This is a genomic window from Photorhabdus stackebrandtii, from assembly GCF_011189495.1.
GTDB lineage: Bacteria > Pseudomonadota > Gammaproteobacteria > Enterobacterales > Enterobacteriaceae > Photorhabdus > Photorhabdus khanii.
The window spans coordinates 115,343-173,013 of the sequence record NZ_PUJV01000001.1; the positions used below are offsets into that span (position 1 = coordinate 115,343).

The window sequence follows — 57,671 nt, forward strand, 5'->3', positions numbered from 1 at the left end:
GCCTACAAATAATGGGGATCCCCCTCCTGAGTCACGAAGTGCGAAGGTGGGGGAGGATGTCAATGGAGGGAGTGTGAATACCACTGAAAACTTTCAGATTATCCGCCAATACTTCGCAAGACAGCACGTTTTCACGCTTTGTACAACAGCAGAAAATGATATCTGGTGTGCAAGTTGTTTCTATGTTTTTGACGCCGATAAAATAGCCTTGTGGTTTATGACTGAGCCTCATACCCGTCATGGTGAAATGATGCAGATAAATTCACAGGTGGCAGGGACTGTTGCCGGGCAGATTCGTAATATTGCACAGATAAAAGGTATTCAGTTCAGAGGGGAAGCCATTCGTCTGGAAGGAGAAGAGGATAAAGTTGCCAGAGCGCGCTATTGCCGCCGTTTTCCTGTGGCAATAGCGGCCAAAACACCTATTTGGCAACTGGATCTCAGTGAAATAAAAATGACTGATAACACGCTGGGATTTGGTAAGAAAATCTGTTGGCAGCGATAAAATTATCTAAGTCGATGAATAATCTGGTTGCGGCTGCCGCGCCATAATAAGCCGGGATCATAAAGATTCTGTATGAACTTGCCATCTACCAGCACATTAATATAGCTAACAACTTCCTGTTGGGCTTTGCTGAGTTCACTTAGCAGATAGCCAGTCCACAGCCAGATATCCTTTTCAGGGCATTCTGCCGTGATTCGTTTTACCAGTTTCAGGATCACGGATATGTTGTGCGGATGAAGAGGATCGCCGCCAGACAAAGACAGCCCTTGCCGTTTAATGCGGCTATCCTGTAAATCAGCGACAATATGGTCTGCCATTTCCTGGGTAAATAGTTGGCCGGAATTTGTTCGCCAGGTGCTTTTGTTATAGCAACCGGGGCATTGGTGCTCGCATCCTGCAACAAACAGCGTACAGCGGGTTCCGGGACCGTTAACTACATCAACAGGGAAATATTGGTGGTAATTCATTTTTTAGCTTGCCTGAATGAATCTAATTGTCCGTTTGTCAGATGTTTTACTCTGCGTTTCACCTCTTCTTGCTTACCTGAATTGAATGGGCGGGCGTCAGGGCTTCCCAGATAACCGCAGACACGGCGGGTTACTGATACTCTGGCGGGTTCATGATTGCCGCAACGGGGGCAGAGAAACCCTTTACTGGTACAGGAGAATTCACCAGTAAATCCGCAGTCATAGCATTCGTCAATGGGGGTATTGGTTCCGTAATAAGGAGTGTGTAAGTAGCTGTAATCCCAGATATCTTCCAGTGCTTTCAAATTATGTTGCAGATTGGGATATTCGCCGTAACAGATAAAACCGCCGTTTGCCAGTGGTGGATAAGATGCCTCAAAATCCAGTTTGTCGTAAGGATTGGCCTTCTTTTCAACATCAAGATGGAAACTGTTGGTGTAATAGCCTTTGTCCGTCACTCCTTCGATAACACCAAATTCAGCGGCATCAAGGCGGCAGAAACGATCACACAGGTTTTCACTTGGTGTGCTGTACAGGCTGAAACCATAACCCGTCTCTGTTTTCCATTGATCGGTTGCTTTTCGCAGATGGTTAACAATTGCGAGCGCTTTTACACGTAATTGTTGGTCATCAAATAGATGAGCCTGATTGCCATACAATGCGTTAATGGTTTCATGAATGCCAATATAGCCCAGAGAGATAGAAGCTCTGCCATGTTTAAAGATTTCAGCGATATTATCATCGGCTTTCAGGCGAATACCGCAAGCACCTTCCATATAAAGGATTGGAGCAACTCGTGCTTTGACACCTTCCAGACGGGCAATACGGGTCATCAATGCTTGTTTTGCCAGTGCCAGACGCTTATCCAGCAATCGCCAGAAATATTTTTCATCTCGTTTGGCTTCGATAGCAATCCGAGGCAGGTTTAAACTGATAACTCCCAAATTATTGCGACCTTCATGAATTTGCTCACCATTTTCTTCATAAACACCGAGGAAACTGCGGCAGCCCATTGGGGTTTTAAAGGATCCAGTGACTTTAACAACCTGATCGTAGTTAAGAATATCGGGATACATTCGCTTGCTGGCACATTTTAGAGCCAGTTGTTTGATATCGTAGTTAGGGTCACCAAGCTTATGATTCAAGCCATCACGGATAGCAAATACCAGTTTGGGGAATACGGCTGTTTTGTGGTTCCTGCCCAACCCGGCAATACGGTTACGCAGAATAGATTGCTGGATTAGACGGCATTCTTTTGAAGTCCCCAGACCAAAGCCAAAAGTGACAAAAGGTGTCTGTCCGTTGGCGGTATGCAGTGTATTAACTTCATATTCCAGTGACTGGAAAGCGTCGTAACACTCTTTTTCTGTCTGTGTTTCAGCGTAAGATTTTTTATCGGCAATATCCCACTCTTCAGCAATGACCAAATGTTTGTCATAGCTGGCTTTAACGAATGGTGCCAATACTTCATCTATACGGTTAATCGTGGTACCGCCATAAATATGGCTGGCAACCTGGGCAATAATTTGAGCAGTTACCGCTGTTGCGGTTGCAATGGATTTGGGGGGCTCTATTTCGGCATTACCCATCTTGAACCCGTTAGTTAACATGCCTTTCAGGTCGATCAGCATACAGTTGAACATCGGGAAAAAGGGTGAATAGTCCAAATCGTGATAGTGGATTTCACCTCTTTCATGAGCCAGTACCACGTCACGCGGCAGCATGTGCTGTTTGGCATAATGCTTGGCAACAATTCCTGCCAGTAGATCGCGTTGGGTTGGAATAACTTTACTGTCTTTATTTGCGTTCTCATTGAGCAGGGAAATATTGCTCTGTTCGACCAAACCACGGATTTCCTGATTAAGGCGGCTGCGTGATTCCCGGGCAAGATCCCTGTCATGACGATATTCAATATAGAGACGGGCAAGGTGCTTGTAGTTGCCTGCCATCAATTGGTTTTCTACCGCGTGCTGAATATTTCGTATATCAACTTGACTATGGTCAGCCATTAATTGCGTTACTGCGGATGCAACTTGAGCACAGTACTCATCATCTGTGACTCCAGCGGTAGAGGCGGCTTGTTTTACGGCATCTCTGATACGGATTTCATCAAATGGTACCTGACGACCATCTCGTTTTATCACAACAGTTTTCACAATATAACTCCTTGAGAATGTTATCCAAAGGTATAAGTCATTCTCGTTCTAATATTCAGCTTAAATAGAGGTGATGCTATATATGGTTTGTATTTTTATATTTAAGCACAATATGTAGTAAGTGAAAGTAAAATAATAACGACCTGATTTGATCTAAAACAAAGAACAGAAAACTATGTCTGGGAGATGGGAAAAAGTAAAAAACCCTTGGTCAATGGGTGAACTGACCAAGGGTTTATGGGAAATGGATAGGGATTATTTACGAACGGCAATCGCTTCGATTTCGATTTTAACGTCTTTTGGCAGACGGGCTACTTCAACACAGGAACGTGCTGGGAAAGCGGCATTGTGTGCTTTGAAGAATGCTTCATAAGTCGCGTTAACCGTGCCGAAGTCATTCAGATCTTTAACGAAAACAGTTGTTTTAACAATGTCACCGACAGTCAGACCTGCTTTCTCAACGATAGCTTTAACGTTTTCCAGTGATTGACGAGCCTGGGCAGCGATATCTTCTGCGACATCACCTGTTTCTGGATTGACTGGAATCTGACCAGAAGTGATTACCATACTGCCCAAATCAACACCCTGAACATATGGGCCAATTGCAGCAGGGGCTTTCTCGGTATTAATCTCGTATGACATAGGTTCTCCTGTTAATGTAATAACTGAATAAATATTTCAACAAAGGGACTATTATAGTGCCCGTACCTGCCTCAGCAACCGGCATAGATTGTTTTTACTTGCTGAGTATCACCACATTGCGATCAAACTCTTTCTCGCAGTATTTGCAGGTCAATACCACATCTTCAAATGTGACTTTGACCCGAAAACTGCTTTCTACCGGCTCATTGTGGCTGATGCAATTGCTATTAGGACAGACTAACACGCTATCAATACGCTCAGGCAGGTTAATTGGCAGTTTCTTCACGACCTCATAGTCTTCAATACAGTTCACTGTTGCATTTGGCGCATACATAGCAAGCTGATTAGCCTGTTGTTCTGTCAGAAATGTGTTTTCGATTTTGATGAGATCTTTTTTACCTAGCTGATTGGAAGGCAGGTTCAGGCCGATGGTAATGCGTTGATCGGTTTCAGTCAGCTTAAATAGAGAGAGTAACTTGAAACCTACCTGAGCTGGGATATGGTCAATCACCGTACCGCATTTAATGGCTTCGACTTGTAGTTGATGATCTTGGGTCATAGTGTTCTGTATGAATACATCTTAGTGACAACTATTTCTGTATTCATCCTCCGGAGATATTGTTAAGAATCGACACATCTTCCATTTTAGGTGGTGCCATCTTGTTTATCCAGATAAGAAGATATTCGTATCTACTGCCAGCTATGTGTTGGAAACAACGTAACCGCCGACAATTGAAGGAAAAGAGGCCACAAATATCATATAAATTAAACTGATGGGCAACTTCTAGCGTACTTTTAACGTTAGATTGCTGATTCTGCTGTTGATAAAAGTATGAAGGTAATATCTGATTCATGAGTTGGTGTATTCTCCTAAAAGTCCTAACATCTTGGTACATTCCCTTCTAAGGGATATTGATCTTTTTGCTTTAGAATAGGGTTTCCATTTAAAATTTTCTCCACTCTAATGATTTATTTTTCTGAGTGTGTTTTTATTATGAGATGATAAACGAGGTGATAGGAAAAATAATGAATAATACTCTGATTGATCCTAATGATACTTTATTCCTTTGGGCCTTTGTGATGATTGCCGCGACACTGGCGATTGTAATGGAACAGAGATATAAGTGGGCATCGAAAGTACCCGGTGCCATTATGGCATTGATTATTGCTATTTTTGCATCCAATTTATATATAATACCGACCGAATCGGTAGTATACGATGCTGTTTGGCAATATATAGTGCCGCTGGCAATACCTTTATTATTATTTAAGGTTGATTTACAGAGTATTATTAAAGAAAGCGGGAGGCTGCTTATATTATTCTTAATGTCTTCTGTCGCGACTATAATTGGTGCGGTTTTAGCATTTAAACTTCTCAGGAATTATATCCCTGAATTGGATAAAATCAGTGCTATGATTTCCGCGTCATATACTGGTGGTGGAGTCAATTTTGCGGCAATGGCAGCCAAGCTGGAACCCACTCAAAATATGACGGCATCAACTATCGTTGCTGATAATCTCGTGGTAGCTTGTTTTTTCATAATATTAATAGCCTTGGCAGGCTGGTCATTTGCAAGAAAGTTTTGGCGAAGTTCTTATTCTGAGGCGATAGAAAGTGATCCCAATTCAGATAGATCGAAATCTTTGGCAGGATCCTATTGGCAACCTAAGAATATCTCACTGAAAGATATTTCATTATCTTTAGCATGGTCTATCTTTATAGTCGTTATTTCGTTTAAATTATCGGCTTGGTTAAAAGCGTTTTCAGGACAACCTGAAAATATCTATCAAGAGTTATTTTTTAGTTTGATATCAGATAAATATCTTATTTTAACAACAATAACTTTCACTATGGTTTCGATATTCAAAAAGGCTTTTAATAATCTAAATGGTAGTCAGGAATTAGGAACTTATGCGATTTATATGTTCTTCGTTGTAATAGGTATCCCTGCTTCTATAAAATTAATTATTATCAATGCGCCTTTGTTATTTTTATTTGTATTTATTGTTGCAATGATTAATTTATTATTGACTCTTGGTGTAGGTAAATTATTTAAATTTAATCTTGAGGAAATTATATTAGCGTGTAATGCAAATATTGGTGGTCCAACAACGGCTGCGGCGTTAGCTATCAGTAAAGGTTGGGTAAATTTAGTTGGGCCTATTATGGTTATTGGCACAGTAGGATATGTGATTGGTAACTATGTTGGCGCAATTGTTTATTTTATTGTTACAGAAATTGTATGATATTCTCAAGCACTAAGTTTTTATCGATGTTAAAAATTTAGTGCTTTTAAAATTAATTGTGAATATATTGAATTCTTATGATGTATTTATAGGGTTTAGTTATCATCTCTATTAAATGGTTATATAAAAACCTTGGAAGCCGAATAAGAATATTAGTGATGATGTAAATAGTATTGAGAAATTCGTAAAATATTCTTTATAATACTCTTTGCTTAAAATAACACTTAATAATAATAAAGCAGAAGTAACCCATAGGTATTCTAGCCTGGCTAAGAGATGAGAGTAAGTATATAAATTAGTGTATGCATCGGTATGTCCTATACAATAACCGGTCAGAAAAGCAATCGCTGATAATATTATCAATCCTAATGTATTCCTCCTGGGATTATTCCATTTGATACCTATTTTTTCTGAATAACGTTTTAAAAATCTAAGTGCATAATAGCTAATAAAATACATTCCAATTAGCCCAAAAAAATCATTACTCATTTTAATGTCCTTAATTGATTGACGTTTGAACGTTAATGATATGCCTCTATCAGGAGGCATAAAATATGCGTTAATTGTACCTCTAAGTCTGCCAGTGTATTATCTGAGTTCACTTTTAATTTTGAAGGTGAATAAATAGACTTGCTATTCAATTATATACAGAAGTAGAACGTCATTTCAAAAGTAAATGATAACGATTCCATTTGAGGACATTCAATATTTTCTTTAATCACTCATTTAAAACTAGAGACAATAGTGCCTGACGGGCATAAATACCATTTTCTGCCTGTTGGAAATAATAGGCATGGGGGGTTTTATCCACATCAACAGAAATCTCATCAATACGTGGCAATGGATGCAAAATTTTGAGGTTCTCTTTCGCTCCCGTCAGATCGGCAGTATGCAGAACAAATTGCGCTTTTACATTGGCGTATTCGGATGGATCAAGGCGCTCTTTTTGCACGCGAGTCATATAAAGAATATCTAGTTCCGGCAACACTTCTTCTATATTGGTATGCAGGCTGTAGGTGGCGCCTTTTTCATTCAGCATATGAAGAATATGATTTGGCATTGCCAATGCTTCCGGGGCGATAAAATAAAAATGGTTGCCATTAAATTTCGCCAACGCTTGTGACAGTGAATGAACCGTGCGGCCATATTTCAGGTCACCAACCATAGCGATATTCAGACTATCCAGCCGTTGCTGAGTTTCTTGAATAGTGAACAGATCCAGTAAGGTTTGTGTTGGATGTTGGTTAGCACCATCACCAGCATTGATAATCGGAGTATGACCGGAAAATTCGGACGCCAGGCGCGGAGCACCTTCCTGCGGGTGGCGCATCACGATAGCGTCAACATATTGGCTGATAACGGAAATAGTATCTGCCAGTGTTTCGCCTTTCTTACCCAAGGAGGTGTTGCTGCTGTCTGAAAAGCCAACCACGGAAGCGCCAAGGCGGTGGATTGCGGTTTCAAAAGAGAGCCGGGTACGGGTAGAGGCTTCAAAGAAACAGCTGGCGATAACCTTGTGTTTCAGCAATTCAGGCTGTGGTCTGGCTTTCAGTGTGGCAGCGGTTCGCAACACCAATTCCAGATCTTCGCGGCTCAAATCATTTATTGAGATGATATGTTTGCGATATAACGGATTAGCCATTTTTCACTCTCCTCTAATGCTGACATCCGGGGTGGTGATCATCAATTGATTACCGGGCAAAAAAAAGCCCCTCAATGAGGGGCATTAAATGATTGGTTTAGCAACGGGAAAAACAATGATTGCTGGCCGCCTTTAGGCAGTTGCACCCGCACTTTAGCTTGATGAAAAGAAGTGCTGTTTTTCATGATTTCTCCCGGCAAATTGTGGCGCATTATACTCGCGAAAAATCTCACAGCAAGCGTTTGCCCGAAGAAAAATGATATTCGCAGGACCTCTTCTTTGCAGACATAGCCCTGCGGACATCATAACTAATTAGATTTTAAGATCACTTGCCAGTGTCGCTACCATTATCGCTTTAATGGTATGCAGACGATTTTCTGCCTGATCAAACACAATGCTATGCTCTGACTCAAAAACTTCATTGGTGACTTCCAGCCCCCCATACATATTAAATTCAGCGGCGAGTTGCTTGCCTAACGTCGTTTCTTCATCATGGAATGCGGGCAGGCAGTGCAGGAATTTTACCTGTGGATTGCCTGTCATGTTCACCACATCCATATTCACCTGATAAGGTTTCAATAGGTTAACCCGTTGTTGCCAAACTTCTTTTGGCTCTCCCATAGAAACCCAGACATCGGTATAAAGAAAATCAGCGTCTTTAACCCCCTCAGGGACATTTTCGGTTAGCGTAATTTTCCCGCCTGTTTTTTCGGCCAGTTTCTGACATTCAGCAACCAGTGTTGCATCTGGCCAGTACTGTTCAGGAGCAATTAACCGAACATCCATGCCTGTCAATGCCGCGGCTTCCAACATAGTATTACCCATATTGTTACGGGCATCCCCCAAGTAGGCGAATTTGATTTCTGACAGCGGTTTCTTTGGTTGATGCTCCTGAATAGTCAGCAAATCTGCCAGTAACTGAGTAGGGTGAAATTCATCCGTCAGCCCATTCCATACAGGAACATCTGCATATTCTGCCAGGGCTTCAACCACTTTCTGAGCATAGCCGCGATATTGAATACCGTCATACATGCGGCCAAGTATACGGGCGGTATCCTTAATTGATTCTTTATGACCAATCTGGCTGCCACTGGAGCCAAGGTAGGTGATATTTGCCCCCTGATCGTAAGCGGCTACTTCGAATGAACAGCGAGTGCGGGTGGAGTCTTTTTCAAAAATCAGCACAATATTTTTACCTGTTAGCCAGGCTTTTTCTGTGCCGGATTTTTTAGTCGATTTTAATTCAGCCGCCAGTTTTAGGAAAGCATGGATTTCTGCTGAGGAAAAATCAAGCAACCTTAGGAAATTACGTTGATAGAATGGATTCATTGTTGGATATCTCCACAGTTATTTCTTGCATTTAAATTCAATTTATATCTATAAAAATTCAATTTCAACTCCGCATTAGATTTCTTTGATGTAAACAGTGGTTAGCCTGCTTGTGGTGTGGGAGAATGAACGTTGGGACGGCCAACTGATTGAGGGTATTGGGTATGGCAAATCAAAAAGACTTAGAAGAACAACGCGAAGAAACGCGCCTTATTATTGAAGAATTACTGGAAGATGGTAGTGATCCAGATGCGCTTTATGCCATTGAACACCACTTTTCTGCGGAAGATTTTAATCTGTTGGAAAAGGCGGCAGTTGAAGCCTTTAAGCTGGGTTATGAAGTGACTGACGCGGAAGAATTGGAAATCGAAGATGGTTCTATTCTGATGTGTTGTGATGTCATCAGCGAATGTGGGTTGAATGCTGAATTGATCGATGCTCAGGTTGAACAATTGGTAAATCTGGCTCAGAAGATGGGCGTCAATTATGACGGCTGGGGCACTTATTTCGAAGATCCTGATGAGCAAGATGAAGACGGCGAAGATGATTTGCCAGAGCAGGGTGAGACCAGACTTCATTAATAAAATCAGCTCGTTGTAAATCTTGTGTTAGCCCTGGTCGTGGCTGATACATGTGATTTAAAGCAAAATAGTCCTTATATGCTGTTGCGAATAAGGACTATTGTATTTTATTGGATTACCTTATCAAACCATGTTCTCTGACCTTTGAAAGAATCGTCCCTTTCCTGATTTGGTTTGCTTCGGTGATTTCCCGTTTTAATTCTTGTCCCAGCTCATTAGAAACCAGATCCTTATGTTTTTCTGCGAGTTCTCCTAACTCTTCTGCGGTATGAACAACGCCGGTCACTTTCCATGCCAGAGACAGGCCTTTTAATGCTATTTTAGCCGCTGGATGTGGTGCAATCGCTGCTGCTGTATCTAGCGTAGCGCCGACAGTCGCGCCCAGTGATGCTCCTGTAATTAACGTATCCGTTGCAACCTCCTTTAAATCATCGGAGGCTTTTTGCAATTCTTCCAGTTTCTCTGGGGTGACGGTAGCAGTGGCGGTACCTGCTTTGAATACTTTTTTTATCCCTGCAAAAGTGAGGCTAAAATTATTAATTGCATCGGTTCCTGCGGCTTTTGTCAGCTCTGTTTTGTTTAACTCACCTACATTGCCGGCTGCGGCAAATTCTCCGGCAGTCGCGACTAAACTTGCTCCCTCTTTTATTGCTTGAACACCAGGGACTTGTCCGTGTGCGAGATGTTCTGCCGCTTCTTTGCGTCCCGTTATGTTATGTGCCATCTGCTTAATCGGGTCATAGTTTGCTTTTAAAGTGCTCGCTTTTTGTGTGATTTTACTTATTTGTTGATCACCATAGGATTCAGATGTGGGAGATGATATTTGCGGCCTTTCAGCTTGTTGATTTCTATGCTTGTAAAGTTCATATGCTACACCTCCAACACCTAATGCGCCTGTTGCTACTGTTTTAAATATGCGCCCATCTTCATCTATCCCTGTCATTGGATTGTTTCTTACCATACGGTACAGATTTAAACCATCCACTGTTCCTGCTGGGTCTGCGCTTAACCATCTACCTGCCCAAGGTTGATAATAGCGGTAGCCATAATAGTACAGTCCCGTTGCATCACGTTCTTTACCTGAATAACGAATAGTTTTATAACCGGCTTCAATCTGGTTTCTTGCCGCCCATACTGCGGTCCCACCGTAGGGGTAATATTCTTCCCAACTGATAATTTCTCCGTGCATATCCAGTTCCAGTTCGCTGCTGTCTGTCAGATTATCGTAGCTGTATCTGACTTGATTGTTATCTATGCTCGCTGGCTGGCCTTTTTCCCAGTGTAGTACCCGTACTTGTGCCCGCCCCGCTTTTCCAACAGTAATAACTTGCAGGTCTTCCGTTATATTGGCGCCGTTTTGTGTGGTACGCAGTTCCAGGCCGGGCAGGTAAGTGACTCGCCGCTGCATGGCATTCGCTGTTTGCTGCTCATTTACTTTCAGTACCCGCATTCCATCACTGCCATAACGATACCACTCGCTTCCGGTGTTTCCATTCTGGCTGACTTGCTGTAGTTCTCCCCGTGATGTCCAGTTTAGAGATTGCCCTGATAACAGGCTGGTTTGATGACCACCTGCATCAAAGAATGTATCAACGAGATTGGGATCTTTGGTCAGGGTGCTTAAGACGCCACGGTTATTGCGGTTTGAGATAGTCATATCCGTGGTGTAGCTATTGTTACTTGCCGGAGCGCTATGTCGGATCTGCGTCAGGTTGCCGCTATCGTCGTAGGAATAGGTTCGGGTATAGTTGGTATAGGTGTTGTCATCAGTAGGAAGTGGGGTAACTGGGGAAGGAAGTTGGTTTCCTTGTTGACCAAGGTTAGCTATTTCGCGGCCGGTTGCTTTGATTAGCTGGTACAAAGAATCATAGGCATAAGCATTTTCCGGTACCACTTTCTGATTACGCCAGAACCGGGTTGCTTCTGCGTCATTACGAATACTGATCACATTGCCAACCGGATCATATTCATAACGTAAGTCCTGTAGTGGTTTTGCGCTATCCTGAGTTCGGCGGGTTGTGATGTTGATTAATCGCAGGGTTTCTGGTTCATAGGTATATTCCGTAATAACGCCGTTACCGTGTTCTTCACGTAATTTTTGTCCGGCTGCTGACCAGGTAAGAGACTGCACAATAACTTTTTCAGACTGGCCTTTTAGTGTTAACCAACTCCCTTTCAATTGACCTGCCACGTCATAAGACAGCCGTTGTACATTTCCCTTCGCATCGATCTGGGTTAGCAGAGCACCAATGGCATCGGTTTTATTTTGAGTCGTGAATATGTTGTCATTCAGTTTTGTACGCCAATTATTTTCATCGTCACTGCGCCAGTCAGCTTCCTGATCGTCGGCTATCAGTTGACGGGATTGCGACAAAATGGTTCCTGTCAGGGAAAGGCTTTCCAGTTGTACCAGCCCCGCAGTGTCATAATGGCGTACACATTGTCCGGCGAGATTTTGGTTTTTCTCCGCATCTGAATGACTTGCCCAGATAAGGCGTTCTGTGATTTTCTCGTTTTCTTGCACCAACTCGGTGACGGTGAGTAAGCGGCCGGGTAGAGTGTTATCTTCATAGTGATTGGTTTGACGAACACCTATTGCATTGATGCTCAGTACTGGGCGTCCTTCGATATCGTTCAATGTAATGGTTCGGCCAGCATCAATACTTTCTTCACGCAGTGTATTGCCAGCCAGATTAAAGACACGAGTAAAGTTCGAACCATTTTGGTTTTTATACCTCCGTGGATCAGTACTTTTTACTTGAAATCCCTGAGTATTGAACTCATAGCGAGTGATTAATTCGCTACTGTTTTCTTCATCAGCTTGAGTACGCAGATATTCCAGAGTACGTACATTCAGCCCTCGGTTATCCAGTACATTGACAGATGGGGTATTTCGGTTAATTGCAGAATTGTAACCAATCATATTTTAGCTCCTTGTGATGTTTCAATTCGTTTAGGCAACTTGGTAGTAACAACCTGAGACTTTACTATGGAATGAATAAATCTTTAACAGAATAGTGTGATAATTTTTGAAATTTACAGTATGGGAATTAATATTTCAATAGATAGAAATAGAATGGTATAAGAGCAGAGAAATTATTTTCATTGAAATTTTTTATGGACGATAAATATTATATTATTTTTTGGATTAATAATATAAATAAAGATTTTTATTTATATTATGTTTTTATATAAAAACCAATAATATTGAATTGGATTGATTTTAAATTTTTTTGAAAATGTCTTTTATCGTTTAATTTGTTTTTGATATTAAAGATTTGTTTGCGGATATTGAAATGAAATATATAAGAAAGTTTGGTGGTTTTTCTATTAACTCTTTGATGTAAAATAAATTAAGAATAATTATTGCCATTGTCTATAATATATGTGTTGGTAAAGTATTTGAATAATTCCAATTTATTAACAGAAGAAAATAATTCAGTTTTATAATTTTTTCTAACGCATTGATATTATTGATTATGATTTTACTCTGCATTAGTAAGTTAATAGTAATGTCATATATATTAACATTAATTACCTTAGGAAAATAACATTAACTTTAAAAAGGTGTTTCAAATGGCTAGCGTAACTCATATTAGGAAAGTTATTAATGATACTCCCAGAAAAATCTATATTGTGGAAGGTCAAAATAATGGCAGGACTCATATTATTAATGCTAATTCTGTATTGATAACTAACATTAAGGTGCCATGGATTGGGAATCAAGAGGAGAGTAATAAGGCTATCCGTATAACGATAGTGGGTGAACCAAGCACCGCGATTATTTGGGTTTTTCAAGATTATTGGAATCCACCTCATAAGGATCAAATGAAATATTATAAAGGAGAGGATTTTAGCTATGCCAATGCAAAGAATATAGAAGGGCCAAGTTCAGGAGGAGGGAATAAAACTTTGCGTTTCTATATAGATAATAATCAGATATTGAAATTCAAAATAATTTAATTAAGAGAGAACCGCTTCTTGCAAAAAGAAGCGGTTATTTTCTTATTTAGAAACGTCGGTGCCAAAATATTGAGTAGAAATACGCAGATAAGTGCCATCCGCTTTGATATCGGCTAACGCTTTATCGATAGCAGCTTGTAATTCTGGTTCGCCTTTCCGGATTAGAATACCGACCTGATCACCATTGGGTTCAGTTGCGACAATTTTTACCGGTGCATTGGGTTTGTGTTTCTTGAAATCCAAATAGGAGAGATTATCGTTGATAGTAGCATCGGCTCTGCCTGTAGCAACCAAATCAATTGACTGATTAAATCCTTCAGTGGGGACGATTTCTGCGCCGTGACGTTTTGCTAATTGAGCGTAATTACTGGTTAAGGAATGACTTGAAGTTTTACCTTTTAGATCGCTGAACGTTTTAATACTGTCATTATTTTTGCGGGTGATAAGTACGGCTTTAGATATAATATACGGAGCGGAAAAGTCATATTTCTTTTTACGCTCTGGTGTAATAGCGACTTGGTTAATTACTGCGTCATAGCGTTTGGCATCAAGTCCGGCAATAAGCCCATCCCACTTCCCTTCGGTGAATTCCGCTTTGACATTCAGACGGCGTGCGATTTCGTGGCCAATATCAACATCAAAACCGGTTAAGGCTCCTGAAGCATTGTGATAGGTAAATGGCGGATAGGTTCCTTCGGTAGCGATTTTAAATACGCCGGTTGATTTAATGTTATCAAGATCAGACTCTGCACTGGCAGAATATGCAATGCCAAATTGAATGACGCCAGCTAATAATACGGTAAGGAATGCTTTCATTTTATTGCTCCAAACTGTCAGAAAATTTATTTAATCGTAATTGACTTGATGGATTCAAAGCACAATTACGGCAAGGTGCTTTTAACGGTGGGTTATATCTCCCAATCCGGTAAGGTATTCGTTAAAGTTGAAACAAATTCAACCGTCCGCTGCTTGAGGGCACGAGTAAAAATCGTTTTCGATGTCCCCGATTCGACAATTTCGCCAGATTCTAAAAATATGACGTTGTAGGCAAGATTGGCTGCCAGACGCAGATCGTGTGTTGCCATCAACATCGTCGTTCCTTCTTTAGCCAACTGCTTCAATACAGCAACCACTTCCAGCGATAATTCCGGATCAAGCGCGGAAGTTGGCTCATCACACAATAACACTTTGGGAGAAGGTGCCAGCGCTCTGGCAATTGCTACACGTTGTTGCTGACCACCGGATAGCGTGGCAGGCAAGACGTCGACTTTGTGTGACATGCCAACCTTTTCCAGCAGCTCAAGCGCCCGCTTTTTAGCTTTTTCTGGCGACCATTTCTGTACCCAAATCAGCCCTTCCATAATGTTTTCAATCACCGTCAGATGAGGGAAAAGTTGAAAATTTTGAAACACCATGCCGGTTTGCTGGCGGATCCGTTGTATATCCTTATGAGCAATGCGCTCTTTACCGATGAAGGTCATACTTTCACTGCCGATTTGGAGCTTCCCGGCTTGGGGAATTTCTAATAAGTTGATGCAGCGTAACAGCGTGCTTTTGCCACTTCCTGATGGGCCGATCAGGGCGGTAAGACTGCCTTCCTCAATGTTAAGATCAATATTTTTCAGGACCTTTTGCCCGTCAAAACTTTTTTCAATGCCGGAGAGCTGAATCATCTTTTAATTCCTTTGTATCACTCTGTTGTGAGAACTTCTTTTCCAGATGGGTTTGCAATGATGACAATACTGAACTGATTATCAGATAAAGTATTGCAGCCTCGGTATAAAGAATGAGGGGTTGATAAGTCACCGCCGCAATACGTTGTGCAGCAAGGAAAAGTTCCGGTACGGTAATGACTGAGGCTAATGAAGTATCTTTCACCAGAGAAATAAATGTGTTTGAGAGTGGCGGAATAGCGATTCTCGCGGCTTGAGGCAGAATGATCCGGCGTAATGATTGTGTCCAGCTCATACCAATAGAATAAGCCGCTTCCCACTGCCCTTTTGGTACAGATAATAAAGTGGCGCGGATCACCTCAGAGGTATAGGCGCCAATATTCAGTGTGAAACCAATAACGGCTGAGGTAAATGCGCCTAGCGTAATACCAACGCTGGGTAAGGCATAAAAAATAAGAAACAGTTGCACAAGTAACGGTGTACCACGGATCAGCCATACGTAGAATTTGGCGACAGCAATAAGCGGTTTTGGCCCGTAAAGCCGGATTAGTGCAACGATAAACCCAAGTATGATACCAAGAGTAAAGGTAATAAGCGTCAGCGGAATAGTGAAAGTAAAGCCCGCATAAAGCATAGGCCAGAAAGAATCGAGTACTAAATTAAACCAGGAGGGCTCCATATACTTTCCCTATTGTGTAATATAAAAATATATTTATTTTTATGAGATTGTTTTAAATATCATATGGCAAGCTGGGAGTTTATATATATAAAATAAAGTTATATCATATGATCATTTTAGATATATAAAAGGGTTTGTATAAATCAATATATTTCATGTTTGATGAAAATATTCCCTAATTCTTCAATTCAACTGGATTAGCGATAAAGTTCCCTGGTTAGAGTTTGTATCTAACGTTGAGGGAACTGGTTTATTTGAGTAAGGTATGTTTCACTTATTCGGGAGTATTGTCGCCAAAGTATTGAGCCCAGATGCGCTGATAGGTACCATCGGCTTTGATATCAACGATTGCTTTATCAATAGCCGTTTTTAGTTCTGACTCGCCTTGGCGGAGTAAAATTGCTGTTTGCCCTGCGTTTGGATCCGACGCAACAATTTTCACCGGTGCATTTGGCTTGTGCTTCTTATAGTCCAGATAAGAGAGGCTATCGTTGATAGTGGCATCGGCTCTACCGGTACTGACCAGTTCGATTTCCTGGCTAAATCCATTCGTGCCGATGATTTCCGCGCCATTATTTCTTGCTATCTGAGCGAAGTTGTTGGTCAGAGTATGTGCTGAGGTTTTGCCTTGCAAATCGCTGAATGTTTTTATGCTGTTGTTATCTTTATTGGTGATAAGTACGGCTTGAGATGTGATATATGGGATAGAAAAATCATATTTTTTCTGGCGCTCAGGAGTAATCGCAATTTGATTAATGACAGCATCAGAACGCCCGGCATCCAACCCGGCAATAAGCCCATCCCATTTTCCCTCAATAAATGTCGGTTTGACATTCAGCCGATGGGCAATTTCACGACCGATATCGACATCAAAACCAGTCAAAGTGCCTGAAGCGTCGCGATAGGTAAAGGGTGGATAAGCCCCTTCAGTCGCAATTTTGAATATGCCGGTGGATTGAATCTTATCAAACGTTGATTCTGCATTGGCAGGATGTACAAGACCGAATTGCACAGTACTTGCCAATAACAGGGTAAAAATTATTTTCATTTTATTTCTCCAGATTATTATAGCTATTAAATTATAATTTGATGTTTTACTGGTAATAATATATTTATTTGTGTGAATTTATTTCAGATATAATATGAGAAATTTAATGATTTATATATAAAATAAAATTATATCATATTGTAATTTCAGATATATAAATATGAAAAAATGAATAAAATAAATATTTATTATATGTGTCCTTATTAATGAAATAGTTGTTGTTATTTTCAATATATTTGATGGTGTTTATATAGAATGGGCTGAATTTACATTTTATTATAAATTTTATCGTTTACGTTTTGAATTAAAAAGCCACTGACAACGAATTGCAGTGGCTTTGATGAAAATTTACTTGTTGAGAATATTATAGCGCAGCAATGGTTTCCTTCTGAGCTAACAGCTTCTCTTTTGATGCATTACAGGTTGCCAGGCGTTCACGCTCTTTAGTGACAACGGCTTCGGGCGCACGGCTGACAAAGCCTTCATTCGACAGTTTACCTTCAATGCTGCCAATCTCTTTATCCAGCTTCTCAATCTCTTTATCCAAACGGCTCAACTCGGCTTGTTTATCGACTAAGCCCGCCATTGGGATTAACACCTCTGCACCATTAATCAGCTTGGTTACAGAGACCGGAGCTTCTTCACCAGCAGGCAGCAGAGTGACAGCAGAAAGGCGGCCCATTGCCTGAATAAAATTCAGGTTTTCCGCTACACGACGTTGCGCGCCTGCATCAGCATTACGTAGCAGAACTTCTAGCGGCTTACCTGGTGCGATGTTCATTTCAGCACGAATATTGCGTACCGCAATAATCGCTTCTTTAATCCATTCCAGATCGATTAGCGCGAGTTCATCTGCTTTCGCCTGATCAAATTCTGGGAACGGTTGCAGCATAATGGTATCTGCTTCAATCCCCTTAACCACTTTCACCCGCTGCCAAATGGTTTCGGTGATAAATGGAATAATAGGATGAGCCAGACGCAATAACCCTTCCAGAACTTCAATCAATGTATGGCGGGTACCACGAACTTCTGCTTCTGAACCTTTGTTGATCGCCGGTTTAGACAGCTCCAGATACCAGTCACAGAACTGATTCCAGGTGAATTCATAAAGAATATTGGCAGCCATATCAAAACGATAGGTATCCAGTGCTTCACGATAAGCTTTTACTGTCTGGTTAAATTCAGCCAGGATCCAGCGATCAGCCAGTGACAGCGCCATTTCGCCGCCATTTTGGCCGCAATCCTGACCTTCCGTATTCATTAGAACAAAACGGCTGGCGTTCCACAGTTTGTTACAGAAATTACGATAACCTTGCAGACGCTTCATATCCCAGTTGATATCACGGCCCGTAGAGGCCAATGCCGCCAGTGTAAAGCGCAGGGCATCGGTACCGTGAGATTCAATACCCGCCGGGAATTGCTTCTCTGTACGCTTGCGGATTTTTTCAGCCAATTGTGGCTGCATCATATTGCCGGTACGTTTTTCCAGCAGATCTTCCAGAGAAATACCGTCAACCATATCCAGCGGGTCAATGACATTTCCTTTGGATTTGGACATCTTTTGGCCTTCGTCATCCCGGATAAGACCGGTCATGTAGACGGTCTTAAATGGAACCTGAGGTTTGCCATTTTCATCTTTGATGAAATGCATGGTCATCATGATCATACGGGCAATCCAAAAGAAAATGATGTCAAAGCCACTCACCAACACGTCCGTTGGATGGAAAGTTTTCAGTGCTTCAGTTTGTTCTGGCCAGCCAAGAGTAGAAAAAGTCCACAGACCGGAAGAGAACCAAGTATCCAGGACATCTTCATCTTGGTTTAGGGCGATATCTGCACCCAGATTATTTTCACGACGAACTTCTTCTTCGTTGCGGCCTACATAGACATTACCTTCAGCGTCATACCACGCCGGGATACGGTGGCCCCACCACAATTGACGGGAGATACACCAGTCTTGAATATCGCGCATCCAGGAGTAATACATATTTTCATACTGCTTAGGTACGAACTGGATATCGCCATTTTCAACGGCTTCGATAGCCACTTTCGCCAGAGGCGCTGTACGGACATACCATTGATCAGTCAGCATTGGCTCAATAACCACACCACCACGATCGCCATAAGGAACGGTCAGATCATGAGCTTTGATTTCGGCCAGCAGACCCAGTTTTTCAAACTCAGCAACCATCGCTTTACGGGCGGCAAAACGCTCCATGCCTTGGTATTCAGCCGGAATATCAGAACAGTAGGCATCAGAAATCTCGCCATTGGTATCGAAAACTTCTGCTTCATTACAGATATTGCCATCAAGTGTCATGATATTGATCATTGGCAGAGCATGGCGTTTACCTACTTCATAGTCATTGAAGTCATGGGCAGGCGTGATTTTCACGCAACCGGTGCCTTTTTCCATATCCGCGTGTTCATCACCGACAATAGGAATGCGGCGGTTAACTAATGGCAGAATGATCTGTTTGCCGATTAAATCCTTATAACGCGGATCTTCCGGGTTAACTGCTACACCGGTATCGCCCAGCATAGTTTCAGGCCGGGTAGTTGCAACGATCAGGTAATCTTTACCTTCTGCGGTTGTTACGCCGTCAGCCAGCGGATAACGCAGATGCCACATAGAACCTTTAATTTCCCGGTTCTCAACTTCCAGATCAGAAATTGCAGTGTGCAGTTTCGGGTCCCAGTTAACCAGACGTTTGCCCCGGTAAATCAGGTTTTCTTTATATAAACGGACAAAAGCTTCTTTTACGGCGTTGGACAGACCTTCATCCATGGTAAAACGTTCACGCTCCCAGTCAACAGAGTTACCCAAACGGCGCATCTGATTGGTAATCGTGCCGCCAGACTCTGCTTTCCACTGCCAGATTTTATCGATAAAAGCATCGCGGCCATAATCGTGACGGGTTTTGCCTTCTTCTGCTGCGATCTTACGTTCAACTACCATTTGAGTAGCAATACCTGCATGGTCAGTACCGGATTGCCATAAGGTGTTTTTACCCTGCATCCGCTGATAACGGATCATCGTATCCATAATAGTTTGCTGGAACGCATGGCCCATATGCAGACTGCCAGTCACATTTGGTGGCGGGATAACAATACAGAAGCTTTCGCGGCTGGTGTCACCATTAGGTTTGAAATAACCACTTTTCTCCCAATGGGTATAAAGAGGCTGCTCAATTTCTTTAGGATTGTAAGTTTTATCGAGAGATGGCTCGGATTGCGTTTGGTTAGCGGGTGTTTTTTCCATTTTATCTTGATACTTAGTCTGTTGGCGGCGTTGCCATGGTCAAATTAAAGCCGACGCTGCGATATGTTTTATATCGTTCACGCGCCAACTGTTTCAAATTTTCATCTATAGGAACGAAGTCTATCACTTCATGGAAAGCGGTGGCAAAGTCTGCAAAGTGCGGTAACAGATTTATCAGGATATCACGGGGGGCATTTCCCCGTTTTTGTGGCCAACATAACTCAACCGGTGCGCCGTATCTTGGCCCTTCACCCGCGAGGTTATGCGGGACGAACTGATGAGGTTCCCGTTGCCATAAAGCTTCATCTAACTTTTCTGCCTGTTGTTGATCTTCACAGGCAATCAGCACCCGCTTTCCTGCTCGCCATTGGTCAGCCGCAAATTGACATGCCAGCCATTCATGAGCCTGCAAATCCTCTTGAGGTGATGGCTGTTCCAGTAAATAAAACGTGGCACTTTTCATTAATGTCTCTGTTACGAAAAAAGGGCATTGTAAATGCCCTTTTAATAAGCGGGGGAGATCAAATCAATCGTCGTTATTGATACCGGCATTGCCTGCACGATTTAACAGGAATTGCGACAGTAATGCAACTGGGCGGCCTGTTGCGCCTTTTGTTTTACCTGAACGCCATGCAGTACCGGCGATATCCAGATGTGCCCAGTGATATTTTGTGGCGAAGCGGGACAAGAAGCAGGCTGCGGTAATTGCGCCACCCCCACTGCCACCGGTATTTGCCAGATCAGCGAAATTAGAATCGATTTGCTCAAAAAACTCATCGGTCATTGGCAGGCGCCATGCGCGATCACCTGATTGTTCAGAAGCATTTAGTAGCTCATGAGCCAGTGGATTATGGTTGGATAGCAATCCACTGTAATGATTACCAAGGGCAGTGATGCAAGCACCAGTCAGCGTGGCGATATCAATGACTAGTTCCGGATCAAAACGTTCAACGTAAGTTAACGTGTCACACAGAACCAATCGGCCTTCCGCATCAGTATTGAGTACTTCGACAGTCTGACCAGATAGGGTGGTTAAAATATCTCCTGGGCGGTAAGCTCGGCCCCCGGGCATATTCTCACAGCCTGCCATGACACCGATAACATTGAGTGGTAGTTGCAGCTCAGAAACCACACGCATAACACCATAAACTGTTGCCGCACCACACATATCGTATTTCATCTCATCCATGCTACCCGCAGGTTTGATTGAAATACCACCAGAGTCAAAAGTCAGGCCCTTGCCAACCAGGATAATGGGTTTGGCATTTTTATCAGGACTGCCTTTATATTCCATGACTGACATGAGAGATTCATTCTGAGAACCCTGACCAACAGCCAAATAGGCGTTCATTCCCAGCTCTTTCATCTGCTCTTCACCAATGACTTTGGTTGTAATATGACTATTGGTAGAATCTGCGAGTTGGCGTGCCTGAGAGGCCAGGTAAGCTGCGTTACAGATATTTGGCGGCATATTGCTAAGATCTTTGGTCGCTTTGATACCGGCAGCAATAGCAAGGCCGTGTTGGATCGCACGTTCACCACTAGTCAGCTCCCGGCGAGTCGGAACATTGAAGACCATTTTACGCAGTGGGCGGCGTAACTCATTTTTATTACTTTTAAGCTGGTCGAAAACATAGAGAGACTCTTTGGCTGTTTCTACCGCTTGGCGCACTTTCCAGTAATTATTGCGGCCTTTAACATGCAACTCTGTTAAGAAGCAGACTGCTTCCATTGAACCTGTTTCATTAAGGGTGTTGATCGTTTTGTGGACAATCTGTTTATATTGACGTTCATCTAGTTCTCGTTCTTTACCGCAGCCGATGAGCAAAATACGTTCAGATAACACATTGGGAACATGATGCAGCAGCAGAGATTGACCAACTTTGCCTTCCAGTTCACCACGGCGCAGCAAGGCGCTGATATAACCATCACTTATTTTATCGAGCTGTTCGGCAATAGGGGAAAGGCGGCGGGGTTCGAAAACGCCGACAATGATACACGCACTGCGCTGTTTCTCCGGGCTACCGCTTTTTACACTAAATTCCATGCGTTCTCCTGAATCTTAAAGACAAAGACGGACGCTATCGTTAAAATATAGCGTTCCGCATTAATCTACCCCATAGAAAGTTCACTCTTTATGTTAAGCTAAACGCACTACTTAATAATTGTTTAGCTAACTATTTAAGTATGTTCTGATTGGGAACCTAAATAAATATGAAATGCTTCGAGAACATTTTAGCAATAGGGAAGCCAAACTGATGCATATAATAAATAGTAGATATACAATGAAGTTAGCCATTTTCCTGCAAAAAGACAAGTTTTCACAGGCGTAATAAGCGTGATCATCATTAGATATCTGGTACGGGAAACCCTGAAAAGCCAAGTTGCGATACTCTTTATCCTTTTACTGATTTTTTTCTGTCAAAAATTAGTAGAGATTCTGGGTGCAGCAGTGGAAGGAAAAATCCCGGCAAATTTGGTTTTATCCTTGTTAGGACTGGGTGTGCCTGAAATGGCCCAGCTTATTTTACCCCTGAGCCTTTTTCTTGGGGTGTTGATGACTTTCAGCAAACTCTATACTGAAAGTGAAATTACTGTTATGCATGCGTGTGGCTTGGGCAAACGCGTGTTGGTGGTTTCAGCACTTATTCTGGCATTGTTAACTTCCGCGCTGGCGGCGGTGAATGTCATTTGGGCAATGCCGTGGTCCTCAATATATCAGGAACGTGTGCTGGCTGACGCCAGGGCTAACCCAAGCCTGGCGGCGATAATGGAAGGAAGATTCAAACCTTCCAATGACGGTAACTTGGTGCTCTATATTGGCAACGTGCACGGCGACAAATTCGAAAACGTATTTCTTGCCCAGCTTCGTCCGGCTGATGACCAGCGCCCTTCAGTTGTTATCTCGGATGGCGGTCATATGGTGGAACGGCCTGATGGTAAACAGATGGTTGTCCTTAACCACGGTACCCGTTACGAAGGTACTGCAATGCTGCGGGATTTCAGAATTACCGAGTTCAATGATTATCAAGCGGTTATTGGGCATCAGGCTTCGGCTGTAGATGGTGATAAAATTGAACAAAAGTCCATGACTCAGTTATGGCAAAATGATGATAAAGATTCCCGTGCTGAGTTCCATTGGCGCTTGACCTTGGTGCTCTCGGTATTGATTATGACCATGATGGTTGTACCGTTAAGTGCGGTGAACCCACGTCAGGGCCGGGTACTCAGTATGTTGCCTGCAATGCTGCTTTACCTAATCTTCTTCTTACTGCAAAGCTCCCTGCGTTCTAACGGTAGCAAGGGCAAATTGGATCCGATGATCTGGATGTGGGCGGTTAACGGGGCTTATCTGATGCTGGCGCTGATTCTCAATATCTGGGATACCGTACCGATGCGCAGGATTCGGGCCCATTTCAAAGGTAGAGGAGTAGCCTGATGTTTGGTGTATTGGATCGTTATATTGGGCGGACTATTCTACAAACTATTCTGATGACACTATTTATGCTGGTATCACTCTCCGGCATTATTAAGTTTGTTGACGAATTGAGAAGAGTGGGGAGGGGGGAATATACCACTCTTTCCGCAGGTCTTTATGCTTTGCTGAGTGTGCCGAAAGATATTCAGATATTCTTCCCGATGGCCGCTTTACTTGGGGCCTTATTGGGGCTTGGCACGCTGGCAACCCGCAGCGAGCTGGTGGTTATGCAGGCTTCTGGTTTTACCCGTATGCAGGTTGCTGGCTCAGTCATGAAAACGGCAATTCCGCTGGTGATCCTGACCATGGTTATTGGTGAATGGGTTGCGCCACAAGGTGAACAGATGGCACGTAACTACCGGGCTCAGAAGATATTTGGTGGTTCTTTGGTTTCAACAACCAGAGGTATGTGGGCGAAAGACGGGGCCGATTTTATCTACATCCAGCAGTTAACGAGTGATACAGAGATTAAAGGCGTTAATATCTATCATTTTGATGATGAAAAAAAACTACTCTCTGTAAAGTATGCTGCCAGTGCTATTTACGATGAAGATAGTGACTTGTGGAAGCTTTCTCAAGTGGAAGAATCTGACCTGACAGACAGCAAAAAAATCACGGGATCACAGAGTATCTCTGCTGACTGGAAAACCCGGCTGACACCACAAAAATTGGGTGTTGTCGCACTCGACCCTGACGCGCTTTCCATCAGTGGCTTGTATCAGTACATCAAGTATCTTAAACAGACTGAGCAGGAATCAGGGCGTTATCAACTGAATATGTGGAAAAAGATATTTGCCCCATTTTCAGTTGCGGTAATGATGTTGATGGCGCTTTCCTTCATATTTGGCCCCCTGCGTACCGTACCTATGGGGGTTAGGATAATCACAGGGATCAGTTTTGGCTTTTTGTTTTATGTCCTCAACGAGATCTTTGGCCCACTGAGTTTGGTTTACAGTATGCCGGCAGTTTTGGCAGCGCTGCTACCCAGTTTTCTATTCCTTACTGTGAGTATTTATTTACTGCTTAAGAGACAGTAACTTTTAGAAATTGCGGTGTGGGTGATGGGAATCAGATATTAGAGGAGCCGCAGGGATGGAGAACTAAGCGGGAAACTCCATCCCAGGTATCTTGATTTATAAAACTCAGATTCAAACTTGTTTGTGATTCCTCGACAGTGCAGTTACCAATTGATTAACCCCGGTCGTTACGCGGCTGAACTTACTGCGTTGCTTCCGGGTAATCACCACAAAAACGCCGATATTCTGCTCGGGGATCATTGCCATATACGTATTGAACCCACCGCCACCACCGGTTTTCTGATAAATGCCCGGTACATCACCACGGGCGTTCATGTAAACCCAGCCAAGGCCGACGCCATCTGCCTGACCGGCAACATCCATCCCTTTAATTGAAGCCAGATCGGAACGCTTAAAATAAACTCCCTGTTCGCGGCTGGCGGTCTGCTTACGTAACTGACTGTCTGATGACAAAAACTGCTGCATCCAGCGTTGCATATCTCTTGGCGTTGAATAAATTCCACCACTACCCGCTGCTGCAACAGTGTTAAGGCATGGGCTGGATTTATCACTTTCCATCAGACGGGCGCACTGAGAGCGGCTTGGTGTCAGTGTGGTGTCTTTCATGTAATAAGGGCCGGTGATCTTATCGTGCAACAAGCGGGTATATGGCTTACCTGCGGCCTTAGAGAGCGCATCCGCTAATAAATCGTAAGCCAGATTGGAATAGGATACAGTTGTGCCTGGAGATACATCTAATTGAGCGATTTTCAACCAAGTCCAGCGATTGGCTTGTGTAGGCCAGACAAAAACAGGGCGCGCCCATTGACCTCCAGGTTGTTCACGAGGTAAACCACTGGTATGGCTTGCCAGGTGGAACAACCGGATAGGCTGAAGAGGGCTGTATTGAGGCACTTTCACGCCATAATAGCTGTAATCCTGCAATGGATCGGTGGAACGCAGAATCTTATCCTCTTCCAGCTTGATCATAATCTCACTGGTCATCAGCTTAGTCAGCGAGGCGATGCGGATAACGGAATCAGGCTTAGGACGGATGCCGTTATCCGGATGGGTTTCACCGAAACTGCGGTAAACTACCTGATTATTATCAATCACCACCATCGCCATGCCTTGGGCATTGCTGCCATTGAAAATATCCTGAGCGTACTGATCAACCAATTGCGAAGCTAACTTTTTAGTTCTCGCGTTTCCTTCAAACACCTCCCATTTCAATGGTTGCTTCTTTGGTTGCAGAAACTTTGGCGAATAGGTTTTATCGGAAGAAGAACAGGCTGCGAGAGCCAACACCATGGCAGAAACAGGGAAGATCTTAAAAAACTGTTTATTCATTTTGAATTAACCAATCAGGCATACTTCCAGTGAACTTACGGACAGGATAGAGATATCAAAATACGGTTACTTATTCTTTTTAAACAGCATCATCAACGCACCAATGACAATGCCCAAAAAGATACCGGCACCAATCCAGCTAATAATCGTCATAACCATTTACCTCATAGTGAATTATCATCCAGATTATATAAGGTGATTATAAGTTGTCTATCGGCGTCAGGTGTTTCAGCCAACTATAGTGATATAAAACTGTTTTAGGTTTTTTTTCGGTTGTGAGCTGGTGTTGAATAGGAAGATTAATTTTAGACTGAAAAGATATTGCTGAGTATGCTTTATACTTGTCTGGGGCTTTTGTGTTTAAAAATTGAGCGTGCATTTACATGGAATAGATAAAAATGATCTTTTTTTCGACGGTTAAACTAAATCAGTAGGATAACTATTGCTAACAGATCACTGACAGGTATAATGGCCCCGTTCTCCGCATACTACTTCAGTGCCGAAGTGGCGAAATCGGTAGACGCAGTTGATTCAAAATCAACCGCCTTCGGGTGTGCCGGTTCGAGTCCGGCCTTCGGCACCATTTGACCTTCCAGAGATGTCCATAATCTTCCATAACTATATGAAAAAACAACAAATTACTTAGTTTTTGAGTCTATAATCGTCCATTCGTATCCGTTGACATCCATGATATTTGGGGGTCAAATTGGGGGTCATTTCTTTTCGATAATGAGTTGACCCCCAAATTATGCCTTTAACAGACATGGAAGCTCGTGCGGCAAAGCCCCGTGAAAAAGAATACAAACTTACCGATGTACAAGGTTTGTATCTTCTCATCAAACCCAATGGCTCAAAACGCTGGTATCTGAAATATCGGTTTGCGGGTAAAGAAAGCCGGATTGCTTTAGGTGCATATCCTCAAGTAACACTGGGGAAAGCTAGAGAGCAACGCGATAGTATCAAGATAATGATCCGTAATGGCATCAATCCCAGTAAAAAAAGAGAAGTAGAAAAACAAGAAGCAATTGCCGAAACCTTAACTTTTGAAAAAGTGGCTAGGGATTGGCACAGTAGCAATAAGCGTTGGTCAACAACGCATTCAGAACGAGTACTGGGTGATCTCCGACGTAATGTTTTCCCTGCGATTGGGAATAAAAGTATTGCAACTTTAGAGGTCAAAGATCTGTTGGCACCTCTCAAAGAGATAGAAAGCAGTGGTCGATTGGAACTCGCTTCCAGACAACAACAAAGGATTACTGCTATTATGTGCTATGCGGTACAAAATGGCTTGATCGCTCGCAATCCTGCTCAAGATCTCAAAGGTGCGTTGGCGACACGCAAATCAACTCATCGTCCTGCTCTTCCTCTTGAAAAATTACCCGATTTTCTTACTCGTCTTGAACACTATAAAGGACGCCACTTAACTATTTTAGCTGTCCGACTGACTCTATATATATTTATTCGTTCCAGTGAACTCCGTTTTGCACGCTGGAGAGAAGTTGATCTGGATAAAGCACTTTGGACAATTCCAGCAGAAAGAGAGCCTATTGATGGTGTTAAACATTCTCATAGAGGTTCGAAGATGCGAACGGTACATCTTGTACCTTTATCCCACCAAGCTCTTGAATTATTAAAACAGATAAAAAAATTATCTGGAGATAATGAGTTAATCTTTCCGGGCGATCATAATCCAAATAAGCCAATGAGTGAGAACACAATAAATGCTGCTTTAAGGACGATGGGTTATGACACTAAAACAGAAGTCTGTGGACATGGTTTTAGAGCAATGGCTTGTAGTGCTTTAGTTGAATCAGGATTATGGTCAAAAGATGCAGTTGAGCGGCAGATGAGCCATCAGGAACGTAACAGTGTACGAGCTGCTTATATTCATAAAGCAGAACATTTGAAAGAACGTAAATTAATGGTTCAGTGGTGGGCTGATTACTTGGATCAATGTAGAAAGGAGTTTATTGATCCCTATGAATTTTCAAATAAGAAATAGGGTTAAAATAACCATATAGAAACACATTAATTTACTGTGTAAAAAGGCCCACTTTGAGTAGTGGGGAATAGATGTTTTGAGTGAGGGATGTTTTTTTAAGAGTTATAAAGTCTCTCTGACCTGGATATTTTAATATTGTTACCTTTTATAACGGGAAGGCCAGATAATTTCAGATGAAATCCCTAACGCATCAGCAATAATTCTTTCTCCTTTAGGCCAGTGGCGTGTCAATGCGTTGGCTAGTGTAGATGAAGCTAGTCCAGCGCTCCTTGATAAAGCAGCTAATGTTATTCCTTTCTTTTTTAGTCCGGCAATAATATCGGCTGGATGCCAATCTTGTTGAATCATATTTTATATTCTCCTGAGTGGCGACATAAAATAATTATCCTTTCATGGATTCTATCTGTAAATAGTTAAAGTTAAAAAATACTATTATTTTACTATTCCCCCGTTTAAATGCCCCCATTCATTACCCATTTCATTCCCTTTAAATAAAGAAAAGACGTTTTTATAATTACAGAACAATGTAAATACTCTATTGAATGTCACTGAATAGGATTGTTTTAGATATTATATTATGAACGGGTTAAATAACTACATGTTCATAGAAAAAATATACCCATGTTTCCCCCGTTTTATCCCCCACGATATATGGATTTTTATTTCCCCCACATTGATATTATTAAAATCGCTTAAGGTCAGACAGAATAAGGGTTTCACGTGCTTCCCCCTTTTAGGTGTACTTAATAAGTGGCAAGTGGGGAGTATTGCCGGATTTCTGACAATATCCCCCACATTTACCATTTATTCCCCCGTATTGGAGTGGCGTTGATTAATGCGGATATCTTCACCCAATACGGTCAATAAGCCATCATTTTCCAGTTTGTCCAGCCAACGGCTGAATTTCTTTGATACATCGATGCCTTTTGCTCGTAAGTCATCCCGTACCTGTGATTTTGTGCAGGAATCGCTTTGGGCTGTTCGGTTACGAACAGATTCCCATAGGGCCAGATGATTGTCTGACAGACGCCGGACATGGGCCAGTGCCACATCACTGGCTGCGGTATCTTGAGGTTGTCTGGGCTGATCTGACAACACCAGAGAGGTAATCTCTTCACCATCTTCATCAATACAAATGCTGACCGGATGCAGGTCGTAAGCGACTTGTGGCGGTTCATCAGCATCTTTCATTTTAGTACAGCTTAATATCAGTGCTTCTTTATCATTTTCACGGCGGATATTAAACTCCGCATCCAGTGCTGCCCGAAAGGCGCTGGAGCCTCTTGCGCCTTTATCTTGGTCTTTGCCGGAATGGTGCACAACAAGTACGGTGGCGTTTGTTTTGGCTTTGATATAGTCGCAGCCCTGAATAAACGCGCCCATATCTTTAGCGGTGTTTTCGTCTGAGCCGCCAAAACAACGGGCGAGGGTGTCCAGTATAATCAGACGAACAGGTAATCCGGTTTCCTGTTCGACATCTTTGGCGGCACAAATCACCTGTTCAGCGCTTTCCGGGTTAGCAGGAAATACTGGGCAGTCTATACGGTAAAGGGCGTCTATCGGGCTGTTATCATTCAGGCTGCTTTCCCATGCCCGGATACGACGAGGAACTCCCAGTCCCCCTTCACCCACCACATAAACCACCGCTCCCCGATTGACTCGTTTACCTGCCCATGCTTTACCTGTGGCAATATGACATGCCCATGACACCGCCAAAAAAGATTTATAAGAACCACTGGGGCCGTAAATACTGGCTAAGGAGTTACTGGGCAAATGGCCTTTAATCAGATAATCCTGATGAGTATCAAATCCTTCAGAACTTCTGCGTAAAGGTAATGATGTGCTGTAAGTCGTCGGAAGACAAGTTACAGGAAGGGGACTGATGATTTTATCTGTCTGATGATAAAAGGCTGTTCGGGTGGCTTCATCACCGTATTGCCTGCGGTAATCATCCCAGTCAGCCTGATAGTCTGTTGGTGGCAGGGCAACCTTTCCCTGTATTGCATTAGCGGCCTGTTCTGCCTTAATTTTTCCGGTGTTCTCTTCATCTGCATTAATATCATTATCCCCCGCGATAATAAAAACACCGTGGGGATGTTGAGCTTTAAGCGTTTTTGCTACATTGAGCAGATTATTAGCGGAAATGGCGGCATAGATTGCACTGTTACGGTTAATAACGGCCAGTGATAAGCCAGTGGCATAACCTTCTGTAATGATAATGTCATCATGAGAATCAGGCTCGCGGACAGCAGCAAAAGCCCCTTTTAACTGACTGCCGGATAATAATCGCTTACTGCCGTCAGGGTGAATCAATTGGGCACCGCAATATTCTCCCGAAATATTAACCAGTGGCAACACCAGTGTATTTTCTGGAAACATCACATTGCCTGTTTTTTGACAGTAAGCCGGCGGGAACAGAAAAACGGGTTCAGCTAAATTTTTGCGGAGCAAATAAGGGCTTGCGCCCTTAATGCACTGATTTAATAATAAACTGACCCGTTCAGCAATCGGCACCTGAATAACAGAAGCTTTTTTTCTGGCTGGCGCTGTTGACGGAAGTTCTGACAACTCAGATATCCACCTTGCCGCTTCAATCAACTGACAGCCTTTAAATTTTGCCAATAAATCCAGTCCATCTCCATGACCGCATTCAGCCCGATTACAAATCCATGTACCATTACCGTCTTTATCATCAAATCGGAACCGGTCTTTCCCTCCGCACATGGGGCAAGGCCCATGACGATGATTGGCAGGCACAACAATGCCCGCCTGAGACAGAATCGCGGGCCAGCGGTGGCGGGATTGCCGGACAATATCAGAAACGAAGGAGGGCATGATTTTCCTCCTCAGTGGTTTCCCCAACCAGCATTTTACTGAGCAGTTCAATGCGTTCCCATAAAATGAAAGCTAGGATTTCCTTAAACGCGAGATTATTTTGCTCAATAATACTATTGATAAGTGCCCGGCAGTGGTCGAGTACTTCTTCTGAGTTTTCAGGGCGGTAATCATGCATAAAACACCCCTGCCAGAGAAAAAGTCTTAGAACGGGAGAATAGTTGACATTGTAGATAAAACAGCCAGTTTTGGGGTGGTAGGTAGAGGTTAAGAGGGGGTATAGCCATAAGGCAGCCTCCATTGTGTGCGAACTATCGCTACCACCAGAGACGCTAACCTCAAGGGTGGCAGCCCAGACAGGGTTAGCGTTACCGGACACAATGGAAACCGGCGCTTCTTTCGAAGCCCCTGCCTGAGCCACCATAGACAACAGGTGTACAAAGGCACCAGCATTGAATAGCCTAAAACAGGCGTCTAATGCTGCCATCATGTTAATCGGAACGCTAACTCCGGCTGCGGATTTTGCCGCAGCGCGTGAACTATACCTCAGTAATTTACTGATTATCAATTTATAATTAAGGTTAAAAGCCTCATTCAGACTCATCCCTGTGTTTCCTTGCGATTGTTGATTTTATTGATAATCCATTCATCAATTTCTTTTTCTACCCATGCAACTGAGCGTGCTCCCAGACTGACAGATTTAGGAAACTCGTCTTGCTGCATCAAATGGTAAATCCATGATTTCTTTAAACCGACTTTTTTCATGACATCCGCCAGACGTATTAAGGTTGTCTCTGCCATTTTTCAATCTTCCTTTTGACTATAAACTCGTTCAACATAACGCCCGCGACCATCACCGTGACCTAAATCCATTGAGACTAAGGCTCTGGCTTCCTGACGAGTAAAACCGCTTTCTTGGTAAAACTTCAATGCATCCTGTGCCCATGCGTAGCGCAAACTGTGCGGGGCATAACAGCCTGTTAATCCCAATTGTGTCGTATGAGCACGCCAGTAGTTCATAGCTTGTTTGAGGTTGGGTTTATCAATCAGTCTGCCGCCGTGTTGTTCTGCAATTTCAATGGCTTTCTCAACGGCTTTTTTCACGGCTTCCACATTCAGTACATGGGTTTGCCTTGGGCGACCACCTTTTGTACCGAAAATTATATGAAGTTTAGGTTCAGGCTGGTTAAGCTGTTTTTGCCAGCTTTTCAGCGAAGCACTACACTGAACGGCTTCCTGAGAACGCAGCCCCATCAAACGAGTAAGCTGGAGAGTGACAGCCAGTCCGGCATCGTATTTTGTTGCTTTCTGATAAACCGCCTGAAAAAGCACATCAGGAATGGCTTGTTTTGTCCCTGCTCGGCTGGCACCACTCAATCCCAATGCCTGATTACTCAGCCGGGGAGAGGTGCTTAACTTGGTCCGACCCGCCAGAAGAAAGATATGGCGAAGTGCCGACATTTCATTTTGCAGGGTACGTTTGGCTATCCCTTGAGACAGTCGGGCATGGATATAACTTTCAATGTGTTTGGTCTTTAAATGGCTGAGGTTTTTCACCTGGATATTCAGCCTTAGCAAAAACTCGCCTAATCGTCCCGCTATCCTAATGCGGTCATGGCAGGTTTTATGACTGCCTCCGGCTTGTCGGGCAAAAGTTTGCATTTCCCTGACTAATCGACTCATATCACCCCTTATTTTTCACCTGATAACATCAAATCTCTGGCGCGCGACAATTCTGACAAAACAGAGGTTATCTGTTTTGCCCTTGAACGATACCTGTGCGCCAGAGTGAGCTCTGTTGAGGTATTGCGGGGCATCGGTTTCAGTACGCTGTACTACCGCCTGTGTGAACAGGTTATCCCCTCTGGCAAAAGCCAGCCTCGATATCGTCAAGCCTTCCTTTTTAATGTTTTTTTAATCTTAATTAGCAGTGACAGAAGCACTGATTTGTTGAACGGGCATAGCGGTGCCCGTGATGCTGCTTCGCATCCGCAAAACTACGCTCTATCGTCTCCTTTCTTCGTTTGTAGAGCTTTTTCCCCCACGGGGTTAATCGGTTTTCTCTGGCCTGCTCTTTACTGGCCTCCCAGACATGGCGGGTTAGCATTTTTCCGCCTTTCGCGTGAGTGCAGGCATCACGCTGCGGACAGCTCTGGCAGATAGTCGCCGGCGCTTGATAATGCCGGTATCCCTGACGGTCGGTTGGGGGTATAAATCAGGTTTTCGCCCTGCGGGCAGACATAGCAATCTTGCTGCCTGTCATAGGTGAAGTGTTTCTTCTGAAAGGTGTTCGGTCCCTTGTTTGGGCGGCGATAACCGATAATGGGCGTAATGCCTAACTGTTCCGTCAGATAACAAACCGGGGCCGTAAAATAGCCCGCATCCAACCCAACCGCAAGGGGATTGAGAGCAAAACGCTCTAACTGACGCGTCAAACGCTTGATAAAAGGCTGGCTGTCGTGGACATTACCTGGTGTGGCGTAGGTATCGGTGATAATACCGACTTGCCCATCCACGGTACGGTGGTCAAGGTAAAAGAACCCCCTGGGTTTGTTGGTCCGGGGCATAAACCCGCTTTCCGGATCGGTGGTACTGACTTTCGTCTTTCTCTGCCGTTCCTTAAGGGCTGGCTTCAGGCTTTTTTTCCGGCTGCCGCCCGGTCTTGAGTGACGGCTTTATCCAGTGTGTCAAAATAGGCGCCGGGGGGAACCGACCGCATGACATTCTCCGATTTATGCGGATTGGCACTGGCTTTCAGGTGGGTGCTGTCGGTATAGAGTACGTGTCTGCCCACAAATCCTTTGGCTATCGCCTGTTCAACAATGTGGTCAAAAATCTGTTGGAAGACCGCAGTATGATTGAAACGGCGGCGGCGGTTCTGGCTCAGGGTTGAGGCATCAGGGACCTTTTCTGTCAGTCCGAGGCGCAGAAACCAGCGGTAAGCCACATTAACCTGAATTTCCTGAACCAGACGGCGTTCACTGGGGACGCCAAACAAGTAGCCGAGTAACATCATTTTAATCAGCATGACCGGATCGATAGCAGGACGGCCATTATTGTGGCAATACAACGGGGCGACTCATTCGCGGATAAATTCGAAATCAATGGCAGCATCGACTTGACGGACCAAATGATTTTTAGGGACCAGCTCGTCAAGCGAGAGCGTTTCTGGTGGGAAAGTCTGGAGAGGGGGTGTTCTTAACATGGTGGCAAGCTCCGTTGAGTGAACGGAACTTAATTAAAACAAAGTGTCGGATAAAAAACCAGCACTTTGTCAATAATCTGGGGCCATGCCTCCTTCGGGAAGCATGGCCTTTTTGTCTTTAATCTCCATATAAGGAATTAGCTATGACTCGATTAGCCAGCCGCTTTGGTGCGGCCAATGTTGTACGTCGTGACCGCCCTCTAACCCGTGATGAACTGGCGCATTACGTGCCAAGTGTCTTCAGCGAGGAGAAACATGAATCACGCAGCGACCGATACACTTACATCCCGACCATTACCCTGCTAGATAATTTGCAGCGAGAAGGCTTCCAGCTGTTCTTTGCCTGCCAGACCCGCGTGTGCGACCAGAGCAAGCGTGAGCACACCAAACACATGCTGCGCCTTCGCCGCGAAGGACAAATCACCGGCAAGCAGGTGCCAGAAATTATTCTACTTAACAGTCACGACGGCTCCAGTTCATACCAGATACTGCCGGGTCTATTCAGATCGGTTTGCCAAAATGGACTGATTTGCGGTGAGAGTTTTGGTGAGGTGCGTGTCCCCCATAAGGGTAACGTGGTGGAGAAAGTCATTGAAGGGGCTTACGAAGTACTGGGGATTTTTGACCGGGTGGAAGAGAAGCGCGATGCTATGCAGTCACTTTTGTTACCTCCACCAGCACAACAAGCAATGGCGAAAGCAGCATTAACCTATCGCTTTGGCGAGGAGCACCAGCCGGTCACTGAATCACAAATCCTTTCCCCGCGCCGCTGGCAGGACGAGAGCAACGATCTGTGGACCACGTACCAGCGCATTCAGGAAAACCTGATTAAAGGTGGACTGTCGGGGCGAACGACCAAAGGTAAACGCGCCCACACACGCGGCGTTAAAGGTATCGACGGTGATGTGAAGCTTAATCGTGCCCTGTGGGTGATGGCCGAGAATACGCTGCAGCTTGCTTCATGAACCTTTTTATAATCCTTCAGGCCCTGCTAATAAACCAGCGGGGCTTTTTGTTTTAAGGAACAATTATGTCTGCATTCAATTTATCCCCGGTATTTCCTGCAAACGAGCAGCGAGTCATCCTTCGAGCGTTGCGACTGTTGGAGAAATACCAGCGTCAGCCGAGTGAGCCATTTACCTCCACCAGTTTCACCAAAACCTGGCTTCAGCTACAGATGGTTCATCAGGAGCGTGAAGTTTTTATCGTGATGTATCTCGACAATCAGCATTGTCTGCTGGAACGAGAAACACTGTTTACCGGCACGCTCAGCCATACCGAAGTGCATCCCCGAGAAGTGGTTAAATTGGCCCTGAAGCACAATGCCGCTGCGGTAATTCTGGCGCACAACCATCCGTCCGGTACGACAGAAATCAGCCAGCAGGATAAACATATCACTCAGCGGATCGTGAAAGCGTTGGCACTGGTGGAAGTGCGTGTGCTGGATCATCTTGTGGTTGGGAACGAAGTAGTTTCTTTTGCTGAGCATGGTTTGCTTTAAACGGAGGTTTTCATGCCATTAATACCACCCCATGAATGGGGACTGCAAAGCGATATCACCCCACGCTTTGGCGCAAGGCTGGTTCAGGAAGGCAACAGGCTACATTACCTGGCTGACAGGGCTGGTTTGACGGGGAGCTTTACCCCGGAGCAACTGCAGAAACTGGATCTGGCTTTCCCTCTGTTTGTAGAACAACTGGAAAATATGCTGCGCTCCGGCGAACTAAATCCACGACAGCAACATCAGGTAGCAGTTCATCTTGCTGAATTCACCTGCATAGCTGATACCCGTGGTAGTTGCGGCTACGTTTACATCGCTATCTATCCTCAGGCTTTAGCCACGCAGTAACACCTTCTCTCTTCTTCTATTATCAGGACTTCACTCATGCAAATTTCAACTGTACCGGCCACGGTGCCGGTTTCGTCACGCCTGTCACCCGTCCAGGTCTGGCAGCAACTGTTAACTTATCTTTTAGAGCAACATTACGCCCTTACACTCAACGACACGCCATTCCATGACGACACGGCCATCCAGGAACATATCGAGGCGGGGATCACGCTTGCTGATGCAGTGAATTTCCTGGTTGAGCGCTATGAACTGGTACGTACTGACCGAAAGGGATTCACCTGTCAGGAACAGACACCGTTCCTGACAGCTACCGATATTCTCAGAGCCCGGCGAGCTACAGGGCTGATGAATACGTAAATTCTTCGAGCCTCATTCCTGTTTTTTACCTCTGAACTCTCCACTCTTTTTATTCATCGCATAATGCGCCTGCCACTCCCGGCAGGCGCATTTACTTTTATGGACGATTAACGATGCAAACAGAACCCGATGTGTTAACGGAACACAGCGAACTCATCCTTTCGACCAGTATGGAACGCATTGTCACTGGTCGCGATTCCGCACTTATGCAGATTAAACAGATCATCGAGCAGCTTGATGCCATTTCACGGTTAACCTCAGAAATCGGCGGTGGTACAGCGCAAGGCTGGGCGATGAAAGCTGGACATCGTTACGACAGTTGGCTGACTAAAAAGGCTGATAAAGCGATGCCTGCTATCACCCGTAATATCGACCGCAGTATCTGGCGCGATTTAATGTTGAAATCTGGCATGATGTCGCTAATGGATGCGCAAGCTCGCGACCAGTGGCATAAGAACCTAGAGGAAGGCGATCTTCCTGCAATCAGCGAGGCGAATATACTCAGTACCTTTGAGCAGTTGCATCTGAACAAAATAGATGTGTTTGAACGCGGCATTATTAATGTTTTCAAAGGGCTGTCATGGGATTATAAAACCAATAGTCCTTTCAGCTTCGGTAAGAAGATTATCATTAACAATCTGGTGACGCATAACCGCTGGGGTTTTAGCCTCAGCTGGGGTTGGCGGCGGGATCAACTGGCAGATCTTGAAAGAATGCTTTTTCTGCTCGATGGTAAACCGATATCTGACAATCGTGGTGATATCTCTATCCGGTTGATGGAGCATATTCGTGATAACCCGGCGAAGGAAGTTTACGAAGATGAGTTCTTCAGCATTCGTTACTATCAAAAGGGCACTGCGCACTTGACCTTCAAACGCCTGGAGTTGGTTGAGAGGATGAACGACATCATTGCTAAACACTACCCGCGAATACTGGCTGCAGGGTAAGTTAAGTGTCGTATGTTTGCTGTTAAAAATGTCGTATGTTTGCTATGATGAAGAAATGACCAAAGGAGGATAGCATGACCACAAAAGCTCGTATTCAGTCACGACTGAAACGCTCAAAGCGTTATGTTTTCACTCGTGACGATTTCAAAGATCTTGCTGGCTACGATCAAATTGGCAGAGCACTGCGTGAACTGGTGAAGGAAGGGCAACTGCTGAAAGTAGGTTATGGCGTCTACACCAAAGCGCGGAAAAATGCGATTACCGGTAAGTTGATGCCTGCTGCTCCCGGAGGTTCTGCTGCGGTAGTGATTGAAGCGTTGGACCGCTTGAAAGTGGATTACCGCCTGGTAGGAGCAACAAGCGCTTATAATAGCGGTAAATCCACTCAAATCCCCGCGTCACTGGAAATCAAAACCTCACCACGTTTTAAGAGAACGTTGTCAGTAGGGAACAGCAAATTAAATGGATGATTTAACAAAGCTATTCCCAGACGTTGCCGATGCTCTGGGCATTGAATCAGTTGCAATTGTAGAGAAAGATTATTACATCGTTGAGTTATTGCGATTGCTCCAGCCTCTGTCTTTTGATACGCATCAACTGGTTTTTGCCGGTGGAACTGCATTGTCAAAAGCGGGGATATCTTTGAACAGGATGTCGGAGGACGTGGACATTAAGCTTGTCCCTGTCGCCGGTTTTTTCCAGCAATATTCCAGGGGGCAGCGTAAAAAAATCCGTAAAGGTGTTATTCAGATCATTATCGAAACGATTGCCGCCTCAGATACGTTTCGCATGGATGAAGAGTACCCAAAGGTTACTCGTGATGAATATCGCTATAATGAAATTCCGGTGCGTTACCCGCAGGAATATGCACAAGCTCCCTGCTTAAGGCCATTTATCAAACTGGAACTAATGGAAACGGATTTGCTTGAGGCTGCGGAAAACCGCGCTATTAGCTCATTGGTAATGGATCTAACAAAGAAAGGCGAAGTAGTAAGGGCTTTTCCCTGTGCAACTATCGCCAGCACGCAGGCTGAAAAGCTGATCTCGATGATGCGCAGAACGGCTGCAAGTATGCGTGATGTGGAACGAGCAGTGGATGAATCATTGGTGCGTCATATCTACGACAATTTTTGTATTGTTAGAGAGAAAGGTGCTGATGTTCCTGTTTTGAAGCACTTCGTGCAGGAATGCATTGAACAGGATATTGAACGTTATGGTGCCCAGTACCCTGAGTTCTGCGAATCACCTGTTGAAGAACTGAAAAGGGGGCTGGAAGAACTCGTGAGCAATCCTGTTTATAAGGAACGCTATCTGCAGTTTGTCACACCAATGGTATTCGGCGAAAGCCACGTTTCCTGGGAAGAGGCCTATGCCTGTTTTCGCCGAACGGCATTAAATGTAGTTGATGCATAGCGACAGAGTTGTGCTCGATTATTAGTATCTTCCCAGGTAATTCTTGCCCCGATTCGAGTCCCAAAATCAACGATTTAATGTGTTGGTATATTATCTAAAAGTTATTTTTTATTGTTTTTAAATCAAAGGATTAATCATTATGTGCGAGTCCGGCCTGCGCACCATCTAGTACGAAATCGACGTTTACTGACGTTTTTTTATGCCTAAAACCCAGTCCCCGTAAGGTTTCTCCCCGGTTTTCATTCAATTTACATCAATCTGAGTTACCCCACATCAACATGCATGTGAGTATAGAAGCGAGTATATATGCTGGTTCGATAACGCTTGTATACTCACGGCAGCATATGGAAGGATTACCATCATGGCCTTGACTGATATCAAGGTGCGTTCTGCAAAACCTAAGCAAAGGAATACTCGTTCGTCGATGGTGATGGCATGTTTTTGCTGATACACCCTAATGGCTCCAAATACTAGCGCTTTCGCTTCCGTTTTGGCGGTAGGCAACACCTGATGGCATTCGGTATTTATCCTGAAACATCGTTGGCAGATGCCAGACAAAAACGAGAAGCCGCAAGGAAGCTTGTTGCAGCGGGTATCGATCCTCGTGAGCATAAGCATGCCGTGAAAGAGGAACAGGCTAAAGAGGTCATCACCTTTGAATCTGTTGCCAGAGATTGGCACGCCGCCAACAAGAAATGGTCGGAAGAGCATAGTCGGCGTGTGCTTAAGAGTCTGGAGGATAATTTCTTTCAGGCAATTGGAAAGCGCAGTATTGAAGAGTTGAAAACTCGCGATCTTCTCGCTCCAATCAAAGTGGTCGAGGCTACGGGCCGCTTCGAAGTGGCTTCACGTTTTCAGCAGCGCACAACCGCTATTATGAGTTATGCGGTGCAGAGTGACTTAATTGACTATAACCCTGTACAAGAAATGGTAGGAGCAGTAGCTTCAAGTAATCATGTCCATCGTCCGGCGCTTGAGCTAAAGCGAATCTCTGGATTACTTCATCGCATTGATGGCTATTCGGGGCGACCTTTGATCCGGTTAGCTGTTGAGCTTACATTGTTGATCTTCATCCGCTCCAGTGAGCTACGATTTGCTCGCTGGTCGGAGATCGATTTTGAAACGGCAATGTGGATCATTCCATCTGAACGTGAACCGTTAGAAGGCATTAAGCATTTTCACCGTGGATCGAAAATGCGTACTCTTCATCTGGTGCCGTTGTCCCGTCGGCATTAGCAATCCTTAAGCAGATTCATAAGTTCAGTGGCGATCGTGAGCTGATTTTTATTGGCGATCATTATTCTCGTAAGCCGATGAGTGAAAACACTGCGAATAAGGCGCTGTGGGTGATGGGCTATGACACGAAAGTTGAGATTTGCGGGCATGGTTTCAGGACGATGGCTTGTAGCTCGTTGATCGAATCGGGGTTGTGGTTGAGGGATACGATAGAGCGGCAGATGAGCCATATATATGGAACGTAACTCCGTGCGGGCGGCTTACATTCATAAGGCAGAGCATCTGGATGAGCGGAGGTTGATGTTGCAGTGGTGGGCTGATTTCTTAGATGCGAATAGGGAGAAGGTGGTGAGTCTGTTTGATTTCGCGAAAATAAATTTCTAATAATAGGTCAGGAGTGAATTCCTGGCTTCCCATCAAAATGGGAGATGCGACATCAACTCAGACATTACAAAGTTAGGTAGAGATAATGTACTCATTTATATAAAATGGTTATTATTTTTCCTTCGAGACCATACGGTTATGAGCGCAATCACATTACGTAAAGCGTTGGGTGTACTTGCTAAGTCCTCTTCATTTTCCGTAACGACGGAGACTGATCGACCAAGGGACGTGTTCGATGAGTTAAAAGAGCAACTCTTTGTTAAACAAGAGATTGAAACCGATTTACAACGTTGCCTGGATATTGCAAAGTCTGGCGAGATCATTTTTTTATGTGGCAGCAGCGGGGATGGTAAGTCCGAAATTTTGACCCGCTGCCAGTCAGTGCTGCGTTATCAGCAGCGATTTAGCTTTCATCTGGACGCCACGCATAGCTTTGCTCCCCGACAGTCAGCCATTGATGCATTGAATGATTTATTTTGTAATCATCACCCGCAATCACGCCCGTTACTCATCGGCATCAACACGGGGATGCTTGCTAATTTTGCCAGAGAAGGGGCTAAGTGCCACAAGGCAATCCGAGCTGCTATTGATTTATTTCTGTCGAAACAGCGAGAAGAGCGTGGCCCTTACCGCAATGAAAATTGTTATTTTTTTGATTTTGAAGACTATCCGAAGTTCCAGTTTGATGAAGATAAACAATATTCCCCCTTTATTAAAGCATTATTAGATAATTTAACTTGCGATGATGATAACAATCTGTTTTACACTATTTTTCGACGTGATGAGGCAACAGGGCATGATTTAAAGACACTTGCTAACTTTAAACTACTCCGTATGCCCGGAGTTCAGAATGTATTAATTACGCAATTATTTAAAGCCAGGCTAATTAAAGACCAATTTGTTACCACGAGAACATTACTGGATTTTTTGCATCATCTGCTGATGGGGCCGGGCTACTTATTTGATAACCTCTTCACCGGCGCAGAGAATGATTTGATTAAAAAGGTCTCTGATTTTGATCCTGCCAGATTGCATACCTATGAACTCGATCAGTTCATTTTGCGATATGAGCTTGGGCTAATAGATCCTAAACTGGATGATTTTTTAGCAACGCTTGAGCAATTACACATTAAATTTGATCGCCAGAATGTTAAGCCGGGGGATGCTGCTTCATTGATTCGACTTTTCTGGTTATTACAACATGAGCCTCTGGGGAATGATTATCACCGGGATTTTTTGGTGTTTTTTAATGAATCACTGTTTGAACGTTACTCACACATCTGGCATTTACATAAAAACTACACAGCAGAATCAGAACAGAAAAAAGCTTTGCATCGATTTTACACTTCCGAGCTTATCGCTGGCATTCAGCGCTATGCGAACCGCAAAGCGCCAGAATTAAGCATGCAAAAGGAAGAGTTCTTTTTAGGCGAATTTGGTGGGGTTAAAATCACAGCTCCGGTGGCGCTGAAACCAGACTGGGACGCAATTTTCAAGAAAAACACGGCTCACCCAACCTGTTTCGATGCTCATTTAAAAGTGGGGCAAAACTCACTGCTGCCCATCCGTATCGGACTTAATCTGTTTGAGCTCTTGAACAAACTAAATAACGGCTATCGCCCGAATAAATACGACAAAAATGCCATTGTGTTACTGGATGAAATTGTCGAGTTGATCGCGGAACAGGCCAAATCCAGCAGTGAAATAAAATTTTATGATAGCGGGCAGCGGGTTTATAGCGCAAGGGCGGATGACGATATGATCACCATTAGCGGTATGGAGGGATAGCAGAATGTATCCCATCTCAACAACGTTAAAAGTGGGTAACAATCAACTTGATAGCTACCTGCCTGTACGCAATAAAAACAATAATATTGACTGGCAATTCGTGACTGGCTTGGTACTTAGCTATGCCCTTAAACGTAAAATCGAAGCTTACGATCCCGATAAGTTTCGCGATGATTGTAAAGCGCACCTGCAAGCACTGATTGATGAGCCAGCCTTCTGGTCTGTGCTGGAACGGATGTATTTTTCCAGCCAGGATATCTTTCGCGTCTCACCGCTGTTTTTGCTGTTTCACGCCCAGTTTGACGCTGAAAAAATAAGTGCAGGTTCCATGGCGGATAAACGCCTTGGAACGTTGTTTGCCAATTTGATGGGAGATTTCAGCCTTAGCTACCCGATACCGGGCAAGCTGAATTTCATCGAGCAGCAACTATTGAAAAAGCTTGATGAAAAAGTTATGCCATTTTTGGGCAGAGGCCCATTTGCTGCAGAGCAACCTTATCTGCCTTATATGGTAACGTGCTTTCAGTCCGATTTGGCGTTTTTGGCAGAGCACCCACAGTATCTTTTACAGGAATTGACCAATACCCTGCGTTTGTACGCCTTTAGCTGGTGTGCCCAAGTGGCGCTCAATCTGGATAACTGGCAAGACGGTGAGCCGCAAAGCAAGTCGTTATTTTTTATTCTTGATACCGAAAAAGCCAGCTCTGAACGGGAAAAAGTGAAACGTTATGGCTATAAACTGTTCGCCAGCCAAAGTGAAAAACTTTTCCCGATGCTCTCTGCTCTGGAGGTTTTGCAGTGGGGGAAAGGGGAGAGAAAGCGTCCGTTATGGTGGGTCTATCAGGATGCCCTGAATTATTCAGATTCTCCTTCTCAGGTATTAAATGCCCTTAATGACTATTTGCAGGATTTTATTAAGGATCGCGAGCTCCCGCCTCGTGAACGAGCTGCAAATCTGGAAAGTGCCTTCAAACAGCTATTATCCGTTGCCGTTGAACAGTTTCAGGGTAAAAAATCTGAGCGGGCAAAGGTGAATCGGAAATACGTCAACGAACTGGAAAACCAGATTTGTACTGACTTCATCCAGGTGCGTGGCCGGGCTGGGAAAGTGCTGGTACTGAACCAGGATCGCCTACTGCTGCTGACCAACCTCACCGTTGGCAAAAATGACAAACTCCGACTGTATGAACTGCTGCGTGGTTTTGAGCAACGCGGATTTTATCTGGATAACCAGTCCGCGCAAATGCTGGTTGCATTTTATGAACGCATGGGAAACGTGGAGCGAATGAGTGACAGTGGAGACGCCGTGTATGTCCGTAAAACAGTATGAAACCTATCTGGCGGAAACTTTTATTAAATGGGTTAGCGTTACCATCCAGCCAGGTGAGCGCTATCAGTTTAAATCTCCCGACCCCGATAATGCCTTAAAGCTCTGGCAGGCTTTTGTCACCCTGGCAGATGGAAATCAACTGGAGATTGCACCGGCACAGCATCTCGCCTGTATCTCGTGTAATGGCATTCAGCTTATTCTGGTTCTGCACGGTACCGCCGCTCCTGCGTTTACGGAAAACTATATTTCCCATCTGCGCGATAAAGTGGCTGGTCGCAGCGGGGTTTTTGCCCAAACGGCTTTGCTGATTATTCATAACAGCATGCTGGATACCCTGATCAACAGCACTAAAGACGTGGCCGCACCGGATGCTATCTGGTATCCCGAAACCTTCCGCCACCAGTTGGAGAAATTAATCACCACGGACAGCAACCGTTCAGAGCTGTCCCGCTGTTTGCTGGACGATCAACTGACAACGGTACTGGAGGAAGGTGCAACCGTATTTGGTTTTTCATCGTTATATCGCCTGCTGGACGATGGTAACCTGGATTTCTCCGAGCTAAAGCTATTCAACGATGGTGAGTTGCTAAATTTTAGCCATAAGCAGCTACGCGCTCGGTTGAATGAAAACCGGAAATTATATCGCCAGATAGAAGACAGTATTGAGCGTTACAGTGGGCAACTGGAGAATGTACTGACCGAATTCAGTACCAAATTCATTCAGGAGCATTTCGTTGATAAAGATGACTGGCGTGAGCTTGATTTTGCTGACTATCTGGATGAAAAAAAACAGAACAGCGAACAAAAGCTGGTGCTGGATAACGTCTGCGTTGAGAATGGTGAAGTTTGGCAAAGAGCCAAAAGTATCAGTAAAGCGGGCAAACGTGACATCAGTTTACTGGTACAGGTACAACCAGGACAATCGCAGGTTGAGTTGGAGCTCAGCTTTCAGGGCAACGATCTTCAGGATAATCAGATAAAAATTGCCCATCACCGGCGATTACAGAAAAAACACTTCTGGCGCACCAGCCGGGCCGGGGGAAAAACTTCCCGCATTATGGCGTCGGTCCCTTTCGATGGACATCCCTGCTTCTTTAGCCTTGAACTGATCAATCGTAATAATTCGGCGGAGGAGTATAAATTTCGTCTGTTACTGGTCGAACAGGGGCAATTCTGGCTGAACGATATTCAACATTGCTACCGTGTTGAGCCGGGTAAAGGGCAACTGACACTGCAACTGGAAGACAACGAGTTGCGTATTGCTGAAGTAGGCGATCTGATTTGTACGCTGGATGAAGACAGTGATGATATTGACTGTCGACACTATGCATGGGTGAATTTTGAGACTCTGGCAAACCAAAGCGAGTTGATTCAATTTGCGCTGGTTTCAGGCGATTCCCGTCTGCCGCTCAACATCGAAGGGCCGGGAGCGGAAGAAGGGTTAATTCTACCTTTGCTGTTTGACCAAAGTCGTTTCAGTAAGTTGTTCAAAGAAGAAGGTAATGCGGCTTATAACCGGATGAAAGGGCGCGTTATTCTGGATAATACTGAACATAGCGTAGTCGGGGTGCGCCAACAGTTGCTGATGCTGGAAGCTTCACTGATTGAACGGAACCATCTCGGTACAGGAAATGACGATAGTGTGTTTACACTGGATGAACTTCGTGCCAGCTATCCCGATCTCCACAATGCGTATCATCAACTGCTTGCTTACTATCAACACCGTAGCGCCTTGCCGAGCCTTGTATCGTGGTCAGCTGAATACCGTGCACTGGTCAGCCACATCGTCACTACGTTTGAACAGGCACTACAGCAAATCGGTCTGAGTAGGGCGCTGACCGTGCAGGAAAAGCGTCTGTTGCATCTGGGAATTTGTCGTGGCGATAATTATGAACGTCTCTCGCCGCTGCATCCCTTAGTTCTGGCTTACCATTTACAGCTGACGGAAACGATTATCGCGGAGCCAGAGCAGCATTCATTTTCCTCATTACCGCAAATTACCCTCGATCGTCTTGTGGTCTCCGGCTTAATGCCGTTTGTTTATCATAGCGAACATGAATATGCGCAACTACAGCCGGTAGCGGAAAACCGTTTCTGGATCGACGTTGTTCCCCAGCGTCAGATGAGTCATGACTACGTTAAACGGCTAGTAAAAGATAAACTTAATGAATTCACGGACGCCTATGCCCGGCTGTTCCAGAATGCCGGAAATAATGCGCTGATTATCAATGCCATTAACCAAGGGAACGCCAGAGAGCTGTTCCTAGGATTAGTGGAATATTTTAAGCAGGAAAAAGAGCGTGCTATTTCGGTGCATGTGAACTGCTACGATGAACGCCTGCTCCCTAATGCTTTTGATCACTTTGCCGAAAGTGGTAGCTATGAACGGCTTAAAAACGATCTTGGTCTGAACAGCGGCGCATGGCGTGCAGAGGCCGAGATGCTGATTGATCTGCTGCGAAGTCGATTAACGTTCAGCAAATTTATTCTGCCGCCGGAAAGCGACAAACTGGCTTACGCCCATCTGGCATTTTTTACTAATACCGCGCCAGTGGATTGCCGCCAAATCCGCATCGAAGATGCTTCCAGCGGGGTATTATGTCATGGCCTTATTGCAGGTGAAGGTGCGGAAACCCAGGGTGATGCCTATTTTACCGCTTTTGGCCTGCGTGATGTCGATACTGAGCCCTACTGTGCCCTGCGACTTGCCCGATTATTGGGTTGCCTGTGGCAACCGGCGCGTCAGAGCAACAGCCAGTATCATGGACAGGGGATTGGCTTGGCAGTAAGCGGTAACTTTAAGCAGTTACTTAACCGTTCTTATGACAGTTCACTTTGGACAACCATTATCGACCCCAAAGTCACTCTTGATTTCTTTACCAGCCAGAAAGACGTGGTGCTGATCCATTACTCTGACCAGTACACCAGTTGCGTGGGCTATGACGCCGTTACTGTCACAAAACAGGTCGAACTGTTCTTGCGCCTACTTCAGACGTCAGGTCAGACCGGACAACCTGCCGTTGACAGCCAGCACCTGCTTGCTGAATTTAATGCCTTTAACGGCGAATGGTTGCTGAAAATGCTGTGTTCGGGTGAAAAGGAGCGTAAAGAGAAACACGGTATCATCGGCGCGTATAAATTCGTGCAATCCATGCTGCATCAATCCGATATTTGTTGGATTCCGTTATCGGTGGCGGAAATGATCCGTGTGTCCGGCAATGTCGGGCTGAAAATGAAAGAGAGCGATTTATCCCGTAACTTACAGGGCTATCATAAAGGTGCGATCTCTGATGATGTGCTCTTTGTTGGCTTCAAAGAGAATCGCCTGTATCTGTTGCCATTGGAAGTTAAGACTGGGGCACGGCCAGATTACAGGTATGCAGGACAGCAGGCCCGAGAGCTGAAGCGCTATTTACAGCAGGATATCTTGGAGCCGCAAACGCTGGCATCACAGCTGTACCGGGCGCTCTTTATTCGTCAGGTATTAATGCAGGTAGAAAAACTGCGTCTGTACGGCGTACTGGACAGTGACAAGCTGGCCCTCTTGCTGGAGCGGCGTGAATGGTGGCTAACTGGTGATTACCAGTTGGGTAACCTGGCAGGCTATGCTGATGGCTTTGTTGTAGCTCATGTGGACAGTGAAAGTTGTTTTGATCTCTCTTATAAAGAGACATCAGATAATATCTTACAGATTGAAATTCCTTATTCGCTGCTGCCGTCGCTGATCTCCACGAAAGGGGATGAACCGCCACTCGCGGAACGTTATCGGGTGCCGGAAAAATATCGGCTTAAGCCGGGTTGTGATGCAGAGTCATTACAACCTGCGCCGGTAGAACAGGTTGTTTCTCTGCCCGAAACGCAATCCATTTCTGAACCGGAGTTGCAACAACCCGTTGCACTGCCGCAATCTCCCGACATAAGTGATACACCACTGCAAATTTTGTTTGGTCATGATGCTGTGCGTCAGCGTCCGCTATATTGGGAACCGACCAATACCGCGAAGTTTATGAACACCAATACCGGTATTATTGGCACGATGGGCACCGGGAAAACTCAGTTTACCAAATCGGTGGTCACGCAACTGATGAGCAATCAGTCCTGTAACGTTGATGGTAAGCCAATTGGTTTGCTGATCTTCGATTACAAATCAGACTATGTGGACGATGCTTTTCTGGAAGCAACTGGTGCTAAAAAATATAAGTTATTTAAGCTGCCGTATAACCCACTCTCCCTGTTTGGCGATACGCCGATGTTGCCGATCCATACCGCAGGCGGGTTATCGGAAACGATGGCGAAAGCCTATGGTTTGGGCCACAAACAGCAGCTTAAATTAGAAAACCTGATTTTAGAGTGTTATGACTCGGCGGGGATTTCGCCGGAAGATCCGACAACATGGTCACGAATCGCACCAACGATTGAAGATGTATGGCTGCGTTTTCTCGACCAAGAGAAAGTCGAAGAAGATTCGCTGTACGCGGCGCTATCTAAACTGGCGCGTTACAAAATATTTGAAACTATCCCTGAACAGATGACCAGCCTGTACGAGTTGATCGACGGTGTAACTGTGATTGAGTTAGCAGGTTATCCGCCGGAAATACAAAATCTGGTGGTCGCACTGACTCTGGATCTGTTCTATGCGCAGATGCAAAAAAGGGGTAAACCGGTAGTGTGTGGGGATTATCGACAGCTAACTAAAATGATTCTGGTGGATGAAGCTGATAACTTTATGCGTCAGGATTTTGCCAGCTTGCGTAAGATCCTTAAAGAAGGTCGCGAGTATGGTGTTGGCGTGATTCTGTCAACGCAGGAGATAACTCACTTCAAGACAGGGGATAATAATTATGCCTCCTATATTTTGACTTGGGTGATCCATCGTGTGTCAGAGATTAAGAATGCAGATATCAAGGCGGTGTTTAACGTCGATGATAAAGGTGAGCAAGAATCCCTGATGGGGCAGATTCGGCAACTGGAGAAGCATTTTAGCCTGTATATTGATGGGGATAAACGGGTTAAGAAGATGCGGGATCGGGCGTTTTGGGAACTGATTAAAGGATAAACGACATGATCATAAAAGATACTACAAATAAAATAAAAAGTGTTTATGCGGATATTAAAGATGGGGAGCTAGATCTTAGACCTGACTTCCAACGTGGTGAAGTTTGGACGACGAAAAAAAAGAAATTATTAATCGACTCCATTCTTCGTGAATGGTACATCCCACCAATACACACTGTATCTATTGGCAATGGAAAAGCTGAAGTTTTAGATGGACAGCAGAGACTGACTGCTATTCGGGATTTTTTGGATAATCAATTTCAAATTGATGGTCTTATCGAACCTAAGGATGAAGACATTGTCGAACTACATGGCAAAAAATTTAAAGACTTACATCCAGATATCCAAAGAAAGATTGAGCGTTTTGGTATTACTATTTATGAGATAACTGAATATAATCAAGGTGAACCTAGCGAGCTTTTCTATAGATTAAACCAAACAATAAAGCTGACCTCATCTGAGGCTAGGAATGCTATCTTCGGTGATGTACGTGATGATATATCATCCTTTGTTTCTTATATGGATGAACTTGGTGTTGATAAAGGCATTCTTGGATTTAGTAACTCTAGGATGGCTTACAATGATTTACTTTCTCGTGTTTGCCTTCTTCTTGAGAAGAAAAGTATTCGCTATCAACTCAGTGATGCAAATTTAACCAATAGATATCGTAATGATACCAGTTTCGATAGTAAAATATCTATTGCTATTAAAGATACGATAAAGATATTTGGTGCTTTTAGTTCCCATATAAAAAACATGGAAATAAGCACTAATCTTACGAAAGCATCGTCTTTGAACTGGATATATCTAATTTCATGCATGAATATCTATGGTGAAGATTTTGAAAATAAACAGATATATAACGCATTCTTTAATTTGGAATCAGCTAAGGCCCATGTTAAAGCAAATGAGAAAATTCCATCCGAGATTTTATCTTTCTTTAATATTGATGAGAAATGTCTTCGTGAATTATTAATGATTTATATTGAAAGAAGTTCTTCACGAGTTATGTCTATTGGTTCGATTATTATTAGAGATATTATACAAAATTTCTCCTGTCTCAGAGCGGGGATTGGTCTTTCATGTTTACAAAGAAAAGATAACAATTCTCTTAATGAATTTGTATGTCTTATGGAAGATAAGAATGTTAATGTAAAATTTATCATAGAAGATCTCGCGGAAGATTGGAAGGAGTGACCGAATGAGGCTAGCCAAATTTTGTGATGGGTGGCGTAGAACTCAAGATTTATCTAATTATAATTGCCAACTTCGTCAAGTTTTAATCAGTGATGCTAAAGGGATATCTGATAAATTTTGCTTAGAATTAAATAATGGCATTTCGGTAATTTGTGGTAAAAATGGAATAGGTAAGAGTACTATCCTAAAATCAATCTATTCTCATATTAAGAAAAATGATCTATATAGAACGAGATTAGATGAAGCTGATATTAACATTTCTTTAATAAAGGATAACTCTGAGGTTGAAAATATTGAAGATATTTCTGTTAATTACCTTGAGCCATCAGTGGAATGTAATAAAATTATAAATTTCTTGAATAGTTCTGAGAATATTGAGGATTTTATTGAGGGGCTTGAACCAAACGGATTGTTGGGAAAAAAAGAAAATATCAATGTAATAGGAAATGTCATAGGAAGGGTTTACTCAAAAATAGAGATTTATGAAGTTGAAGGTGCATTAGAAGATGATTATACATTCCCCTTTATCAGAGTCACCCTGCCTAATGGAGTGGAATATACTTGTCTTGAAATGGGGGCTGGTGAATATTTATGTATGTATATTTTTTGGTTCGTAAATTGGATCGATGCTCATTCTGTTTTACTCATAGATGAAATAGAAAATTGTATATCTGTGTATAGCCAGGAATATTTAATGGACTATCTAGCTTATATATCATCACAAAGAGGTATTTGGATATTATTGTCTAGTCACTCTGAGTCGATTTTAAATAAAGTTGGTATTAATAATGTCAGATTAATTTCTAATATTAGCAGCGCAGGGATTAACGTTGTATCCCCTAAACATGAAAGAAAGTATTTCACTGCACTAGGTATTAAACCAAGAAAAAAAGGAGTTTTTATTGTTGAAGACAAGTTTTCTTACTTATTTCTTAATGGTATGTTGAACCGAGCTGCTTCTGACATTGCCTATGACTATCATATAGTAAGCTTTAAAGATGGTGAGTCGGATATCGAAAAGGTAGTAAAACACTTCAACCCTAATAAAACCATAGGGTTTAATTTTTTTGCTGTTTTTGATGCCGATATGCGTGCAAAAATAAGTAAACTTGTTGGTAAAGTTATACCAGTTATATCCTTACCATCAATTGATGGTTTAAACCCAGAAGAAGAATTATGGAGAGCCTTATCTGATAATATAACTGATATAGCTCAAAAGCTGGGTATCGAGTCCGATGATTTATTTCAGTACTATGAACAATGCATTCCTTTAGATCACCATGATAGATTTATGAGTTTAGCCAGATATGTCAATGTTAGTGAGGAAGTATTGTTTAATAGTATATTTCCTGTTTGGTTTATTAATAACGTTGAGTTAGTTAATAAGTTCATTTTCTCAGTCATTGTATCCAGTTCCGATATGAACCAAAAAGAAATAAATACTCTTGCCTCAACAATGGGACTGGAATTATTTCAATTTCAGAAGGATTCAACTGATAAAGAAATAATATTTTTTGATAGTAAGGACCTGTTATTGAAATAATTTCAAGTTTGTAAGGGATATGGAAACTAATATTCCGTATCCCTTTTATTTTTGTTTATATTCCCATGAAAAAATCTCTAAGACTACGATAATTCCTCAACGCAGCAATCCCATCCTCAACATGTGCTGCCCACGCCTTAATCATGTCCTTCTGCGCTATCTGCGGATAAAGCATCTTCAAGACAAGCTCCGTAACTTGCAGTGTTTCCCCTAGCCACGTAATTTTATCCAACACAAGCGTGCCATCTAGCTTTTTACTATCCCGCTCAGGCGAATAACGAAACTCACTTTCTACTGAACGGAAAAATGCCAGCCGGGCTGCGACATTAGGAGTGATCCCGGTATACCCTTTTAATCTCTTAAGCTGCTCTTCTGTCTGACGACTGAGCTGCATTCGATTCGGGAGCATCAGATAGTCTCCTTGGTTAATTCCCAGAAATAGCCGGGTTTCAGTGTGGATGATTTGGTATGCGTATTAAAAACGATCTCATAAGCATGAGAAATATCATCACGCAATTGATCGACAAAATAACGTTCATCCACTTCTGTATCAGTAGATAACAGCACAACCTGATGGCTGGCCTCCGGAAAATAATGGTTAATTAGCTTATCCCGATGCTGAGAATCCAGACGTCCTAACGGCGTATCAATAATCACCGGTAAATCACGGCCAGAGGTTTTTGCCAGTGCTTCAAGGATCGCAATCGCATAAATCTGCTTTTCACCAGCTGAAAGCAATTTACGATTAATTATCGAGCCATTTTCATCAATCAACTCTACATCAAATGCTTCCGGGTTGATATGTGCATTAAGTTGCAAATCCTCTTTACGGGCCAGCTTACGGTAGGCCAGTTCAAAGTTTGTAGACAACGTTTTTACTCGCGCCTGAGTTAATACGTCGCTGTAGCGATCGAGTAAATTTATCGTTTCTTGGGCGTTTTTAAATGAACTGCTAAAACCATACTGATAGCGGGCAGCATCATGTGCTTTTTGGACCTTGCGGACGCAATCCAGTTGCTGCTGTTTTTTGCGTTTAGCTTCTTCCAGTAGTGAACGATATTTCTGCCGCTGAGCTTCGCGCTGCCGATCCAGGTAGCGTAATTTCTCAAAGAAATCCATTAGCTGATCGTCTTCCGGAGCGCGGGCAATATTAGCGGCAGCTTGTTCTAACTGTTGTTCAATCTCAGCCAACTGTGTACGGTAAAGATCGAAACGCTGCCATGCTCTCTTGCTGTCCCGATCAATTGATTGCTGGAGCATGCCTGCTTCTCGTTCAGAGATATCAAACAGCAAATCGCCTTTGGGTTTGGCCGCCATATACTCTTTCAAATTATCGGTAATGGCTTCAGTTGCAATTTTGCTGGTGGTGCTGGAGCGCAATGCAATATCGCTTCTGAGTTGAGCTAAAAACTGGCTCAGTTCTTTCTCAAAGCTTTTTGCCTGCTTGATCTGTGCTTCATCAGCAATTTGTTGTAGCAAAAGGGATAAGGTATTGGGAGCGAGCGCATAGGGTAGCGATCCATCACATTCCTGCCGCAATGCTTTTTCCAAATGTTCTTTATCTTTTAGCAGCGTTTCAACTTTCTGTTTTTCTTGCGCTTTAGTCTGGGCAAATGCACCCCCCTGCGCATTCAATAACCCTTCGTAACGGGTAATGTCTTTAGATAGAAACTCAATTCGCGTTTTGGCAAAATCGGCTTTTTCCAGTATTTCTTCCGTCTGACAGGCTAATTTTTTACTTTGTGCCTCAAGCTCCGCAAGCTGTTGTTGCTGAGAGCTTGCTAACTGACTAGATTGCAGGCGCTTAACAAAAATCATTAAGTCATTACGTAGCTTGGATATCAGGTCCAGACCCAACAGACGGCGCACGGCAGTACGCAGGATATTACCGGATTCATCTTCCGCCAGTTCCGCAATTTTCTCACCGTCAAAAAAGAACAGATCGGCGATACCATGCGGGATTAATTCATTAAGAAACCCTTGACATTGGTCATAATCCAGCTCATCAAGAAGCTGCCCATCCTGTTGTAGAGAAAGACGATCTTTCCTGCCTTTTTTCCAGGTTCGTGTGACGGTAAATTCTGCCTCATGGCCGCCTTTATTGTAGGTGAACGTCAGCGCTACTGCCGCTTCTTCCGGTTGTTCGATATAGTACGCGCCGTTGTGAATCAATGCGCTAAGCTGCTCGATATATTCCTGTTGCTGAGTTGCGAGGCCAAACGCCAAACGACCATACAACGCCAGCCGAATTGCCGATAAAATCGAGGTTTTTCCAGCGCCGTTTAAACCACCAAACAGCACAATAGGTCGGGGATTCACGTCATGTGGGCGCTTTCTGGGGGCCAGATCAATAGCATGCGTACCGCTGAATACCCGAAAATTACGCAATACTAGTTGCTTAATTAACACGTTAGTTTCCCTCACCTACAAATACAGATGATTCACTGGCATCGACAATTCTGCGCTGTAAAACCTGAAGCTCAGCTTCCAGCTTTGCAACTTCTTCCTGATGAATATCCCGGTCATTGCGTTTTTGTAACATTGCCTGCTGCTGCTGGATCTCTTCAAGACTGCCCCAGTCTTGTTTTAAAATGGCGCCGAGCTTGTCAAAAATACCCTGACGGCGGCTTAACCCTTCCATTGAAACTTCCAGCTCAATCAGTTTCATTACCATCTCTGGCTCAACATTAAACCCCTGAGCTATTTGCACCAGCAAATCAGCATCGCTGGCGTCAAAGCGTGACTGATCGTCGACCACCCAATCCAGATCCTGCTGATACACTTCGCGGTAAATACCGGGCAGAGTGTCGTACCAATCTGGCTCATTGGGATCTTTTAGCCACTCCTGACGGATTGCATGCAATTCCGGTTGCGTAATTAACGTAATGGTGTGGCCCTGAGCATTCAAATCGCGCTCAATTTTCAGCAACTCTTTTATCCACTGCTGACGGTATTTAAGCCAGTAGGGACCGGGAACATGCTTACGCTCTGCACCAGGATCTTCACCATCTTTGGCGTACTGATAACTCACCTTACCGGTACGACGCTTATAGTTGCGGTACTTGTCTTTATTCGCAGGATCGGTCGTAAAAGCCAGTAGATCGCGATATTTCAGCAATGGGGACATCCACTCTTCACCATTCTTAATCAGGCTTTCCATTGCTTTATCTTTGGTGACAACGGTACAGGTCCAGCAGCCAAAACGAGAGTTACCGCAGGATGGGGTACTATCATCAATCACTAGTGGGCACTCTCCCTGAGCAGATGAGTCCATATAGAGCGTCCATAATGGGCGGTTATTTCCCCCCCATGGATTTTCCCACTCTTTTATATCATCGGGAGAATAGCGAAACGCGCCTCTCAACAATTTCCAAACGTCTTCCACATCCCAAGTATCGATGGGGGTGTAGATAAAGGCATTAGGTAAGGTGGTATGTCGGGCAAGCCGTGTGCCGTCAATCTTATGTTTCGCGATAACCTGCGCACGTGATGCGCTTTCGCTACTGCGTGAACCCAGAACAACAATCACTTCATCAAATTGGCTGACTTTATCTTTAATAAAATCACTGACCGGGTTGATTTTCATGCGCTCGGTACACCAGCGAAAACTACGGGTCGGGGCCGGATAACCTTTACCCAGCAGGTTGACCCAGAAGGTTTCATGGATTTTTGGCGTCACCGAATGTTGAGTGATCGGTAATCCGTTACGCTTTGCACCGGCCTCGATTTGCAGCATAGTCTTTTTGATCAAATCCACCACTACAGGGGTTTCTACCAGCGTATCGGATGACACCACAAAAACATCTTTGTTGCGCATTTCAGGAGGCAGGCCCAGCAAGGCCAAGTACACCAGCGTAATAACCGCTGAAGAGTCTTTACCGCCGCTATAACCAATCACCCACGGGCGTTTATCCGCGCAATAAATTCTTTGAACTTCAGCAACATATTCGGCCAGAGGGCGTCCAACAAATTGCTCTTGATTAATGAAATCTTCATACTCGGCCAGATCATAGGCCTGAATCAGTTTACTCATGAGATAACCATTTGAGCCTCTAGCTCCTGTTCTTCAGGAGTGAGAGGAAGTGAGAGGGCATGTTTAAGCGCATTACAGGTTAACTGAATGGCTGCACTGGTTTTACTCAGCTTTCCATGCTGCATCGCCCGTTTACTCAGTTCGGGATTGCTTTTACGCCAGTCAAAGGCTTTAAGTTCAGCTATTTTCTGCTGCCAGTGTTCGGGATGTTCTGCCAGCAGACTACGTCCCAGCAATCCTAGCGCCTGAAGGCCAATACCATGAGCATGTACATGATCTTGACGCAGCTGTGCAGGGGAAACTTCTTTTTTGGCCGCTAGTTGCCAGTCCGGCATAACGTGGTAAACAGCCTGCCAGTAGAGTGTGGCAATGTGTGTGTTTTCTTCGAGATCCCCTTCTTTAGGATCTTTACCCAACAGAGCACGGGTCGCTTGTTTAATGCTGCTTAATGTAAATAACTTATTGGATAGTTTGCTGATACTGGACTTCTCCAGTTCTGTCAGCCCGGCAAACGGCTCAACGGACATCGCCAGATAGCGAGCCAGATTTGAGCTGATATCACGGTGATCGTACAGTGCCGATAGTGAAGGACTGGGACGAATGGCATACTTGTTTAGGTCTGCAAACATTTGCTGGCTGCGCTTCAACCCTTCGTCGACAAAAAACAAGACGGGAATATTATCTTGGCCCAATTCCGGCATTTGTTCCAAAGCATCTTCAATAGCTTTGCGGCGGTGTTGACCATCGTTGATAAGTATCTGTGCTTCCATTGGAACACGTAATGTACCAAGATTATTTGAATCAGAAAACTCATCAAATCTTACATCAATAGCAATCGATGCGGTCAGCGCAGAAAAAATATAATCTTTCGGATTTTCAATTAGATATCTTGCCATTTCAGGAATGCGTGCTTTGTTCAAACTTCTTTGTGCTCTTAATTCAGGCGGAACTTCATTTTCATCAAAGCTAAAAATTTTAGGGATGACGCGCATTGGGCACATGGCGACGTAAAAAGGTTTACCAGCCTGAATACCTCGCAGCGCAGGGAATGAGTAGCAGTAATCTACATCAATGTTAGTCATCATTTTGTCCGTTTTTTGATCAAATTGTGTAAGGTGAATTACGTTATATTTTACGTAATTTATGATTTTTTTATAGTTTTTTTCACGTAACTATCAAAAATAGGGGAGGCCTTATCAATAGGAAGTTAATGTAGGGTTTCCAAGTTTGTTGATCCGGACATCCGCTCTGACTTAAGGATCCAGATTTGCACATCTCATCAGGGCTTCCTAGAGGCTAAACCTAGGGCATGTTCAAGCTAGGTGGGGTTCCCTGCAAACCCGCATGCAGTATCAGCCTGCAGCCACAAGATATGCCGGTCCATATTCTTCCTTCCACTTCGCCGACAGCCTGTTGGGCGTTGACCAGATACCCTCTCGGGTTTCTGGCGAGATAACATTTCATAAAGCACATGTGTCTGCGCCGGATGTTACTGATTCCGCCAGTAGTTGTTTCACGACTAAAACGCCCGGTACCGTACGACAAGCAATAATGTTCCCCATAATAATCAGTGCTACATTCCGTACAGTGCCAGTCAGCTTTGCACACCCTCGGGCTAACATCAGGTACAAATCGCGCAGGCGGCTAATCAGCCTCGCTTCTCCGGCTTCTGGATTCACATAGGGGCAATGCTATTGGCCGCTCCTTCAGGGTATCGTGGGTGTGCTCGAACCATGGGCGTTCAGAGTCGTACGCCGGGTGGTATCGCAGTGTGCTGCCGCACAGGTGGCAGGTATAACGGTCATAAGGCGCTGTCTGTACCGTTTTGGCCCCGATTAAACGATCGTTACCATCTAAGGCTATGAAGGATTTTGCAAACACAATCAGACTCCTGCAGGCAGGCGTAAGCTGTCCCTTGTGGACAGACAAACGTCATGTGGATGAAAAGCTTAAATGGATTCAGAGTGGTATTGCTGTGTGGTTGTCATACAATGGAAATCTGAAGTAAAAAACGATGGGATTAGCAATCAGTACCGATACGTGGACGCCCCGCAGGCGGACGCTCAGGGACTTCATTGCAATCGTACAGTAGCAGGCCGTCTTTCTTGTTGGGTTTTGGTCATATAAGCCAGCACCTGCCGGATGTTGGCGATACTGTCCGGAACCGTTATAGCGTACTGGGATATTGATATTGGTGCGGTAGTGAGTCTTAAATTCGCACCGGTGATGTCAGTTATCCTGGAGGGTTATATCATTCCAGAGTGAACCGGCTTTTTCTGCCCAGGGATAAGTGTTCTGGGTTTTACTACCATCCAGCCAAAAGGCAACATGAGCGTGGTAGTGGTGATCCTGTTGATAGTATTTTGCGATTCCGTTTTGATAGAACAGATCCATGCGTAATGCCCGCAGGCAGGCATATCGGTCTGTCATATTATCGATATGCCAGTTCAGGAGAGACG

46 protein-coding genes, 1 tRNA gene and 5 pseudogenes (1 of these 52 cut by a window edge) are annotated in these 57,671 nt (G+C 44.0%); 21 read left to right on the top strand and 31 right to left on the bottom strand.

Translation table 11 applies throughout. The features are described 5' to 3' along the window. The first annotated feature begins 73 nt into the window (after positions 1-73). The gene (locus C5470_RS00545; RefSeq protein ID WP_036844338.1) at positions 74-505 is read left to right on the top strand and encodes a YhbP family protein; all 432 of its coding nucleotides are present in this window, start codon (positions 74-76) and stop codon (positions 503-505) included. Between the two features lie 2 nt (positions 506-507). Here the strand turns inward: C5470_RS00545 and nrdG are convergent, their stop codons facing one another. The 4 genes from nrdG to pyrI form a co-directional block, all read right to left on the bottom strand. Then, on the bottom strand, positions 508-972 hold the full coding sequence (nrdG, locus tag C5470_RS00550; RefSeq protein ID WP_166285130.1) for an anaerobic ribonucleoside-triphosphate reductase-activating protein: 465 nt from the start codon (positions 970-972) through the stop codon (positions 508-510). After that, positions 969-3,128, bottom strand: coding sequence for an anaerobic ribonucleoside-triphosphate reductase (gene nrdD / locus C5470_RS00555; RefSeq protein ID WP_166285132.1), 2,160 nt, complete (start codon positions 3,126-3,128; stop codon positions 969-971). Before nrdD ends, nrdG begins: the two co-directional genes overlap by 4 nt. A 255-nt stretch (positions 3,129-3,383) precedes the next feature. Further along, positions 3,384-3,770: a 2-iminobutanoate/2-iminopropanoate deaminase gene (gene ridA, locus C5470_RS00560; protein ID WP_036844040.1), complete on the bottom strand. Its 387-nt coding sequence runs from the start codon at positions 3,768-3,770 to the stop codon at positions 3,384-3,386. Positions 3,771-3,864: 94 nt separating this feature from the next. Continuing rightward, complete coding sequence (gene pyrI, locus C5470_RS00565; protein ID WP_132352965.1) at positions 3,865-4,329, bottom strand: aspartate carbamoyltransferase regulatory subunit; 465 nt, start codon at positions 4,327-4,329, stop codon at positions 3,865-3,867. A gap of 467 nt (positions 4,330-4,796) precedes the next feature. Here pyrI and C5470_RS00570 point away from each other — a divergent pair, with 467 nt between their 5' ends. Beyond that, on the top strand, positions 4,797-6,017 hold the full coding sequence (locus tag C5470_RS00570) for a DUF819 family protein (RefSeq protein ID WP_036844033.1): 1,221 nt from the start codon (positions 4,797-4,799) through the stop codon (positions 6,015-6,017). A 111-nt stretch (positions 6,018-6,128) separates the two neighbouring features. Here C5470_RS00570 and C5470_RS00575 read toward each other — a convergent pair whose 3' ends face one another. From C5470_RS00575 to argF, 3 genes are all read right to left on the bottom strand, one after another. Then, positions 6,129-6,506 carry a hypothetical protein gene (locus tag C5470_RS00575; protein WP_070974587.1) on the bottom strand — a complete coding sequence of 126 codons (378 nt, stop codon included), beginning with the start codon at positions 6,504-6,506 and terminating at the stop codon, positions 6,129-6,131. 229 nt (positions 6,507-6,735) lie between these two features. After that, entirely contained in the window at positions 6,736-7,659 is a 924-nt protein-coding gene (gene pyrB / locus C5470_RS00580) for an aspartate carbamoyltransferase (protein WP_036844030.1), read from the bottom strand. A gap of 312 nt (positions 7,660-7,971) precedes the next feature. Continuing rightward, entirely contained in the window at positions 7,972-8,988 is a 1,017-nt protein-coding gene (gene argF, locus C5470_RS00585; RefSeq protein ID WP_036844026.1) for an ornithine carbamoyltransferase, read from the bottom strand. Positions 8,989-9,152: 164 nt separating this feature from the next. On the opposite strand from argF, the gene rraB reads away from it, so the two are divergent. Further along, positions 9,153-9,569 (top strand): ribonuclease E inhibitor RraB, encoded by a 417-nt coding sequence (gene rraB / locus C5470_RS00590; protein WP_023045479.1) that lies wholly within the window; start codon positions 9,153-9,155, stop codon positions 9,567-9,569. 115 nt (positions 9,570-9,684) lie between these two features. On the opposite strand, the gene C5470_RS00595 is transcribed toward rraB, so the two are convergent. Then, positions 9,685-12,492, bottom strand: coding sequence for an RHS repeat domain-containing protein (locus C5470_RS00595; protein ID WP_166285134.1), 2,808 nt, complete (start codon positions 12,490-12,492; stop codon positions 9,685-9,687). A 653-nt stretch (positions 12,493-13,145) separates the two neighbouring features. On the opposite strand from C5470_RS00595, the gene C5470_RS00600 reads away from it, so the two are divergent. Continuing rightward, positions 13,146-13,532, top strand: a complete 387-nt coding sequence (locus C5470_RS00600; protein WP_051477214.1) for a hypothetical protein — start codon at positions 13,146-13,148, stop codon at positions 13,530-13,532. A gap of 42 nt (positions 13,533-13,574) precedes the next feature. Here the strand turns inward: C5470_RS00600 and C5470_RS00605 are convergent, their stop codons facing one another. The 7 genes from C5470_RS00605 to pepA form a co-directional block, all read right to left on the bottom strand. Then, positions 13,575-14,348: an amino acid ABC transporter substrate-binding protein gene (locus C5470_RS00605; RefSeq protein WP_166285136.1), complete on the bottom strand. Its 774-nt coding sequence runs from the start codon at positions 14,346-14,348 to the stop codon at positions 13,575-13,577. 92 nt (positions 14,349-14,440) lie between these two features. Further along, on the bottom strand, positions 14,441-15,205 hold the full coding sequence (locus C5470_RS00610; protein WP_036844019.1) for an amino acid ABC transporter ATP-binding protein: 765 nt from the start codon (positions 15,203-15,205) through the stop codon (positions 14,441-14,443). Further along, positions 15,183-15,884: an amino acid ABC transporter permease gene (locus tag C5470_RS00615; protein ID WP_166285138.1), complete on the bottom strand. Its 702-nt coding sequence runs from the start codon at positions 15,882-15,884 to the stop codon at positions 15,183-15,185. The genes C5470_RS00610 and C5470_RS00615 overlap by 23 nt, the downstream gene beginning before the upstream one ends. Before the next feature lie 274 nt (positions 15,885-16,158). Beyond that, positions 16,159-16,932 (bottom strand): amino acid ABC transporter substrate-binding protein, encoded by a 774-nt coding sequence (locus C5470_RS00620; protein ID WP_036844015.1) that lies wholly within the window; start codon positions 16,930-16,932, stop codon positions 16,159-16,161. Positions 16,933-17,296: 364 nt separating this feature from the next. After that, on the bottom strand, positions 17,297-20,194 hold the full coding sequence (locus C5470_RS00625; protein WP_166285140.1) for a valine--tRNA ligase: 2,898 nt from the start codon (positions 20,192-20,194) through the stop codon (positions 17,297-17,299). Positions 20,195-20,207: 13 nt separating this feature from the next. Further along, positions 20,208-20,657, bottom strand: coding sequence for a DNA polymerase III subunit chi (locus C5470_RS00630; protein WP_166285142.1), 450 nt, complete (start codon positions 20,655-20,657; stop codon positions 20,208-20,210). A gap of 63 nt (positions 20,658-20,720) precedes the next feature. Continuing rightward, entirely contained in the window at positions 20,721-22,241 is a 1,521-nt protein-coding gene (pepA, locus tag C5470_RS00635; protein WP_166285144.1) for a leucyl aminopeptidase, read from the bottom strand. A 291-nt stretch (positions 22,242-22,532) separates the two neighbouring features. On the opposite strand from pepA, the gene lptF reads away from it, so the two are divergent. Together lptF and lptG are read left to right on the top strand one after the other, a co-directional pair. Beyond that, complete coding sequence (gene lptF / locus C5470_RS00640) at positions 22,533-23,633, top strand: LPS export ABC transporter permease LptF (RefSeq protein WP_166285146.1); 1,101 nt, start codon at positions 22,533-22,535, stop codon at positions 23,631-23,633. Continuing rightward, positions 23,633-24,709 carry an LPS export ABC transporter permease LptG gene (lptG, locus tag C5470_RS00645; protein WP_036844007.1) on the top strand — a complete coding sequence of 359 codons (1,077 nt, stop codon included), beginning with the start codon at positions 23,633-23,635 and terminating at the stop codon, positions 24,707-24,709. The genes lptF and lptG overlap by 1 nt, the downstream gene beginning before the upstream one ends. Before the next feature lie 111 nt (positions 24,710-24,820). Here lptG and ampH read toward each other — a convergent pair whose 3' ends face one another. After that, positions 24,821-26,038 (bottom strand): D-alanyl-D-alanine-carboxypeptidase/endopeptidase AmpH, encoded by a 1,218-nt coding sequence (gene ampH, locus C5470_RS00650; RefSeq protein WP_166285148.1) that lies wholly within the window; start codon positions 26,036-26,038, stop codon positions 24,821-24,823. Between the two features lie 498 nt (positions 26,039-26,536). Between ampH and C5470_RS00655 the strand changes: the two genes are divergently transcribed. Beyond that, positions 26,537-26,621, top strand: a tRNA-Leu gene (locus tag C5470_RS00655). A gap of 165 nt (positions 26,622-26,786) precedes the next feature. Further along, positions 26,787-28,040, top strand: coding sequence for a tyrosine-type recombinase/integrase (locus C5470_RS00660; RefSeq protein ID WP_166285150.1), 1,254 nt, complete (start codon positions 26,787-26,789; stop codon positions 28,038-28,040). Positions 28,041-28,178: 138 nt separating this feature from the next. On the opposite strand, the gene C5470_RS00665 is transcribed toward C5470_RS00660, so the two are convergent. The 8 genes and pseudogenes from C5470_RS00665 to C5470_RS00695 form a co-directional block, all read right to left on the bottom strand. Next, positions 28,179-28,388, bottom strand: a complete 210-nt coding sequence (locus tag C5470_RS00665; RefSeq protein WP_036844002.1) for a helix-turn-helix domain-containing protein — start codon at positions 28,386-28,388, stop codon at positions 28,179-28,181. 456 nt (positions 28,389-28,844) lie between these two features. Next, on the bottom strand, positions 28,845-29,927 hold the full coding sequence (locus C5470_RS23355; RefSeq protein ID WP_339915803.1) for a helicase RepA family protein: 1,083 nt from the start codon (positions 29,925-29,927) through the stop codon (positions 28,845-28,847). A gap of 51 nt (positions 29,928-29,978) precedes the next feature. Then, positions 29,979-30,875 (bottom strand): annotated as a pseudogene (locus C5470_RS23360) (primase-helicase zinc-binding domain-containing protein); the annotation flags it as partial. Continuing rightward, positions 30,856-31,479, bottom strand: a complete 624-nt coding sequence (locus C5470_RS00675) for an ash family protein (RefSeq protein ID WP_051477210.1) — start codon at positions 31,477-31,479, stop codon at positions 30,856-30,858. The gene C5470_RS00675 and the pseudogene C5470_RS23360, both read right to left, overlap by 20 nt. Continuing rightward, entirely contained in the window at positions 31,476-31,676 is a 201-nt protein-coding gene (locus C5470_RS00680) for a helix-turn-helix transcriptional regulator (RefSeq protein ID WP_036843996.1), read from the bottom strand. Before C5470_RS00680 ends, C5470_RS00675 begins: the two co-directional genes overlap by 4 nt. 3 nt (positions 31,677-31,679) lie before the next feature. Then, positions 31,680-32,558, bottom strand: a complete 879-nt coding sequence (locus tag C5470_RS00685) for an integrase domain-containing protein (RefSeq protein WP_166285154.1) — start codon at positions 32,556-32,558, stop codon at positions 31,680-31,682. 15 nt (positions 32,559-32,573) lie between these two features. Beyond that, positions 32,574-32,768 carry a hypothetical protein gene (locus C5470_RS00690; RefSeq protein WP_131601430.1) on the bottom strand — a complete coding sequence of 65 codons (195 nt, stop codon included), beginning with the start codon at positions 32,766-32,768 and terminating at the stop codon, positions 32,574-32,576. Positions 32,769-32,829: 61 nt separating this feature from the next. Beyond that, a pseudogene (locus C5470_RS00695) lies at positions 32,830-34,080 on the bottom strand (IS1182 family transposase); the annotation flags it as partial. 143 nt (positions 34,081-34,223) lie between these two features. Between C5470_RS00695 and C5470_RS00700 the strand changes: the two are divergent. The 13 genes and pseudogenes from C5470_RS00700 (at position 34,224) to C5470_RS00760 (ending at position 51,179) form a co-directional block, all read left to right on the top strand. Then, the gene (locus tag C5470_RS00700) at positions 34,224-35,045 is read left to right on the top strand and encodes a DUF932 domain-containing protein (protein WP_166285156.1); all 822 of its coding nucleotides are present in this window, start codon (positions 34,224-34,226) and stop codon (positions 35,043-35,045) included. A gap of 65 nt (positions 35,046-35,110) precedes the next feature. Continuing rightward, a complete protein-coding gene (radC, locus tag C5470_RS00705) occupies positions 35,111-35,581 on the top strand; it encodes a RadC family protein (RefSeq protein WP_036843990.1) in 471 nt (156 codons plus the stop codon). A 12-nt stretch (positions 35,582-35,593) separates the two neighbouring features. Beyond that, the gene (locus C5470_RS00710; RefSeq protein WP_036843989.1) at positions 35,594-35,929 is read left to right on the top strand and encodes a type IV toxin-antitoxin system YeeU family antitoxin; all 336 of its coding nucleotides are present in this window, start codon (positions 35,594-35,596) and stop codon (positions 35,927-35,929) included. A 36-nt stretch (positions 35,930-35,965) separates the two neighbouring features. After that, positions 35,966-36,286 (top strand): TA system toxin CbtA family protein, encoded by a 321-nt coding sequence (locus C5470_RS00715; protein ID WP_036843986.1) that lies wholly within the window; start codon positions 35,966-35,968, stop codon positions 36,284-36,286. Positions 36,287-36,399: 113 nt separating this feature from the next. Continuing rightward, positions 36,400-37,233, top strand: coding sequence for a DUF4942 domain-containing protein (locus C5470_RS00720; protein ID WP_166285158.1), 834 nt, complete (start codon positions 36,400-36,402; stop codon positions 37,231-37,233). Positions 37,234-37,307: 74 nt separating this feature from the next. Further along, positions 37,308-37,703 (top strand): DUF6088 family protein, encoded by a 396-nt coding sequence (locus C5470_RS00725; protein ID WP_036843982.1) that lies wholly within the window; start codon positions 37,308-37,310, stop codon positions 37,701-37,703. Next, positions 37,696-38,646 (top strand): nucleotidyl transferase AbiEii/AbiGii toxin family protein, encoded by a 951-nt coding sequence (locus C5470_RS00730; protein ID WP_036843981.1) that lies wholly within the window; start codon positions 37,696-37,698, stop codon positions 38,644-38,646. The genes C5470_RS00725 and C5470_RS00730 overlap by 8 nt, the downstream gene beginning before the upstream one ends. Before the next feature lie 361 nt (positions 38,647-39,007). Then, positions 39,008-40,266: pseudogene (locus tag C5470_RS00735) on the top strand (tyrosine-type recombinase/integrase). Positions 40,267-40,404: 138 nt separating this feature from the next. Then, positions 40,405-42,054 (top strand): DNA phosphorothioation-dependent restriction protein DptF, encoded by a 1,650-nt coding sequence (gene dptF, locus C5470_RS00740; RefSeq protein WP_166285160.1) that lies wholly within the window; start codon positions 40,405-40,407, stop codon positions 42,052-42,054. 4 nt (positions 42,055-42,058) lie between these two features. After that, a complete protein-coding gene (gene dptG / locus C5470_RS00745; protein WP_166285162.1) occupies positions 42,059-43,384 on the top strand; it encodes a DNA phosphorothioation-dependent restriction protein DptG in 1,326 nt (441 codons plus the stop codon). Continuing rightward, positions 43,365-48,440: a DNA phosphorothioation-dependent restriction protein DptH gene (dptH, locus tag C5470_RS00750; protein ID WP_166285164.1), complete on the top strand. Its 5,076-nt coding sequence runs from the start codon at positions 43,365-43,367 to the stop codon at positions 48,438-48,440. The genes dptG and dptH overlap by 20 nt, the downstream gene beginning before the upstream one ends. A 5-nt stretch (positions 48,441-48,445) precedes the next feature. Continuing rightward, positions 48,446-49,636, top strand: a complete 1,191-nt coding sequence (locus tag C5470_RS00755; protein WP_036843974.1) for a DUF262 domain-containing protein — start codon at positions 48,446-48,448, stop codon at positions 49,634-49,636. Between the two features lie 4 nt (positions 49,637-49,640). Then, positions 49,641-51,179 (top strand): ATP-dependent nuclease, encoded by a 1,539-nt coding sequence (locus C5470_RS00760; protein ID WP_036843972.1) that lies wholly within the window; start codon positions 49,641-49,643, stop codon positions 51,177-51,179. A 55-nt stretch (positions 51,180-51,234) separates the two neighbouring features. On the opposite strand, the gene dndE is transcribed toward C5470_RS00760, so the two are convergent. From dndE to C5470_RS00800, 7 genes and pseudogenes are all read right to left on the bottom strand, one after another. Then, on the bottom strand, positions 51,235-51,588 hold the full coding sequence (gene dndE, locus C5470_RS00765) for a DNA sulfur modification protein DndE (protein ID WP_036843970.1): 354 nt from the start codon (positions 51,586-51,588) through the stop codon (positions 51,235-51,237). Further along, positions 51,588-53,588, bottom strand: a complete 2,001-nt coding sequence (gene dndD / locus C5470_RS00770; RefSeq protein WP_036843967.1) for a DNA sulfur modification protein DndD — start codon at positions 53,586-53,588, stop codon at positions 51,588-51,590. The genes dndE and dndD overlap by 1 nt, the downstream gene beginning before the upstream one ends. A 1-nt stretch (position 53,589) precedes the next feature. Then, the gene (gene dndC, locus C5470_RS00775; RefSeq protein WP_166285166.1) at positions 53,590-55,212 is read right to left on the bottom strand and encodes a DNA phosphorothioation system sulfurtransferase DndC; all 1,623 of its coding nucleotides are present in this window, start codon (positions 55,210-55,212) and stop codon (positions 53,590-53,592) included. Continuing rightward, complete coding sequence (gene dndB / locus C5470_RS00780) at positions 55,209-56,294, bottom strand: DNA sulfur modification protein DndB (protein WP_036843964.1); 1,086 nt, start codon at positions 56,292-56,294, stop codon at positions 55,209-55,211. Before dndB ends, dndC begins: the two co-directional genes overlap by 4 nt. Before the next feature lie 220 nt (positions 56,295-56,514). After that, positions 56,515-56,685: a DUF7828 domain-containing protein gene (locus tag C5470_RS23510; RefSeq protein ID WP_207626847.1), complete on the bottom strand. Its 171-nt coding sequence runs from the start codon at positions 56,683-56,685 to the stop codon at positions 56,515-56,517. A 39-nt stretch (positions 56,686-56,724) separates the two neighbouring features. Next, positions 56,725-57,093: pseudogene (locus tag C5470_RS22405) on the bottom strand (DUF7828 domain-containing protein); the annotation flags it as partial. Positions 57,094-57,232: 139 nt separating this feature from the next. Further along, positions 57,233-57,671, bottom strand: a pseudogene (locus tag C5470_RS00800) (hypothetical protein) (it continues 4 nt past the right edge of the window).

Bases quoted from the DNA above. Each gene is read 5' to 3' on its own strand.
- C5470_RS00630 (WP_166285142.1), bottom strand. From the start codon at position 20,657: ATGAAAAGTGCCACGTTTTATTTACTGGAACAGCCATCACCTCAAGAG.
- C5470_RS00755 (WP_036843974.1), top strand. From the start codon at position 48,446: ATGATCATAAAAGATACTACAAATAAAATAAAAAGTGTTTATGCGGAT.
- pepA (WP_166285144.1), bottom strand. From the start codon at position 22,241: ATGGAATTTAGTGTAAAAAGCGGTAGCCCGGAGAAACAGCGCAGTGCG.
- C5470_RS00710 (WP_036843989.1), top strand. From the start codon at position 35,594: ATGCCATTAATACCACCCCATGAATGGGGACTGCAAAGCGATATCACC.
- C5470_RS00615 (WP_166285138.1), bottom strand. From the start codon at position 15,884: ATGGAGCCCTCCTGGTTTAATTTAGTACTCGATTCTTTCTGGCCTATG.
- C5470_RS00665 (WP_036844002.1), bottom strand. From the start codon at position 28,388: ATGATTCAACAAGATTGGCATCCAGCCGATATTATTGCCGGACTAAAA.
- C5470_RS00570 (WP_036844033.1), top strand. From the start codon at position 4,797: ATGAATAATACTCTGATTGATCCTAATGATACTTTATTCCTTTGGGCC.
- dptH (WP_166285164.1), top strand. From the start codon at position 43,365: ATGTCCGTAAAACAGTATGAAACCTATCTGGCGGAAACTTTTATTAAA.
- C5470_RS00620 (WP_036844015.1), bottom strand. From the start codon at position 16,932: ATGAAAATAATTTTTACCCTGTTATTGGCAAGTACTGTGCAATTCGGT.
- pyrB (WP_036844030.1), bottom strand. From the start codon at position 7,659: ATGGCTAATCCGTTATATCGCAAACATATCATCTCAATAAATGATTTG.
- C5470_RS00700 (WP_166285156.1), top strand. From the start codon at position 34,224: ATGACTCGATTAGCCAGCCGCTTTGGTGCGGCCAATGTTGTACGTCGT.
- argF (WP_036844026.1), bottom strand. From the start codon at position 8,988: ATGAATCCATTCTATCAACGTAATTTCCTAAGGTTGCTTGATTTTTCC.
- C5470_RS00675 (WP_051477210.1), bottom strand. From the start codon at position 31,479: ATGAGTCTGAATGAGGCTTTTAACCTTAATTATAAATTGATAATCAGT.
- C5470_RS00600 (WP_051477214.1), top strand. From the start codon at position 13,146: ATGGCTAGCGTAACTCATATTAGGAAAGTTATTAATGATACTCCCAGA.
- ridA (WP_036844040.1), bottom strand. From the start codon at position 3,770: ATGTCATACGAGATTAATACCGAGAAAGCCCCTGCTGCAATTGGCCCA.
- rraB (WP_023045479.1), top strand. From the start codon at position 9,153: ATGGCAAATCAAAAAGACTTAGAAGAACAACGCGAAGAAACGCGCCTT.
- C5470_RS00715 (WP_036843986.1), top strand. From the start codon at position 35,966: ATGCAAATTTCAACTGTACCGGCCACGGTGCCGGTTTCGTCACGCCTG.
- dptF (WP_166285160.1), top strand. From the start codon at position 40,405: ATGAGCGCAATCACATTACGTAAAGCGTTGGGTGTACTTGCTAAGTCC.
- dndE (WP_036843970.1), bottom strand. From the start codon at position 51,588: ATGCTCCCGAATCGAATGCAGCTCAGTCGTCAGACAGAAGAGCAGCTT.
- radC (WP_036843990.1), top strand. From the start codon at position 35,111: ATGTCTGCATTCAATTTATCCCCGGTATTTCCTGCAAACGAGCAGCGA.
- C5470_RS00575 (WP_070974587.1), bottom strand. From the start codon at position 6,506: ATGAGTAATGATTTTTTTGGGCTAATTGGAATGTATTTTATTAGCTAT.
- nrdG (WP_166285130.1), bottom strand. From the start codon at position 972: ATGAATTACCACCAATATTTCCCTGTTGATGTAGTTAACGGTCCCGGA.
- lptG (WP_036844007.1), top strand. From the start codon at position 23,633: ATGTTTGGTGTATTGGATCGTTATATTGGGCGGACTATTCTACAAACT.
- C5470_RS00685 (WP_166285154.1), bottom strand. From the start codon at position 32,558: ATGAGTCGATTAGTCAGGGAAATGCAAACTTTTGCCCGACAAGCCGGA.
- C5470_RS00660 (WP_166285150.1), top strand. From the start codon at position 26,787: ATGCCTTTAACAGACATGGAAGCTCGTGCGGCAAAGCCCCGTGAAAAA.
- C5470_RS00595 (WP_166285134.1), bottom strand. From the start codon at position 12,492: ATGATTGGTTACAATTCTGCAATTAACCGAAATACCCCATCTGTCAAT.
- dndB (WP_036843964.1), bottom strand. From the start codon at position 56,294: ATGACTAACATTGATGTAGATTACTGCTACTCATTCCCTGCGCTGCGA.
- C5470_RS23510 (WP_207626847.1), bottom strand. From the start codon at position 56,685: ATGTGCTTTATGAAATGTTATCTCGCCAGAAACCCGAGAGGGTATCTG.
- C5470_RS00730 (WP_036843981.1), top strand. From the start codon at position 37,696: ATGGATGATTTAACAAAGCTATTCCCAGACGTTGCCGATGCTCTGGGC.
- C5470_RS00605 (WP_166285136.1), bottom strand. From the start codon at position 14,348: ATGAAAGCATTCCTTACCGTATTATTAGCTGGCGTCATTCAATTTGGC.
- ampH (WP_166285148.1), bottom strand. From the start codon at position 26,038: ATGAATAAACAGTTTTTTAAGATCTTCCCTGTTTCTGCCATGGTGTTG.
- C5470_RS00725 (WP_036843982.1), top strand. From the start codon at position 37,308: ATGACCACAAAAGCTCGTATTCAGTCACGACTGAAACGCTCAAAGCGT.
- C5470_RS00680 (WP_036843996.1), bottom strand. From the start codon at position 31,676: ATGGCAGAGACAACCTTAATACGTCTGGCGGATGTCATGAAAAAAGTC.
- C5470_RS00720 (WP_166285158.1), top strand. From the start codon at position 36,400: ATGCAAACAGAACCCGATGTGTTAACGGAACACAGCGAACTCATCCTT.
- pyrI (WP_132352965.1), bottom strand. From the start codon at position 4,329: ATGACCCAAGATCATCAACTACAAGTCGAAGCCATTAAATGCGGTACG.
- dptG (WP_166285162.1), top strand. From the start codon at position 42,059: ATGTATCCCATCTCAACAACGTTAAAAGTGGGTAACAATCAACTTGAT.
- dndC (WP_166285166.1), bottom strand. From the start codon at position 55,212: ATGAGTAAACTGATTCAGGCCTATGATCTGGCCGAGTATGAAGATTTC.
- C5470_RS00625 (WP_166285140.1), bottom strand. From the start codon at position 20,194: ATGGAAAAAACACCCGCTAACCAAACGCAATCCGAGCCATCTCTCGAT.
- C5470_RS00760 (WP_036843972.1), top strand. From the start codon at position 49,641: ATGAGGCTAGCCAAATTTTGTGATGGGTGGCGTAGAACTCAAGATTTA.
- C5470_RS00610 (WP_036844019.1), bottom strand. From the start codon at position 15,205: ATGATTCAGCTCTCCGGCATTGAAAAAAGTTTTGACGGGCAAAAGGTC.